This window comes from Moritella sp. 24 (assembly GCF_018219155.1).
Classification (GTDB): domain Bacteria; phylum Pseudomonadota; class Gammaproteobacteria; order Enterobacterales; family Moritellaceae; genus Moritella.
Genome location: NZ_CP056123.1, coordinates 807,401 through 865,071, shown reverse-complemented (window position 1 = coordinate 865,071; position 57,671 = coordinate 807,401). Strand labels below are relative to the sequence as shown.

Here is a 57,671-nt window from a genome sequence, read left to right as displayed (position 1 = left end):
TTCAGTTAACCAATAATGGTTCTAGCAAGCAAGATAAAAATACCCCAACATAAATAAACAAAAGAATATAATACCGGGCTACTAAATATGGATTATTTGCAGTCGTTATCACTACAATTACTTGATGACGCAAGCAATGCTCTACTCTGACCTAACAAGTGAAACCAACCCTTAAATTTATACATTAGGTGGTAAAACATAAGTAATATTATAATGCTATAGTGTTTTATCAGTTTAATAGACTCTATTAATCACGATATATGGACATAACTCACTGGTTTCAACAAGTTAACTGAAGCCATGACGATGATGAAGTTAACAGGAATAAGGATATCCAATTGCTCAGCAAAATACTCGTTGTTGAAGACAGCCGAGCTTTTCGTAAATACCTTAATATCCAGCTTAGCCAAGCTGGCTTTCAAGTAATATTTGCAGAATCAATAACCCAAGCACGCGAGATACTATCAAAGGAAAGCGATTTTCTTTGCTCTGTGCTCGACTACTGCCTGCCTGATGGCCATGACGGTGAGATCATCGAACATGTATTGAGTTATGGTGTGCAAGCTATTATTTTAACCGCTCATTTCAGTGATAATATCCGCGAGAAAGTATTATCAAAAGGTGTCATTGACTATTTGCTAAAAGACAGCGCATCATCAGTCTCCTATCTGATCCCATTATTACAACGCCTGCAAGAAAATAGCCGTCATAAAGCGCTAGTCGTTGAGGACTCTGTAACAGTACGCTCCCATTTAATTCATTTATTAACACGACAAAATCTGCAAGTCATCGCAGCTGAAAATGGTGAGCAAGCAATTCAACTATTGCAGCAGCATCCCGATATCAGCTTGATTATCACAGATCATGATATGCCCAAGAAAGATGGTATTACGATGATCAGAGAGATACGACGAAAGTTCGATCGGAATCAACTGGCTATTCTCGGTCTATCAGGCAGTAGTGACCGCTCAATGACAGCTCGTTTTCTTAAAGCGGGTGCTAATGATTTTCTCTATAAGCCTTTTAATCAAGAAGAACTTTATTGTCGTATCCATCATATTCTCAACATGAAAGATACTTCCGACAAGCTTTACAAAATGGCGAATCAAGATGCGCTAACCGGTTTATGGAACCGACGCTACTTCTTTAGTCAGCAGAGTAACACGCGCAGTGATGAAGATAAGAGTATTGCCATGCTGGACATTGATTTTTTCAAAAAAGTGAATGACAACTATGGCCATGACGGTGGAGATACAGTCTTAGTTGCCATCAGTCAGCAACTACAAGCGCATTTTTCAGATGCTATCGTGGCTCGTTTTGGAGGTGAAGAGTTCTGTATTCAAAGCAATGGCGACCGCGCTATTTTTGTGCCGAAACTGGAATTAATGCGCCATAAGATTGAGCAGTTAACCATGAAGTACAATGACGAGGAAATCAAGATAACGGTCAGCATTGGCATCAGCGTAGGCAATAAACCGATTGATGAAATGCTCTCCGAAGCCGATGCTCACCTATATAAAGCGAAAGCGAATGGCCGTAATCAAGTTATCTACCAATAGCCTGATAAGAAGAATAAAAAAGTCATCCATTCTCAGAGTCATATTAGGCTAACAAGATGAATGTTGTACTTCAGATTACAACATTCATTCGATAATCAAAGATCTACAGTCTATTTACTCATCGGGTAATCTTTCATTTTCCACTCACGGATACCGCCATCCATTGAGATAACATCTGTATAGCCCATACGCTGAATGAACTCAGCCGATAATGCAGAACGATAACCGCCACCACAATACAGTACGATACAAGTATCAAGCGCTGGATATTTTGCTTCAAGATCACGCTCGATAACGCCACGACCCATGTACTCAGCACCGCTAATGCGACTTGCAGCCCATTCGCTTTCTTCACGTACGTCAACAAGCACAAATTGCTTACCTTCGTCTTGCCACTGCTTCACATCATCACAACTGCATTCTTTTACTACTTTACGCGCTTCGTTACATAAATCTAAAAATCGTTGACTGTGAGCCATGCTGTTATCCTTTCCAATTAAATACCAAGGGGTTAGTAAACTACTACTTTATTTCGTATCTACTATTTCATTTTGTATCTGATATTTCAATCATTAAAAATATAAAAAACAAAAACCCGCACGAGGCGGGTTTTATGGCAGTCCGGAGACTAATCTGTTAACAAGGTTTCCCTTATGCTTACATCATAGGATCTTGGTCTGCGCCTTCTTTTTCAACAACTGGTGGTAACATTGTTTCACGCGTTACACCTAGCTTCAGTGCTAATGCACTTGCTACGTAAATCGACGAGTATGTACCAACCACGATACCGATTAGCAAGGCTAATGCGAAACCGTGGATCAGTGCACCACCTTTCAGGAATAATGATATTAATACCATTAATGTTGTACCTGACGTGATTAACGTACGTGATAGCGTCTGCGTTAATGATACATCCATGATTTCCACAGAATCATCAATACGCATGCGACGGAAGTTTTCACGGATACGGTCAAATACCACGATTGTATCATTCAATGAATAACCAATTACGGTCAATAGCGCCGCTAAAATAGTTAAATCGAATTCAACATCAAGCACCGAGAAGATACCTAACGTGATGATAACGTCATGCGCCAGTGCTAATACTGCACCCGATGCTAAACGCCATTCAAAACGAACACCCACATACAATAAAATACAAATCAATGCAGCAAGCAGCGCTAGGCCACCTTGCTCTGTTAATTCATCACCTACGTTTGGACCAACAAACTCGATGCGGCGCATTTCAACGCTTTTATCATAACCTTGTAATACAGAGATTACCTGACTACCAAGATGTTCACTGTCCAAGCCTTCACGTGGTGCGATACGGATCAATACATCACGGCTAGAGCCGAAATGTTGAATAACCGCGTCACTAAACCCTTCGGCTGCTAACAACGGACGAATCACTTCAAGATCCGCTGGTTTGTCATAACCCACTTCGATCACCGTACCACCGGTGAAATCAAGACCCCAATTAATACCTTTAATGGCAATTGAAGATATCGATAAAAGAACTAACAGCGCAGATAAGATAAACGCTGGTTTAGTCATTTTCATAAAGCGGATCGTGCGTTCTGTTTTAATAATTTCAAACATAATTAATCCCCTTAGATTGAAAGTTTATCGATTTTTTTGTTACCCCAAAGGAAGTTCACGATTGCACGTGTACCAATGATTGAAGTAAACATAGAAGCGGCAATACCAATTGCAAGTGTAATGGCGAAACCTTTAATCGCACCAGTACCAATAGCAAACAGGATGATCGCTGTTAATAGCGTAGTAATATTCGCATCAGCAATGGTTGATAATGCATTATCGTAACCACAGTGAATCGCTTGTTGAATGCTACGGCCTTCTTTTAACTCTTCACGAATACGTTCGAATACCAACACGTTCGCATCGACAGCCATACCAATCGTTAATACGATACCTGCAATACCCGGTAGCGTCATTGTCGCGCCAGGAATCATAGACATAATACCAATGATCATGATGATATTTGCAGACAGTGCAATATTGGCAACAAGACCAAACTTACGGTAGTAAATAGCCATAAAGATAACGATAGCAATCATGCCATAAATCATCGCAGATAAGCCGTTTTCAATATTTTGCTTACCTAAACTAGGACCAATTGTACGTTCTTCTACAATTTGAACTGGCGCAACTAACGCACCTGCACGTAATAATAACGCAAGGTTTTTAGCTTCGCTTGGACTGTCTAAACCAGTAATTCGGAAACTACGACCTAACTGAGCTTGAATCGTCGCCACGTTAATGACTTCTTCAATTTTCTTCAGTTTAGATTTACCTTCAGGCGTCTTCTCACCCGTTGGTTTGTATTCAATGAATACAGTTGCCATAGATGTACCGATTGCTTTCTTCGTCGCGCGAGACATTTTACTGCCGCCTTGCGAATCAAGATCGATATTTACTTGTGGACGACTAAATTCATCTGCGCTCGATGTTGCACCTGTAATGTGGTTACCCGTTAAGATAACTTGTTTTTTCAGTACTACAGGACGACCATCACGCGTCGTATACTTCTGACTGCCCGCTGGAACACGGCTGCTATAAGGATCTGCTTTGTTATCCACTAAGCGGAATTCTAGCGTTGCAGTTGCACCTAAAATTTCTTTCGCACCAGCAGTATCCTGAACACCCGGTAATTCAACAACAATGCGGTCTGCACCTTGACGCTGTACTAGCGGCTCAGCAACACCTAATTGGTTTACACGGTTACGGATAATGGTGATATTTTGTTGAAGGGCATATTCTTTGATTTCGGCAAGTTTAGATTCTGACATTTTTGCCGACACGCTAAATTGACCATTATTTTCACTGTCTTTTAGCAGTAGGTCTGGATATTTAGACTTCAGGAATTCTTCAGCTTTATCGCGTGTTTCAACATCACGAAAACGCACTGTTACACCGTTACTGTCTTTACGTACTGCTGTGTAACGCAGTTTTTCTTCACGTAAATCGGTACGGAAATCTTGTAACATCTGGTCTTGTGCTTTTACTAACGCTTCTTGCATATCAACTTCTAGTAAGAAGTGAACACCACCACGTAAATCCAGACCCAGTTTTAATGGTCCAGCACCAACGGCTTGTAACCATTCAGGCGTAGCAGGGGCAAGATTTAAAGCAACAATAAATGTTTGACCAAGTTGTTCTTTTAGGATTTCACTAGCAAGTAATTGTTGTTCGCTATCATTTAAACGAATTAATACTTGGTTCTGTTCTAATGAAACACTCTTATAACTGATTTCTTGTTTATCGAGTTCTGCTTTAACTTTGTCGAGAGTTGACACTTCAATGGCAGCACCACGTGCAGCAGAGACTTGAACAGCGGGGTCTTCCCCGTATAGATTCGGTGTGGCATACAGTAAACAAATGGCGATCGTAGCGATCACCATTAGATACTTCCACAGAGGATATTTGTTTAACACAATATTACCTTACTGGGATACGGGAAAGATTAAAGCGACTGCATAGAGCCTTTTGGTAATACTGCAGCAATGTAATCACGTTTGATTGTGATATTTGTTGCGTCAGCAATAGTGATCACAATGTAATCATTACCTTCAGAAATCTTAGCGATGCGACCAACGATGCCACCAACAGTAAGCACTTCTTCACCTTTTGACAAAGATGACATTAGGTTCTTCTGTTCTTTTTGACGTTTCGCTTGTGGGCGATAAATCATGAAATAGAAGATCACACCGAAAATACCTAACATGATCAACATTTCGTAACCGCCACCAGCTGGAGTTGGTACGCCTTCAGCAGCTACTGCATTTGCAATGAAAAAACTCATTTTTATTTCCCTTTATAAATTTTAATATTGAATATGATAAACCAATCACATTACATTACTACTAATGAGAAAGGTTTACCAAACTTAGATCGACAATCAGGTTAGTGTTTGCTTAATAATTAAGCGTCAGTCTTCGCTAAAGGCGGTACTTCACGGCCTTGTTTAGCATAGAAATCAGTAACAAACTCTTCAAATGTATCAGAATCAATCGCGTCACGGATACCTTGCATTAGGTTTTGGTAGTAACGTAGGTTATGCATTGTGTTTAAACGTGCGCCTAAAATCTCGTTACATTTATCCAAATGGTTCAGGTATGAACGCGTGTAGTTCTTACATGTGTAGCAATCACATTCAGGGTCAAGTGTACCAGTATCTGTTTTATGCTTCGCATTACGGATCTTGATAACACCTTCACTTGTAAATAAGTGACCATTACGTGCATTACGCGTTGGCATTACACAGTCAAACATATCTACACCACGGCGAACACCTTCAACAAGATCTTCAGGTTTACCAACGCCCATTAGGTAACGTGGTTTATCTTCAGGAATTTGTGGGCAAGTGTGCTCAAGAATACGGTGCATGTCTTCTTTTGGTTCACCTACAGCTAGGCCACCAACTGCGTAACCGTCAAAACCGATATCTAATAAGCCTTTTACAGAAATATCACGTAAGTGCTCGTAAACACCACCTTGGATAATACCGAATAGGTTATTTTTGTTATCTAGTTTATCAAAGTGATCACGTGAGCGTTGTGCCCAACGTAATGACATACGCATTGATTTTTCAGCTTCTGATTCAGTCGCTGGGTATGGCGTACATTCATCAAAAATCATCACAACGTCAGAACCTAAATCATCTTGGATTTCCATTGATGTTTCAGGATCTAAGAAGATCTTACTACCGTTTACAGGATGACGGAAATGTACACCTGCTTCAGTAATTTTACGCATTTTACCTAAGCTGAATACTTGGAAACCGCCTGAATCAGTCAGGATTGGACCCTGCCAGTTCATGAAGTTATGTAAACCACCATGTTGCTTCATTACTTCCTGACCAGGACGTAACCACAGGTGGAAAGTATTACCTAAAAGAATATCAGCGCCTGTTGCGTCAACTTCTTCAGGTGTCATACCTTTAACAGTACCGTAAGTACCTACTGGCATAAATGCAGGCGTTTCAACAACACCACGTTCAAAGATCAAACGGCCGCGACGTGCGTTACCAGTCGTTTTATCTAATTCGTATTTTAACTTCATATAAACCTCAAGTCAGAGAAACAGTCTGACATAACTTCTCTCAAAAAATTCAAACAACATACCTTATTGGTCGTTGTTTATCGTTAACAAACTAACCGTAAATAGACAAATATCAACTCACGGTTAATTAAATTTATACAGCGGTCTGCTTCGTTACAAACATCGCATCGCCATAACTGAAGAAACGGTATTTCTCAGTGATCGCATGCTGATAAGCTGGCATGACGTGATCATAGCCTGCAAATGCTGATAACAACATAATCAATGTTGATTCAGGTAAATGAAAGTTCGTTACCATGGCATCTACAAGTTGGAATTCGTAGCCTGGATAAATAAAGATTTCGGTATCTTCAAAGAACGGGGCTAATGGTAAACCCTTCGCCATTGTCGCTTGTGCAGCACTTTCTAAAGAACGTACTGATGTCGTGCCGACTGCAATTACACGGCCGCCATTGGCTTTAGTTTCAGCGATTTTCGCCACAACTTCTTCCGACACTTCTGCATATTCAGAGTGCATGTGGTGATCTAAGATATTATCAACACGTACCGGTTGGAATGTACCAGCACCAACATGCAGCGTCACAAATGCGGTATTAACGCCTTTTTCTGCTAACTGTGCTAACAATGCCTCATCAAAGTGTAAACCTGCTGTTGGCGCAGCAACTGCACCCGGCTTTTCGTTATAAACCGTTTGGTAGCGTTCTTTATCTGAATCTTCATCAGGACGATCAATATAAGGTGGTAATGGCATGTGGCCAATATCTTCTAATACTTCCAGTACATGACGTTCATCTAAAAATTTAAGTTCGAATAATGCATCATGGCGCGCAACCATTTCAGCATTAACAGTACCTTCTAAGATAAGTCGAGCGCCAACTTTCGGCGATTTTGACGAACGTACGTGTGCAAGCACAGAATTTTCGCTGATCACGCGCTCAACAAGCACTTCGATTTTACCGCCAGATGCTTTCTGTCCATACATACGCGCAGGGATAACACGGGTATTGTTAAATACCATCAGATCGCCCGCTTCAACTAAATCGAGGATATCTGCAAACTGTTTATCCGCAAGTTCACCACTGTTACCGTTTAGTTGTAATAAACGGCTTGAACGACGATCTGCTTTCGGATAACGGGCAATTAACTCGTCAGGAAGGGTAAAATTGAAATCTGAAACCTGCATGAAGGTACCTTAGAATCGAACTTAAAATTGAAATAGTCCGCTAGTCTAGTTATCAACAGAGAGAATATCAAGGGAAGAAGAGATTAGTTCCGATTCTGGTTGTTTAAACAAGCTACTTGGCAACATAAAATCGTATAATTTACGGCGTTCAAACAGAAAGTTAAAAGGTTTAACCTTTATTTTGTAATCACTTATTAAGCTTTCACCTTTGCGGGTTTTTAATATCCAGTTCAATCTATACTCAGTCGTGGATAAAGGCATCACTTCGGCGCGATCAATTAATTTAAATAATGCCCAATCACTGCTTATATTGAGCGTCGCTAAATGTCCCGTTTTACTGCTGACAGCGTTAATACTTGCTTGATGCGTATTGAGCCTTGATGGCCACACAAAATTACGCCACTCTTCAGGTTCATTACGATAACGATATTCATAACCATTAATACGCAAATAGCTCTCTATAATGGATTTCTTTGCTGTAGGCATCACTTGATAGTTAACCCGAGGGATCTCACTATCACCATTAAAGAATCCATTGGTGATAATGTCAGCATCACGTAACGCATCAACTAATGCAAAATCAACACCTAAACTGAGTCCAAGCCATGTTCGTTCTTGCTTATGTGTGCTGAAATCATAAATGAAAGGTTCCAGATCTCGCGTTACAAACTGCCATAACTGACCATTTTGGCGATTAAAGAAAGAACTCAATTGTGATAATGAAACATCACTCCCCTGCGCTGAAAATGGATAACGTCCCTTAATTGAACGTCTGAAATGGCGGTAAACCACCTGCTGCCACTTTGATTCAAGCGCTGCGCGAGATTCTGCAAACAAATGGATCCAACTCTGGCGCAAAGGCTCGGTCAATAAATACGTCAACTGTACTGATGATTGCGTACTAAATTTAGCCAGTAAGACTTGGGTATCATTCCATGCTTTATATAAGGCTGGCACGTTCTTATCGACGTCTTTAGGACCTTTACGTTGATGAGCCGCAAGCACATCACCAGTATAAGACAATGCCGCATCTTTAATTGAGTAGCTGCTGATAACCGTAAATAACTCTTTGTTTACGCGTAACATATTACGCTGAAACTGAGTCAGCATTACGTTATTCCGTGACTTATGTTGAAAGTCATGCAGCTGATTTAAAATAGGAAAATGATTCTCTAATGCCGATATGCGCTGAGGTTTATCTTGATGTTCTGTATCAACTGTTTTTTGATTATGAAATATTGTTTTATTATCAAATAAATAAAGATGCTTCGCGATATTACTGATTAATTCAGTAAACAAACCATTCGGTGATGCTAATGCATTTAATGTCGCTTGGGTTTCTTGGATATTACCCAGTCTGCTATAGCGAATACCCTCAACAAACGTAAACCAGTAATTAGCATAATCATCGAAATAACGAGATTTAACAGCCATGATTTTTTCATCGAGTGCTGCCAAGTTTAATTGTAATTGCGGCTCACTGACTTCCCGAGCAATCACCCAATCATTATCACGCTGTAACTGACTCTGCTGTAGTAATACCAATTTACTCTGAACATAATTATCCCACCCCGCTTTGCTATACAACCAAGGCAGTGATGTGCTGCTTTCCACATAAGATTGAAAGCGAGCCGGAACAATAGAGTTAATAGTCAGGGCTGGTTGCAATGGCACGTCATCACGCACAATTTGATATAATTCATCAGCGGTGAGTGGATTAGCCAAATTAATCCTCGCTAATTCGATCGCTGGCTTTAAGCTTTTCCAAGGCTGTAGGCTCACCTTTACTGCGGATGGTGAACTAAATGCGTGGAGATAAGTAGTAACTAATTCAGTAAAGGCGAGACGTTCATTTGACTTAACGACTTGGTCACCATCACGCAACCAAAGCTGGACTAATTGTTGAGTTGCAAAGGGAATATCTAAACGTTCAACCTGGCAACTTAGCATCAGCGCGAGTTTAAGTAGATTATAATATTCGCTACGTAAATGCCCTGTTAATATCCCTTTTTCCCATTGTATTGCGAGTGTCGACATCCGAGATGTTAACAAAGGTTGTAGTTCTTGCTCCACGCGTAAGTTCAAAACATGGAAGTACAAGACCTCCATTTCTTCTTTCATCATTAAGCGTTTTTCATCAAGCGCTAGATAGGGTAGAAGATATTCAAATTCGTTCGCGTCTTTATTTAACGCTACAAAACGTTGACGTAAGAAGGTTAAAGATTGTGTTAATGTCGAATCCTCACCTGCTTCAGTGCTCACCGATTTAACTAAATCGTCGATGACTAATCTATTTTTAGTAAAGTCTGCTTGGAGTGAAAAATACGCACTAAGCATGAAACCAACACCACCAACAATACCGATAATAACACTGGTCGCGAGTGACGCTTTCAAGCTAAAACGAAAACGTATCGCGGATCGATTCGCTTTAACCATGTTCTGTAACGGTAACACTAACTCTTTAAACAAGGATTTAATAAAAATACCACCCAGTGGTTTCGCTAAGTGGTGGTCATTAGACTGTTCGCCTGCAGAAGTAAAATATACACCAGCGAAAAGAGGTTGCTCTTTGTATGCACACGCTTTAACTAAGTCCTCAACAAAGTCAGCCACAACTCCAGAACCATGTTCGAACTGCTGATAAAACGAAATAATGCGGGCTTTATCATCCATTCCCTTACTGACATCTAATTTATCGACTAACTGTTGCTGTAATTGTTTCGTGAGTAATGTTATTCGCTGCCTTAGCATATGCGTCAATGAACGCCAGCCTTTTTCATTTTGAGCGAATAAACCGATACCAAATATTTGATCCTTCTCTGATATAGAAAGTTCGGCAAAATAAGCATTGAATCCACTCACTTTGTTACATTGGCTAAAAACAATATAAACAGGAAAAATGATGCCTAGATAATCGACCATTTCGTTAATACGTTCACGAAATAACATTAACCTAAAATTACGTTGAGGCTCTTCTAGCAATAAAAAATCAGCAATATCTATCGTTAGAATCACACCATTAAGTGGCGCATTGCTACGATGCTGACGCAATAGTTTTAATAAACTCAACCACTCACTACGCGCCCTTCCTTCTGTCACATATTCACCATCAGCTTCGATGAATATAGCGTCTGATGAAAAATGAAATAACGAATTTAAATTATCTAATAAAGTCTCTTCACTGGCATTACTATCGGTATAGATGAGATCTAATCCAGAATTTTTAATAAGCGCTGTTTTACCTGAATTTTTAGCACCAAGCAATAAGAACCAAGGCTTATCGTACAAGGCTTTACTTCCCTTTTTTAACGACAAAACATCACTATGCCGGAGTAAATTAAGCGCATGTTCAAAAGTTTTATTTAACTGTTTTATCGATTGTTTTTGATTATAACTATGAAGTGCGTTGGTATCAGTTTTAGGGAGACTATGTTGGAATGACAATACGTGTCGACTACTGATTATTCGACGATGATTGAAGTGACACAGTAATAATAAAGTACAATTAAACAGAATAAAAACAGGTATGAAACTATCGAAGTAATTAAGTCGACTTGCCATTAACAATAATATATTACCAACGACACTTAATAAGAGTAATAATACCCACATCACTCATCACCTTCTGAAGCAATACTGATCAATAGTTCAGCTTGTTCCCGAATGTAATAATAGTGCGTCTCAATTTCAGACCGTAAAATATATTCAATAGTAAAAATGCCAATAGAAAACAAAAACACTGTAAGTATTAATATGACAGACAGAGGAATAGGCGCTGCTGTTTTAGTCAATACAATATTATCTTGCTTACACCCCAATGATAACGAGCGTGCTGCATGCCCTCTAATCCGAATAATCTCTTGATGTAGTCGAACCTTAAGACGCGATAATTTGATACTACTCAGACATTCCCCTTTAAGCCCCAGTGCTAAGCATACATAATAAAGCTCAATTAAATAGAGGTTTGTTTTCGGGTTCTTTAATAACTTATCCACCCCTTCAAAAAAGACAATATCATCGTTCTTACGCCCTAATAGCGTTGATTGTAAATACGCTTTAGGCCATAACAAAGCAACCGGTATCGATTGTAATACTTGATATTCCTGCATAACATCATCAGTCAGCATAGCAAGACAAGATTTAAGGTGCGCAAGCTCTTCACTCGTTACTGAATGCAATAATGCTAGTTGTTCAAGCGCCTGAAACGCTCGAACAAAATCAGGGTATAATTCAATACTTGCCGATAACTTATCTTGCTGTATTTTAAACAGTAAATTAAATACCGGTCTACACGCTATTAATATTGAATTATTCGGAGCGCTTAACTTAACCATTAATATTCAGCATGATAAATTTTATTATTTATCAATTGAATATCAAATTCAGTATCTAAAGATAAAGCGCCACTATCCAATTTATGCAACCAACGCCAATTATTTTTTTTCACATTTCTAAACATGGCAAACATCGCAATATATTCAGCGCCGTCAGCTTGAATAAACTCATAGTCTAATTTGGCATTGGGTTTTACCGTAAGCTCTTTTTTATTAATCAGAGCAGAGCCGAGAACTAACTCATCCGCTTTCCATAGCTGATCAAAGGTCGCATTACGAAATGTTTTTACATCCGATAGCTGGTATACCCGTACGATAACAGGAAGAGGTTCATTATAACTATTGGTATTAAGATCAGCTGAAGCAGACAGATTCAGCCTAACATCGGTGCTACTACAAGCAGTCAGTAATAGCAGAGTTAACATGCTGGCAAGCAATTTCACATGCTTTATGGCCGCACAAGAAAAAGAGGTAAATAGTATCATACGCTGTAACATCCATTGTTATGAGCTAATAATTTGTAAATTGGTATCCATACCAAACTTAGTTATAACAAAATACTGAGTAATGTAAAACGTCGTAACGAGAAATACACCTCCTACTCGCAAAGGATAATACTAACTGTAATGTAAACCCTAGAGGATTGAGGATAAAAAAAGGCGGTAATTGAATTTATTCTAAGGTAATACCATAAAGTAAAGTGCTTAAGGCTAAACTCAATTTTATAAAAAAGCAGCGCTTAGCGCTGCCCTTGATTATCGAGTGTGAATGATACGTTCAGCCTAATGTATTTTTTCAAATACCGCGACAGACCATGCTGGCGTATTAAGTTTATTATTCGTAATACTCGATACATCAACACCACGTTGGGCAATAGATTGATCGCCTCTCGTTGTTTGAATCGAATGTAAACGATAACCTTCCGCATCAAAATTTTGGAACTCTTCGATTGCTGTTGGCGTAGCGTTAATCACAATAACTAAACCATCACGATCCTTATCTATACTCGCACTGTAGTTAGCACCACTATTATCAATGCTCATGACAATCACACCGACAGTTTGTTCACTACCGGTATTATGGAATTGCACACGCTGATTAATATCAGCTCCAAGTCCAAGTGTTAGTAATCCTGAAGAAGCCCGTAATAAAGAAAACTCTTGATAAAATGACTTCATATCATTGATATTTTCAGCTGTCGGCATTGCATTTTCAGCTGAGTTATCAATAACGTCTTGAATCACTTTCCAGTTGTTACCATCTTTGTCTTCACGTGGTAAACCTATATCCCAGTTATTACCTTGAGCTGTAAAATCAACGCGATTATACACATCTCCTGAATCATACGAATCACGCTGCATCGATTTAGATCTTAATAACTCGCTACCCATATGCGTAAAGGGTACCCCCTGACCTAACATTGCCGTGGCCAGTGATACAGCTTGCATGCGAACACGCGTATCTGCATCTACCTCATAGCCAATCTTGTATTGGTTATTATCCCACAATGTTTGGTTATCATGTTTTGATACGTAGTTTTGTACTTCCCATGCATCTTTCGCATACCCCGCAGGCTGACCATTGTAATCTAATCCAGAGCCTATTATGGTGTTATCTTTACTATCTACGAAAGCGAAATCCGCTAAATTACCCGCCATACCTAAACGCGTTAAATCAGCTAAATGTAGTGCAGTTTCTTTCGTGACTTTATTTTGCTCATTGGCTAATACATACGCGCCGTTACCAAAACCTTGGCTTTCTCGTAGTCCAATTTCAGAATCAAATGGACCACCACCACGGACTGAATCACGTAGGCGATCAGAGAATGTACCTACACCAGTACCATACATATTTGCTTGCGTAGCTTGGGTAAATTGACGGTCATTACCTACTTCACCAAAGTTCCAGCCTTCACCATAAAAGTAGGTATCGGGATCAACGGCTTTAACTGCTGCTAGTGAATCTAAGATCTGCGCTTTAGGATGATGTCCCATTAAATCCCACCGGAATGCATCAACTTTGTAATCTTCAGCCCAAACAACCAACGAATCTGAAATCAACTTGCCCATCATCGCATTCTCAGGGGCTGTATTTGAACAACACGTCGAGTTTTCTACAGCTCCAGATATTTCGTTTAAACGTTGGTAATACCACGGCACAATGCGATCTAAAACAGATTTACTGCTCACTCCGGATTCATTGGTATGGTTATACACTATGTCCATTACGACATTCATACCTATGTCATTTTTAATCGCCATGACCATTTCGCGAAATTCTTTAATCCGCACCATACCATCTGGATTACTTGAATATGAACCTTCAGGCACCGTGTAGTGATATGGGTCATAACCCCAATTGAAACCATCAACATCTCGAACATAACCATTCAAACGCTGCACAATCGCATTACTCGGTGAGTCATCTTCTAATAGCGCATCAAACACCGACGCAATAGTGTCATTACTACTGCAATAACTCGCAAAGTCGGTATCTTCTTTTATTTCTGGTTTTAAGGTGCATAATTTCGAGAACGATTCGTCAATATTAGCCACTTGCGTGATATCTTCATTGATAGTCGCGATGTCAAAAATCGGCAATAAATGCAGATGCGACACTCCCGAATCAGCGAGTGATTTTAGATGCTTAACAGGGGCTGATTCACTCTGGCTAAAAGCTGAGTATTTACCTCGACTGCTCACAGGCGTCGATTGGTCTAATGCAGAAAAGTCACGTACGTGCGCTTCGTACAACACAAATTCAGCAGGGTTATCTTGCGCATGAGGAGCTTTAAGTTCACTCCAACCGGCAGGGGTCACGGCTGCATTGTTTAAATCAATAACTTGGCTTAACTCTGAATTAGTAGAAAGACTTAATGAGTAAGGGTCTGTAACTTGATACGTTTCAATCTTATCCGTCGCAGGGTGATAAACTGTCACTTCATATTTGTAAAAATCACCGTGTTTTAACACCGTGTTTTCAGCAACCCAGCTACCGGTAGTTTGGTCAAAGATCATCGGTATTTTAATACCAGCATCCTTATTGCTATCGTAAGGTATCAAAGCAACTGATTGCGATGTCGGTGCCCATAAACGGAAACTCGTCGTACCATTCGCATTCAGTATCGCCCCAAATTTTTGAGTTGATGCCTTCGTCGCATAAAGTGAATCTAACGCACTTGCGGTTTGTACCTCGGTAACTTTAATCACTCCCGCCGCATCTGACGCAACCAGAATAAGCTGCCCTTTCAGCGCTTCTTTTAAGGTAATAGCCGCCGTTGAGAAATCGAGTTCAAAGGCAATGAAATCCTGCGCGAGATGCGGCTTATTTTCCGAACCTTGCCATTCTTCTGACGCACTTTTAATATCACTGCTGATCACACCATCTGCCGCTATGATTTTTTTCGTCCCGCTATCAAATGTCATCCCCGCTGCATTAGCGTAATACAATTCAACTTTAGTGGCTTCTTTACTGTTAATTAATAACACACTATCGCTAGCAAAAATGGCACTTGCGCCAGTTAGTTCAACCACCTTTTCCGGTTTATTCGCCAGCGCATCATAGTAAACTTTATCAGTGCCTTTAAAAATAAAACCGATATTACCTATTGCAGTTGTGCTATCAAATTCAAACTTTAGATTAGCACTTTGAAAGTAACCATTACTCTTAGTATTTGGAATAATATTAAGACAATTATCTGTGCCGTTAACTGGAATATCCCAATAAACGCCATAAGTATCACTGGCTCCCGTAGCTTCAATACCAGGCCAAGCAGAGTCATTATCGTCTAAGTTACTGCACTCACCTTCATTCCATACATGCAGCCTAAAATCATGACTATCGCCATCAGGTGTGTTCATATATACCCGAGCATGATTTGCAGGAACCTCATCAGTCGAGATCAATTCTGGATAAACGGCACCAATACCCTCTTGAGTAAAGATTTCATTTTTGTTGTTGGTTTGGGTTAACTGTAGCTTGGGATTAAAATCACCTAACGGTTTACTATTATCATCCCCTATCCGAGGAATAAAATTAACACATTGCGACGCTTCTTTTTGATCCGCATCTAATGACCAATAAATACCAAATTCAGCATCTTCACCATCCGGTTTAAGTCCTTTGTTCCAGTCCCCTGCATCAGGATTAGTACCGGTATAAGCACTACAATTTCCATCATTCCATACATACAAACTAGCATTATCATAATTATCTGTATGAGACTTAAAGTACACTTTGTAGTTCGTGTCTTTAACGGGCGAGGTGTCTGTGTCGTCCGAAGATGAATTACAGCCAAATAGCAAAGAAGAAGTCATTATTGCAATGATCGACTTTGTTAAATAAGAACGTTTGAATAGGTTATTAATATTAGTCATTGTTACATCCATTTATTATAAATAATAGCTAATGCAGGGAGGTCATAGACTAAAAAAATATCAATATGGATAACTCATCCTTACCTAAGGAAATGAAGGGCGTAGCTTAATGGATGAGAAAACAGGGGGGAATTATTTTGTTGATAAGAATCACGATTAGTAAGCGTGGATTAACCGTTTTAGATGATAAATATCACACTCAGAGAGATGTTTACATTCAGTTAAAAAATCAATTTGGAAAATCAGGATCACGGTAAATGTTAGATATGTGACCTCACTAGCTTTAACCCTTATTATGCTGAACATTTTTCTACATAGGCAAATAAAAAAGCCGCTCACTTTACGTGAACGGCCTTAACAGCAAGTACTGTTTTCAATATCTGTCTATCACTAACGCGTTAACGAAGAATAGATTATTCCCACTCAATTGTTGCAGGTGGCTTACCAGATACATCGTAAACTACACGAGAAATACCATCAATTTCGTTAATGATACGGTTTGATACATGTCCGATTAAATCATACGGAAGATGTGACCAACGCGCAGTCATAAAGTCGATTGTTTCTACACAACGTAGTGATACAACCCAATCATACTTGCGGCAATCGCCCATTACGCCAACAGAGCGTACAGGTAGGAATACAACAAATGCTTGGCTTACTTTATGGTAAAGTTCAGCTTTGTGTAATTCTTCGATGAAGATAGCGTCAGCACGACGTAATAGGTCGCAATACTCTTTCTTCACTTCGCCAAGTACACGCACACCTAGACCAGGTCCAGGGAATGGGTGACGGTAAAGCATGTCGTATGGAAGACCTAATTCAAGACCAATCTTACGTACTTCATCTTTAAATAATTCACGTAATGGTTCAACTAGACCCATTTCCATATCGTCAGGTAAACCACCTACGTTATGGTGTGATTTAATCACGTGTGCTTTACCATTTTTAGTTGCTGCAGATTCGATAACGTCAGGGTAGATAGTACCTTGCGCTAACCATTTAGCATTTGATAATTTCTTTGATTCTTCATCAAAGATTTCAACAAATACACGACCAATGATTTTACGTTTTGTTTCAGGATCATTTTCGCCAGCCATTTGCTCTAGGAAACGATCTTCAGCGTTAACGTGAACAATGTTTAGACCGAAGCGATCACCAAACATATCCATTACTTGCTGACCTTCGTTTAAACGAAGTAAACCGTTATCAACAAATACACAAGTTAGCTTATCGCCAATTGCGCGTTGTAATAACATAGCAACAACAGATGAATCTACACCACCAGATAAACCTAAGATAACTTCATCATCACCGATTTGCGCTTTCATACGTGCAATTGCATCATCGATAATTGAGCTTGAAGTCCAAAGTCCGTCACAGCCACAGATGTCTTTTGCAAAGTGAGAAAGCATACGCTCACCTTGACGAGTATGTGTTACTTCTGGGTGGAACTGAACACCGTAAAAACGTTTCTCTTCGTTTGCCATCGCAGCAAACTGACAAGTAGCTGTATTAGCAACAGTTACAAAGCCTTCAGGAATAGCAGAAACTTTATCACCGTGGCTCATCCATACGTCTAATAGTGCGTTACCTGATTCAGATACTGCATCTTCGATAGAGTTGAATAGCGCAGAAGGTGCTTGCATTTCGATTTGAGCATAGCCAAATTCGCCTTCGCCAGTACCTTTGATGACTTCGCCACCAAGTTGCTTAGACATTGTTTGCATACCGTAACAGATACCCAATACAGGAACGCCTGCGTTGAATACATATTCTGGTGCACGAGGTGAACCCGCTTCAGTTACGCTTTCTGGGCCACCAGCAAGGATAATACCGTTTGGATTGAATTCACGGATTGCCGCTTCATCTACATCCCATGTCCATAATTCACAGTAAACACCGATTTCACGGATACGACGAGCGATTAACTGCGTATATTGAGAACCAAAGTCCAAGATTAGGATTTTTTGCTCATGAATATTTGTGGTCATTAAAGATATTCCTGTAAATATATTTAGTAGTTACGTTTGTAATAATAGTAAGAGGAGACATTTGCCTCCTCTATATTATCGGTTTCAACTATACGTTCAGCTAAGCTTAGTTTGAACGGTAGTTTGGCGCTTCTTTAGTCATGATTACATCATGAACATGGCTTTCTGTGATACCAGAACCAGTGATACGAACGAATTCAGCTTTCGTGTTCATCTCATGGATAGTTGCACAACCAGTTAGACCCATTGAAGAACGAATACCACCCATTTGCTGATGGATGATTTCTTTCAATTTGCCTTTATAAGGAACACGGCCTTCAATACCTTCTGGTACTAATTTGTCAGCAGCGTTTTCTGATTGGAAATAACGGTCAGATGAACCTTTAGACATAGCGCCTAATGAACCCATACCACGGTATGACTTGTATGCACGACCTTGGTAAAGTTCAACTTCACCTGGTGCTTCTTCAGTACCAGCGAACATAGAACCAACCATTACACATGCTGCACCAGCAACAAGTGCTTTAGCGATATCGCCAGAGAAACGGATACCACCATCAGCGATAACTGGAACACCAGTACCTTCTAATGCAGTTACAGCGTCATTGATTGCTGTAATTTGTGGAACACCAACACCTGTAACGATACGTGTAGTACAGATTGAACCAGGGCCGATACCAACTTTAACACAGCTAACGCCAGCTTCTACTAATGCAAGAGCACCTGCGCCAGTTGCTACGTTACCGCCGATGATTTCTAAATCAGGGTATGCAGCGCGTGTTTCTTTAATACGGTTTAGAACACCTTGAGAATGGCCGTGAGATGAATCAATTAATAGTACATCTACACCCGCTTCTACTAGTGCGTCGATACGTTCAGCAGTAGAACCACCAGCACCAACAGCAGCACCTACACGTAAACGACCTAATTCGTCTTTACATGCATTTGGTTTTTTCTCTGCTTGTTTAAAATCTTTAACCGTGATCATACCCGTTAGTTTAAAGTCTTCGCTTACTGCAAGTACTTTTTCAATACGGTGTTTGTGCATAAGACCAAGTACTTCTTCACGAGAAGATTTTTGACCTACAGTCACTAAACGATCTTTCGGTGTCATCACCGATTCAACTAGGGCAGTTAAATCATCAACAAAACGTACATCACGACCAGTAATGATACCCACTAGGTCATTGGCTTCGGTTACTACAGGAAAGCCAGCAAAACCGTATTGCTTAGCTAGTTCAGCTACATCAGCAATAGTCATATCAGGTTTTACAGTAACGGGCTCAGCAACAATACCACTTACATATTTTTTAACTAAACGTACTTCTGCAGCTTGACGCTCGATTGACATGTTTTTGTGAACAAAACCAATACCACCTTCTTCAGCTAACGCAATAGCTAAACGACCTTCAGTTACTGTGTCCATCGCAGCAGCAAGCATAGGGATGTTTAACGAAATGTTTTTCGTTAGTTGAGTTTTTAGGTTAGCATCGTTCGGTAAAACAGTTGAATGAGCAGGTACAAGTAGTACGTCATCAAAGGTAAGGGCTTCTTTGGCAATTCTTAGCATGGGCAATATCTCACCTTGTAAAAGGTATAAAATGGATGACATAATCGGTATAAATATTGCGGACGAAGTATATTGATGGTTTGCTATAAAAGCAAATTATATTTCAACCTTTTTTAGTTTTTGTTGATCTTAATGCCCATTAAAAACCAAATCTGCTACAATACTCCAACGTAATTTCATCTAATTTAACTGCTTAACGCGAGAGAGCCCGATTTTGAACAATGCAAATATTTATACAGTGACTCACTTAAACGCCAGCGTTAGGCAATTGCTTGAATCTGAAATGGGTACGTTATGGCTAACCGGTGAAATTTCCAACTTCGTGGCTCCCGCATCAGGCCACTGGTACTTATCTCTTAAAGATAGTCGATCGCAAGTACGCTGTGCAATGTTTAAGGGCAATAACCGTCGTGTGACCTTTCGACCAGCCAATGGTCAGCAAGTATTAGCGAAAGTACGTGTCACTATGTATGAACCCCGTGGTGAATATCAATTAGTCATTGAATCATTAAGCCCAGCGGGCGACGGGTTATTACAACAGCAATATGAACAATTAAAAGCATCGTTAGACGCCCAAGGTTATTTTGCCCAAGCACACAAAAAAGCCCTTCCCTTACATGCCAAACGCATTGGTATTGTGACATCGGCAACAGGTGCTGCCGTGCATGATATTTTAACCGTGCTAGAACGTCGTAGCCCTAATTTACCGGTGATTATATACCCGACATTAGTACAAGGTGCACAGGCTGCTTCAGCGATTGTTAACGCTATTAATATGGCTAATCAGCGTAATGAAGTAGATCTATTAATTGTCGGCCGTGGTGGTGGTTCGTTAGAAGATTTGTGGTGCTTTAATGAAGCATCCGTTGCTCATGCTATTTTTAACAGTCAATTACCAATTATCAGTGCTGTTGGACATGAAATAGATGTCACTATTGCTGATTTTGTCGCTGATATGCGAGCACCCACGCCTTCTGCGGCTGCAGAGCTCGTAAGCCAAGATCAAGCACATTTACATCAGCAAGTAACGAATCTAAGTACTCGTTTAACGAAAGCAATACAGACTCAATTATCAAAAAAACAACATCAACAGCGCTACTTACAGCAAGCCTTGATGAGTCAGCATCCACAACATAAATTACAACAACAAAGCCAAAAGTTAGATGAACTAAACTTACGTTTAAACCAAGCCGTAAATCGTCATATAGATCAACAAAAGCTGCATCTAACCCAACTAACGGGTCGTTTACAATCTCGTTCTCCAGAGCATAAATTAACAGCAATGCAGCAGCAACAGCGTAATCTACAAACTCGACTACACAGTGCAATGCAACGCCGTTTACAACAAGAACAAAGTCAGCTGCATAATCTGGTTCAACAACTGCAAACCGTCAGCCCCCTTGCAACCTTAACTCGCGGTTATTCAATTACTCAAAATGACAAACACCAAGTCATCACATCAGTGAGTAAACTGAAACCTGGCGATAAGTTAATTACCCGATTTACTGATGGTGAAATACAGTCAACCATAGACCCCACTTAATTCTCACTTTAAATTAAGTTTCGATATGTGATGGGAATCAAAGATTTAAATTGTAATTAATTAATAATAAGGCCTCGTGATATCGGCTGTATGGTCGATAACCTGATTAGCTTACAATCATGGTAATTACAAGGCAGTCTAAACATGAAATCGATTAAAAATATTTACTCGTCCTACTTTATTGCATTTATGATCGCAATAATGGTGTTAACAACGATTGGAATTAAAACGTTCGTATCACCACAGTTACTCAAGTCTTCAGAAGATATAATCCATAAGTCATTACAAAAAGTATCTGAAAACGTCTTCGCAAAACTCAATAAAGTAGAAGCTCAACAAAAAAATATCACCCAAGTCATTCCTGAATTATCAAGTGAACAAATTGATGCCTTGTTACCAGCGTTGGTCGATCAATATGGCGACAGTAACGTATTTGGTGGTGGTATTTGGCCATTACCAGATCAGCGCCAAGATGGTATGCGTAAATTCAGCTCTTTTGTCCATCGCGATAACAACAACCAATTAGTCAGCAATGATTATTGGAATACCGCAGCTGCACCCAATTATTTCGAACAGTCTTGGCATAGAGCCGGACAGAGTGCACCAAAAGGCACATGTGCTTGGGCTCCTGCATATAAAGACTCAGCCAGCACTGAAGCACGAACCAACTGTAGTATGGGTATTTATAAAGACGGTCGCCTATACGGTGCTGCTACCATTGATGTAACGTTAGGATTCTTTAATCAGCTTGCTCAAGATTTAGAAAAAGAGTTTGGTGGTTACATTCTCGTTGTCGAGCAAGACGGTAAAATCCTGAATAATACAGCTGCAACACCGGGTGAATTATTACTAAAAACGACCGCTTCAATGGCATCACGCTCTGCATTTATTAACGCAGTCAATAGCAATTTAAATAATCAAAACAATAGCCATTATATTAGTTATGATGCCGAAAATGGTGACGCATACGCTCTGTACTTTCAACCATTGACAGGCACGCCATGGTCAATAGCGTTAGCTGTTCCGGTCTCTTCATTACATGAAAACCAGTCCGTTATTCTATCAATTATTGCTGCGATTCAATTACCACTGATGCTGGCTATTATTTGTTTTTGTTACATTACATTTAAGCGTTTATCACAACGCCTTATTATATTGCGTGAAAATATTGACCTACTTTCACAAGGAAATGCGGATTTAACAACTCGCGTTACCATCAAAGAAAATGATGAAGTGGGTGATATTGGTAAATCAGTGAATAATTTTATCAGCTACTTACATACATTAATGCAGTCAGTGAATAATTCATCCGTCAAAATTTCAGACTCATTAATACAAGTTGAAGACCAAACACAGCTCACTCGCTGCATTATTTTAGGGCATGTAAAAGAAACAGAGCAAGCTGTTACCGCGATGGAAGAAATGAGTACGACAGCAACAATTGTTGCAACGAATGCGGCTGAAGCAGCAACAGCAACACAGCAAGTACATGACTCGGTATCACAGTCTAAATCGACTGTGGTTCGTGCGTCGAATAATGTTCAGACATTACTTGATGATGTTGAAGACACCGTTGTTAACATCGAAAGTATGGCGCTACATACTCAGCAAATCAGTACTGTATTAACCGTGATAGGTGAAATTGCTGAACAAACGAATTTACTCGCATTAAATGCGGCAATTGAAGCCGCAAGGGCCGGTGAACAAGGTCGTGGGTTTGCCGTGGTGGCAGATGAAGTGAGAGCGCTGGCAGCACGTACCCAAAATAGTACGTCTGAAATTAATGCCATGCTAGCGAAGCTTAACTCTGGTGTAAATTCGGTAGTCAGTGCAATGGATAAAACCAAAGAACGCTGTATTACCACAGCAACAGATACTCAAGAAGTTAACCAAGACCTTGATAATATGGAAGTGGCGATTTCAACCATTAGTGAACTCACGATTCAAATCGCGTCTGCCGCAGAAGAGCAAAGTACAGTCAGTGCGGAAGTAACGCGAAACATGAGCGAAATACAACTTATCGTGAATGAACTATCTAATAATGCGGAGCATACGACGACGACGACGCACGAGCTCGGTACCATGAATACGGAATTAAAAGACGTGGTTAACAAGTTTAATTTATAACATATTCGTTCATTACAGATAGCTAAGCATAAATAGCTAGGCACAAATAGTTAGGAACAAATAGTTAAACACCAGCCTTGTTTGCTTACCACAGACAAGGCTTTTTTAATCCCACGATAGGACTAATCAAACGTGATGCTCTGGAAATGAGGATTATCATCTATCACCTCTAGCGTCAAAATAGAGTCCAGCACAATTAGCTCGATCGTGCCCTTGATATCCATTTTAATACACTCTTCCCTGCTCTCATTACGTTGTGTATCAACGCCAACCCCAATAATTTCAATACCCGTTCTTAGGATTAATTTAATTGGATAACGATGCATACATACTATTTCGATATAATCATATTGTTCGCATTTCATCATGACTCCTCGTCTTATCGTTAAAGTATTTCGCTGGCGTAGATCCCGTATGCTGACGGAAAAAGCTAATAAAAGCGCTGTCACTCGCAAAGTCTAAATCAAATGCAACCGTCGAAATACGCTGCCCATCAGCTAATCGTTCTATCGCATTTAATAGACGCCATTGTTGCCGCCACGCTTGATAAGGCATCCCTGTTTCACGAGAGAATAGTCGACTAATGGTTTTACCGCTAGCGCCAATTTCAGCTTGTAATAAGTTCAGCTTTTGTGGTGGTAAGTCACCTCTGGTTAATGACTTTAACCATTTTTGTAATCGAGGATCACGCGGCAGTGGTAAGTGTAATTGCTGAAGAGGTGCCAACGCTAATTCTTCACAAAATAACGCCAGCGTATTGGCTTGATCTACTTCGGGTTTATTCCAATCCCAAAATGCCATGCGTTCAATTAATGCTTGCAGCAGTGTATTCACTTCAACAATACACATGCTTATCGGTAATAGCGAAGCAAGATCAGCACTGAAATATAGCGAGCGATACGCCACTACATTACGCATTTGCGCACAATGCATCACCCCAGCGGGGATCCAAGCAGCACGCGTTGGGGGTAATACCGATTGCATACCATCTAACGTAATACTGATACAGCCCATTGGCGCATACAAAAGCTGCCCCTTATTGTGTTGATGCATCCCCGAATCATGCAGGCCTATATCCATTGCTATACCAATAACTTGATTAGATAAAGTATCCGCATTAAATTGCTGACCGTCTGCAATACTCGCCATGCTCTGTCCTACTTTTGATATTTATTGTTCTAATGTTTGTAATACGAAAATATAGCATAACTATAATGGCCGCATATTAATAATCGTTATACCCGTTACATTAAATAATGTGATTGGTATTGGAGTAAAAATATGAACAAAAAACCACATATCGGCTTGATATTAGCATTAATGATGTTTCCACAAATTGTCGAAACCATTTATAGTCCAGTCTTGCCTCACCTTGCTCGTTCATTTGATATTAGCGTCAATACAGCTGCACAAACCTTGTCTATTTATTTTAGCGCATTTGCCGTTGGTGTTATTTTCTGGGGCCGTATTGCTGATCTTATTGGCCGTCGTACAACGATGCTTATTGGTTTATGTACGTATGGACTTGGCTCAATACTGGCGCTGACTGCAACCGATTTCAATATGATAATGGTCGCGCGATTTATGTCTGCGTTCGGTGCTGCTGTAGGCTCTGTTGTCACTCAAACCATGCTCCGTGATAGCTATAAGGGAGATGAACTAGTCAAAGTATTTACTTTAATGGGGATGGGGATTTCGCTTAGTCCTGTGATAGGTCTTATCTCTGGCGGTATTATCGCGGATCTTTCAGGGTACGTCGGTGTGTTTTCAGTGTTACTCATATTAGCCATCATTTTATATTTGGTGGCATTAAACGCATTACCAGAAACTCGCCCAGATAACATTGCAAAAGTAAGTTTACTGACCTTGCTCGTTCGTATGCTCAAAGACAGTCGTATTCGTTACAACGCCATGTTGGTGGCGCTATTTAATCTAGTATTATTTAGCTATTACTCACTCGCACCCTTTATTTTCAGTCACTTCGGATTTAGCTCTATTGAATTTGGCTACACGGGCATTGCATTAGCCTGTGGTAGCTTGCTTGGTAGCTTGCTGAATAAACGTTTATTACAAACTAAATGCACCTCGCAATCATTATTACGCTTGGCATGCGGATTAGTACTGCTGGGTAGTTCTGGCGTTTATATGACTCAAGACAGCGTTTGGTTACTAGTACCCATGCTTATCGTTGTGATGAGCTATGGTATTGCGATCCCCAATATTCTTGCTCACGCATTAACACACTATAAAGATGTGGCAGGTTCTGCAGGCGCTGTATTTGGATTGATGTATTATTTATTATTAGGCGCAGGACTCGCCATCACGGGGTTGTTGAATAATTTGGGTTTGGTACTGATACTTGCGGCAATCATCATTTTCGGCTGTACTTATCAACTGAATACAAGTAAACCCGCTAAACAACATTAAAATACAATAACACTAAGCAGACGTTATTATTTTCTGCTTAGTGTTAGGGATATCAACCTAGGCGCTTTGCCCAATTACCGGCATTATCTCGAGTACAATTTTCTTCACTGTCGAGTTTCACTTGTTTATTGATGTTTTTGAGTTTCACATCTATCGTGATAAGAGCCTGCGTTAATAGTCCATGCAAACGCAATTCTTGCTTCGATGCCGTCAACTGAGCAATATCAGCATTCGTATCGAAAACACAGGTTAACTTTAAAGAAGCAGGAAAATTATTATAATTAACCTGATGTGTTAACCACTGAAACCCTTGGAACTCGTCTTTTGCCGTTTCACAAACATCGGTAAGCACTTTACATAAGTTATTATCGATCTTCTTTTCTGTTTTAGTCATGCTCTGCCAGCTTCATTCCATACATATTTATAACGCTATCTTACCGTAAATAAGACACTATAAACAACAAAGCCAACCCGAAGGTTGGCTATCAATAAAACAAAGTAAAGAGTATTAATTAAACTCCAACTTCCCCACCATCATTCTTACGAATAATAACCGTAGCTGCGCGTGGTCGAACCGTTTTATTACTCGGAGTTTCCATCGAAGCATCGCTGCTATATGGCCAGTTTGCTGGATGTTGCACATTCAAAAACAGATCCGTTTGCGCAGGACTAAAAGCCAAACCAGTTACTTCAGCACCGTTAGGGCCGACGAAGAAACGTTTTAATTCAGCTTGGTTGCCACTGTTAATCGTATCTAACTCTCCACTCTCTGTGGTTAATTGACTTGGTATGACAGCCAGCATCTGATCATTGGTATATGTTTTTAATCCGTCTTTACTATTATCAGTTTGGATCCACATGATCCCACGTGAATCAAATGCGACGCCATCAGGACAAGCGAACTGATTTAACTCCGCCAACCCAGAAATATTCACTTCTGGCGCAGCATCTTCAGCAGCACCAAACACAAAAATATCCCAGCTGAATAGCTCAGGGTTATCACTTTCATGCCAACGAATAATATGACCCGTGCTGTTATTCAATCTTGGATTTGCAGGGTTGGTACTCTCTTTACGTTTAGTATTATTCGTCAAGGTCATGTATACCGCACCATTAACAGGATCTACCGCTGCCCATTCAGGACGATCCATCGGCGTTGCCCCGATTAAATCAGCTGCGCCAGCAGTATTGAGGATGATCCCCGCAAGGTTGGTAAATGTATCAGCTAACGTCCCACCATTAGTCGTCTTACTTGCTAACGTTAAAGGTAACCAATTACCCACACCCTTATCATCAAAACGAGCTACATACAGCGTACCTTGATCCATATATTTCGCACCAACCGCTAAGCGATCATCACGTTCTGCATCCCCTGCATGCCAGTTCGCATCAGATACAAATTTATAGATATATTCAAAGCGAGAATCGTGACCAGAATAAAATACGACAGGTTTACCTTCAACAAGTTGGCCAAATACACAGCCTTCATGACGGAAGCGTCCCAGAGCAGTACGTTTGATCGCGCTAGACTGATTATTATAAGGGTCTATTTCAACGATATAACCATGTCCATTGGCTTCATTACGGTAATCTTCAGTGGCATTTTTTCCCGTTTCAGTAATATCAAAACGAGTGAATTCATCGCCAACCTCACCATGGCTGCCCGCTAAATCATCCCAACCATAACGGGTATCTTTAGCGTCAATGCCGATGCGTTTCTGATCCGCAGTTTGAATGCCAGTATTCACAAAATAACCCGGCCAGTTTTCTTCACACGTTAGATAAGTGCCCCATGGCGTATAACCATTACCACAGTTGTTTAGCGTACCACGGACTTTATCACCATCTAACGCGAAAGGCGTTTCAAGTAGCGCTTTATCAGCAACAGGGCCACTAATATCCATAGTAGTAACACCAGTAAAGCGGCGATTATGACTATCATTCTTAACCACATCCCACATACCATTCGTTTGCTTAATACGTACAACGGTCACACCATGCGCATTAATTTCTTTGCGCACTTCATCCAGAATAGTTCGCAAGCCGTCTGCATCTTTAGTTGGGCCTGTTGGGTGTAATGCTTTTTGATCTATGTATTCGTGATTAATACATAACAAGCCATCGGTAGAACTACCGTTTAGCGGAAAATAATGCATACCGTCATGATGCATACCCAGTGAGTTAGCTTGATCGAGTGCGCTATTAGAACCATCCGCTTTCCATTCTTGAGCAAGATCATTCAGTGGTGTCCCCCAAGGGGCAAGCACTTGTGCACTGTAACCTTTAGGTACAACGACAGCATCTAATTTCGAACCTGCAATAGAATCAAAACCTAACTCAACCTTAGTGCGAGTCGTTACACTTTTCTGATTAGCAGTACTTGAACAGCCAGCTAAACCAACACCACTTAACATACCAACTGCTGCCATCCCCATACCAGCTCTTAATATGCTACGGCGAGATAACTCTCTTTCCATTACCGATGCAAATGGTTCGTTATTACTCTTATTATATTTAGTCGGGTCAAATGTATCTTTGCTCATGCTTTTATCTACTTAGGTTATAATTTAAGACCGATATAAACTAGCAAGTCATTATGTATTTTATATTTCAGAAAGATGACATTTTTTATATCCATTTATTAAATACCGAAAACAATCACCTCAATACCATTTTCAATCGCTCACTCTGGTTAATGTATTGCTATATTATTAAGAACCCGTTATTAATTATGGTGACAAAATGGAGTCACGTACTCTCTTTGCATTAATCTTTGTATTCGTTACCGTCTCCTCAAGCACTGTTGCTTCTGAGCGCTCAACTCTGACATTCGCAGCCGATAATGATGGCATCTTTAGGGTTGACCAAGACTATACCAACGGTATTTTTACTTCTTATACTTCCACTGTCATAAACACGCCCTCGATACTGATGCCTTTAAGTCTATCCACAAAAAGCGCCCTTGCTTTAGATAAGGTCGAGTTCACGATTGGCCATAAAATATGGACACCTTCTGACATCAAATCCACCAAACCTGTCGCCAACGATCGTCCTTATGCGGGTTACTTCTATACTGAGTTCAATTTCATAAGCCTTAATTCACAACAAGCACAGCGCGTTAACCTCACTCTTGGTGTCACTGGTAAGTATTCATTTGCAGATAAAGCACAAACACTGGTTCATAGCATAACGGCTTCTGAAGAGCCTAATGGCTGGGAGTATCAAATAGCCGACGAAGTCGTGGGGGGTATCGGTTATCTCACGCACTTTAACTTAAGCCGTCATGCCGTTGATACGGCCGAATTTGAAATAGCTAATATTACGGAGATCAATATTGGTGGATTTAGAAGTGATGTTTCCACCGGCATAATGTTGCGCTGGGGAATGGACCTGAGCGAGAATATGGGCGCGGCGAATATTGCAACCGAGCACTCGTTTCGCCCGGGTATGATTGGCGCATCAAATAGCGCTTGGTTTATATTTACCGGTATTGAGGGGCGTTACCGATTTAACGACATGACCATTGAAGGAAAAAGGCCCAATATTCCAGAGCCAGAGTATTATCCCTCGACACTGGAAAACTGGCAATCTAGCGCGGTGTTTGGTGCAGCTTGGTATAACAAATATGCAGGCATGAGCATCACATTAGCGGCTAAAACAGCAGACTATAAAGAAGCTAAGACCGCGTTATATGGTAACGCAGGTCTATCACTGTTTGCTTTTTTATAACACTCGCTATAATTAACTAAAACACCTCAACTGGCAGTAATAAGTCATTATGTACCACCGCTTTTTCATGCAAATAAATTGAGAATGTAGACCCAATACCAAGATCAGATTGCACGGTGATCTTGCCCCCCACTTCACTGATAATACTTTGGCTAACAGATAACCCTAATCCTGTACCACTACGACGAGTCGTAAAAAACGGGTCAAAAATACGGGCTAAATTATCTTCGCTGATACCACAACCATGATCGCTAATATGTACCGCAGCACCAATAACATGACCATCGTCATCAAACCAATCTTCGGTTTTAATTTTTAATAAACCTTTGTCATCCATGGCATGCACGCCATTCATTTGCAGATTAACCAGTACTTGTAAAAGTTGATGACGGTTTACTTCAACACAACATTTAGCATCCAGCTGAGATTCAATCTGCACGTGAGCTGACTTTGTGCCAGAACGTACTAACGTCAGACTTTCTTTCACAATCAGGTTTAAATGTTGCCAAGTGACTTCATCTTGCACCCCACCTTGTCGGCTATATTGCAACAAACTACGGGTAATATTACGGATACGATCAATTTGTTCATGTATCGCATCGAGCTCTTCTTCAACTCGCTGGCTATCATCACCCAATTCTAGTTGTAATAGTTCAACGTTACCTAAAATAACCGCGGTAGGGTTATTAATTTCATGGGCAATTCCCGCGGTCAGTTCACCAAGCGCAGCCAGTTTTTCACTAATCACCAGTTTACTTCGCGTCTGATTTAACAGCTTAATGTATTCTTCTAACTCTTGCGTTTTGTCATGCAAACTCTGCGTTCGGGTACGTACTTTATCTTCTAATTCCACAGATGATTGCTGAATCAGATCATTGCGCTGCTCTAACTCATCAAGCATAGAATCAAATTGTTGACCAAAAATAGCTAACTCATGATCTTTACATAATCCCAGATCGCCAATACGACGATTTAAACCCAAGGGTACAATTCTCACTACATTATGAATTTTTTCGATGGGTCTAAATAAGTCCCTCGCCCCCCGATATACCAAGCCACCAGACAGCAGTAGTACGGCAATAATACCGACACTAAACTCAACAATATTTGTTAAGAATGTTTCTAATAACGGCCACTCTAAATAACCGGTATAAAGCATACCAATCACATTACCATCATAATCTTGCAGCGGTTCATAGGCCGAGATATACCAATCATCATAAACAAATGCACGACCGACCCAATCCTGTCCTGCAACGAGAACTTGCTGTTTGACCTCCGCAGACACACGAGTACCGATAGCACGACCATTAAGCTGATCACTATCAAGCGGTACATTGGTACTCACACGAATATCATCCATAAAGAGTGTGACAGTGCCGATACTGTCGATAGGTAATGTGCCATCGGTATAAATAAGGTCACGAATACGATCAACAAGCTGGGTGCTATTATTCAGTAATATTCCACCATCCATGATCCACTCAAGTTGATTATCGCGATTAAAAATAGGGATCAAGTTACGGCTAATTAGCCCACGAGATTCAAATTTATTTTCACGTAATAATGGGATCTGAGCGGCAGCAGGAAGACTCGTATTTAACGCCAGTAATTCATCATTACTCAGTACTTGAAAAAATGTCTGCGGTTTGGCCGTTAATAATAACTGCTGATTAATCAGTGGAAATTCATCTAAATCTGATGCGGGATGTAATACAACAAAATCCAATGCGTAGTTTTCAGCTTGGTCCTTCACCCATTCCTGTAATTTGTCTTCATCGGTACGTAACAAGTGCTGAAAATCATAAGATGATGACAACGATGTCAACTTCATCCGCTGTTCTTTCTGCAATAACTCAATGCTGTTATGTGCAACAGCCAAATCTGCTTTTACGTTCATTAACGCACTTTTCCATGTGTACGTCACCGTCCAGTACATGGTCAGCGCAAACAGTGCGAACAAGGTGATCACAATAGGCACGGAAGTAAGTACTAACAGGCGATAGCGCACCATGGTTCTAAAGCGCTTAATCCATAACAGTATAAATTGTTTCATTTTCATAAGGCCGCTTCATCTACCCATTCTTTATATTTACGCTCTAGCGTTTTACGGGCAACGCCAAGCTTACGTGCAGCAGCAGACTTGTTACCTTCGTGTGAGTCAACTACCTGCATGATATGTGCTTTTTCGACTTCTTTTAATGTCCATGTCGTTGGGTAACAATATTGTTCTTCATCATCAACAACCGACGTACAGCGACAAGGGTTTTGCAAGTTTGCTTCATCAATACGATCTTGATCAAAATGAGCAATTTCGGCTCTTGGTAGCGGTGATATGTCACCTTGCAACTCACGCCAATATTCAGCAGGTGGCTTACCAAGTAAAATACAACGCTCCATCATATTACGAAGTTCTCGAATATTACCTGGCCAGTCATACGCTTGCATCGCTTTAATATCTTCATGTGTCCAGCTAACGCTTTTCATACCTAAGTCTTTGGCTAACTTGAGGGTAAAATGATGGGCTAATGCAGGAATGTCTTCAACGCGATCGCGCAATGGCGGTAAATCGACAGTTAATACATTTAAGCGATAGTACAAGTCTTGACGAAAACGCCCCGCTTCTACTTCTTCTTTTAAATTACGGTTGGTTGCTGCAACAATACGTACATCAACAGGTATTTCACGCTCGCCCCCCACCGGACGGATCGCCTTTTGTTCCAACACGCGTAATAACGACGTTTGCATCGCTAATGGCATTTCACCAATTTCATCGAGGAATAAAGTACCGCCATTGGCAACTCGAAATAGCCCTTCACGGCCTTTTTTAGCCCCTGTAAATGCACCCTGAATATGACCAAACAATTCACTTTCTAATAGGTCTGGCGCGATTGCACCACAGTTTAGCGGGACAAAAGGGCCATTACGTAAGCTCAACTGATGTAATGCGCGAGCCACTAATTCTTTACCTGTCCCCGACTCACCTTCAACCAATACAGCCGCCATCGATGGTGCTATCTGGGTGATCAGCTTTTTCATCGACAAGGTTTTAGCTGCATCACCAATAATATCAATAGGGAATGTGCGCTCAATATCTCGTTGCAATGCAAAGTTTTGGCGTTCTACAAGACGTCGTTCAATGCAGCGGCTTACCGATTGCATCATTTGTTCGAGGTTAAAAGGTTTTAAAATAAAGTCCGATGCACCAGCACGCAACGCTTTAATTGCAGTATCTAAATCCGCATAACCCGTCATGAAAATAACGTCACTGCGACGCGTTTGGGGATCAAAAGCTTCGTGCCATTCAATACCCGAACGACCTGGCAGATTAATATCAACAATTAATAAATCAAAATGGCAGCGTTTACGCAGCTCTTCCGCTTCTTCAATACTGCCTGCTGTATCGACTTGCGCAAATTTTTTACTTAACGCTTTTTTTAAGATCGCGCGCATACCCGGTTCATCATCGACAACAAGTACTGATACTGCGGCCCAAGAAGGAGAAGAAGACGTAAATTCAGACATAAATATAAATAACTACCATAATTTCAAGTTGCGACATTTTGTCCCATCATTACTAGTAAAGTCAAAACAGTTTCATTTATTTTTTTATGATACTTTAGGGGTAAATATCATTTACAATCAAAATCATGCACTTACAAGATTAATCAGCATTTAATATTGTTAAATTTAAATTCTGGCATCTAATTTGCTTTATCAGGGAAAATACCGTTATTTTTCAATCTGAAAAAGACCGTATCACATTAATAATATTCGTTACTAAAATTCGATTCAGTGACGACTATTTAACACCTTAAATAATTTAAACGTCAGGAAGACCTAATGACTGTAAAACCGATGACTGTAAGACCGATGACATGTATCCAAACATTACTTGCGCTATTCGCACTTGTAACAACAGCTGGTGTAAACGCTGCTGATGACATGAAGATCCGTTTAGCGACGACAACCAGTACTTATCACTCAGGGCTTCTTGATTACTTATTACCTGAGTTCCAAAAAGACACTGGTTACAGTGTTGATGTACTTGCAGCTGGTACAGGTAAATCACTGCGTATGGGCCAAAATGGCGATGTAGACTTGGTAATGACACATGCACCAAAATCTGAAGCTAAATTTGTTGATGCTGGTTACGGTGTACTACCTCGCCAACTGATGTATAACGACTTTGTATTAGTGGGTCCAAAAGCCGATCCAGCAAAAGTAGATACCGACAATGTTGTTAAAGCACTGACTAACATCGCATCTTACAACGCAACGTTCATTTCTCGTGGCGATGATTCAGGCACGAATAAAAAAGAATTGGGCCTATGGGCGCAAACAAAAATGGAACCGAACTTTGGTGGCTACAAAGCAGTAGGCCAAGGTATGGGGCCAACATTAAACATGGCATCAGAACTGCAAGCTTATACGTTAACAGATCGTGGCACTTGGTTAGCTTACCAAAGCAAGTTAGACCTTAAAATTGTTGCTCAAGGCGATAAGCGCTTGTTTAACCCATACCAAGTTATCTTAGTTAACCCAAGCCGTTACCCAGATATCAACTACCAAGGCGCTAAAACATTCAGTGACTGGTTAGTTAATCCAAAAGCACAAACCATGATTAACAGCTACAAGCGTGGCGGCGAGCAACTATTTGTTGCAAACGCTAAGTCTTAATTTTAACTGATTAGAAACCTAGATACTTAATGAATATTTGGCAAACGACTCAAGAAGCAGTGCAACTCCTTTTCAGCGGTGATATGGCCCTGTGGGGGATTGTCGGTGTGTCATTTTCAGTATCTTTGCTGGCGATAGCGATTGTATTAATTCCGGCATTAGTTATCGCCTTTGCCCTCGCCTATGGAAAATTTCCAGGGCGTTGGCTATTACTCTCATTATTTAATACCTGCCAATCAATTCCGACAGTGGTGATTGGCTTGTTGCTTTACATGATGTTGTCACGTGCAGGACCACTCGGTAATTGGCATATGCTGTTTACCCAAAAAGCGATGGTTCTCGGGCAAATGATGGTTTGTTTTCCTATTCTAGTATCTATGATGCACGCCGCATTTCAAAACAGTGATCGCCGCGCTTGGGAAACAGCATTAACCTTAGGTGCAAGCCTACCTAGAGCATTACTAAGCTTAATGTGGGAATGTCGATTTCCGCTGCTGGCTGCCATTATCGCTGCATTTAGTCGCATCATTACCGAAGTCGGTTGTTCAATGATGGTTGGCGGTAATATCTTAAATTCAACGCGTAATATACCCACTGCAATTGCCCTCGAAAGTTCGAAAGGCGCGTTTGCACAAGGTGTCGCCCTCGGCATGGTGTTACTTATCCTTGCGCTGGGCCTTAATTTCTTATTATCTATCGCACGTGGTAAAGCCCACTTGCGCACCAATTAGACTGAGGAATAGGTCATGTCACAAATTTCAATTCAAGCAGAAGATATTTCGATTCGTTTTAAGGATCGCCTGCTGTTTCACATTCCTAATCTTAAATTTGGTCCGCAAGAAGCGATTTACCTCACGGGCGGTAACGGTGTAGGTAAAACGACATTATTAAAAATATTATCAGGTTTACAAAGCCCAACAACAGGCACAGTGAATCTGCAATCCAATTCATTGTTTCGCCGCATGTTTAAAAGTAACGCTAAAAATGGTGTTATCTATATGCACCAAACACCTTACATGTTCGATGGCACTGTTCTTGATAATGTTTGTTATGGTTTAAAATTTACCCGAAAAGGCCGCCAAGAACAACGAAGTGAAGCGATAACAGCCCTACGTATGGTAGGGTTAGAAACTCTCGCTAATGAACATATTTCGGTATTATCTGGTGGCGAACGACAACGGGTGGCAATGGCAAGAGCTTGGGTACTTAAACCAAGTGTCCTATTAATGGACGAATCAAGCGCGAGTATGGATGCAGAATCCATTGAACGCCAAGTCGTGTTAGCCAAAGATTTACTCGAACGCGGTTCAACACTCGTGATCACCAGTCACCAACAAAATGCGCTTACCGCACTTTGTCGCCGCCAATGGTGCATTAGCAATAGCAAACTAATCGAACGAGCAGATCTACAGCTCATTAAAAAAGATAAGGATAATTATGCCTTCGGCTAATCAAACAAGCTGGGTAATTTTAGCAGGCGGACAAGCTAGCCGCATGGGTGGCGATGATAAAGGCTTAGTGACATTAGCGGGTAAAGCGATGATTGAGCATGTTATCGATACACTATCATCACAGACAAAAAACATTGCGATTAACGCAAACCGAAATCAAGATCGTTACAGCCAATATGGCGCTGTATTTGGTGATCAACTGCAAGGCTTTCAGGGGCCACTAGGCGGTATGCATGCTGCTATTTTACATTTAGCCGATGCCGAATGGATTGGTTTTGTACCCTGTGACTGCCCACAACTACCGACAGATTTAGTCGCACGTATGGCTGCAGCCTGCAAAGCAGATACTGATATTGTAGTGGCGCACGACGGTGAACATATTCAGCCAGTTGTGACTCTGCTGCATCGCCGTATTTTACCAAAACTAGAAGCATTTTTAGATAATGGCGATCGCAAAATCATTCTATTATATCGCCAATGTAACATGTTAACGGTGGATTTTAGCGACCAACCAAACGCATTTATAAACCTAAATACCCCCGCAGAACTGCAACAATTTGGACAAACAAAATGAGTCAGCAACAATGAAAAAAATACACGCGTCACTCCCTTTACTCGGCTTTGCTGCATTTAGTGGCACAGGTAAAACAACACTGCTTGAAGCAATGTTACCTAAGTTAGTGGCACGTGGTATTCGTGTTGCCGTTATTAAACATGCACATCATGATTTTGATATCGATCAACCGGGCAAGGACAGTCACCGCTTACGTAAAGCAGGGGCGAGCCAAATGCTGATTTCATCTCGTTGCCGCCGTGCACTCGTCACGGAAACACCTGATGAAGAAGCTAACTTACCGCATTTAATTGCGCAGTTAGACCAAACACAAATCGACCTTATTTTGGTTGAAGGCTTTAAAAATCTCAGTTTTCCTAAAATTGAATTACACCGTGCTGAAGTGGGTAAACCTTGGTTACACCCAACAGACAATAACATTATTGCCGTTGCAGCGAATGTACCAGTACCCGCATCAGAATCTGCACCTTTAGCAGAAAAGGCGCCATTACCACTGCTTGATATTAACAACCTTGATCAGATCACTGATTTTGTTGTAAGTTTTATTCAAGGTGAAATAGATACACACTCAGCGTTACAGCCGCAAGGCTTACAATGTGGGGATTTAACACCACAAGGAATGCTGTCTGTCGCAGAAGGTCGTGAGCGTATTCTTGGTCATATTGTACCAATCAAACAAGCGCAGGCTGTTGATTTAAAAGTAGCTTTGGGTCAAATTGTCGCACATGATATTCTTTCTCCAGTAAATGTACCGCAACATACCAATTCAGCAATGGATGGTTATGCCATTCGCGGTGATGATTTAGAGTGTGATAATTATGATGTAGTCGCTCATGTGATGGCTGGACACAGTTATGACCGACCACTTGAAAAAGGCCAAGCAGTCCGCATCATGACAGGTGCCGCGGTACCTGAATGTGCAGATACAGTTGTCATGCGCGAGCAAGCTGAACAAACCGATAATGCTGTAGATAATACTGTAAATAATACTGCAAATAATACAATCAAGAGTAGCGTGCGCTTTAACCTAGCGATGTCTGCCATTCATGCTGGTCAGAATGTACGTCAAGCAGGTGAAGATCTCGCATTAGGACAAACAGCTGTCGCAGCGGGTAGTAAAATCACGGCCCCCGAGTTAGGCATGATTGCCTCACTTGGTATCAATCAAGTCTCAGTACAAAGACCTGTACGTGTCGCTATTTTTTCCACGGGTGATGAAGTTCAACATCCCGGTGAAGAACAAAAGAATAACTGCATTTACGATTCGAACCGTTACACTTTACACGCAATGCTCACGCAAGCAGGGTGTGAAGTGATCGACTTAGGCATTATCGAAGATAGCGAAGCTGCATTAGAAGCAACATTGCAACAAGGCAGCGAACAAGCTGATTTAATCTTGTCATCAGGTGGAGTTTCTGTCGGTGATGCCGATTACATCAAGACCGTGTTAGATAAACTAGGACAAATCAACTTCTGGCGAATCAACATGCGTCCGGGTCGTCCTTTAGCATTTGGTCAAATTAACGAAACACCATTCTTCGGTTTACCGGGCAACCCTGTAGCGGTGATGGTGGTGTTTTTACAATTTGTTGAACCAGCGATCCGTAAATTACAAGGGATGACAAATTGGCAGCCACAAGTATTCAATGCAATAGCAAGGGAACGCTTCCGTTCTCGCCCTGCCCGCACTGAGTATACACGTGGTATTTTTAGTTTTGATGCCAATGGTCGTTTAACAGTAAAAAGCACCGGACAGCAAGGCTCTGGTATCTTACGTTCGATGAGTGAAGCTAATTGTTTAGTTGAAGTATTACCTGAACAGGCAAATGCAGAAGTTGGGGATTCGGTGCGCGTTATTCCACTACAAGGGCGTATTTAATCATTCAATAATCTGTCTTAGCAAAGATCTTCAAATTTAGCGCTGCGTTAGCAACAACGTCGCGTTAAAACAATAGTGGCGTGCTCACATCACGCCACTATTACCTCACTTCCTAATTACGCCTTCGCTATTACGTATTAGTTTTACTATTTCTCATCTGATTTAGATGTTGATACTTTACTCGGTTGATTCTCAGGTAAGTCTTTTACTTTTTCATACCAAATATCATGGTGCTCTTTCGCCCACGTTTCATCAACTTCACCAGTCACCATACCTTCTAGTGATGCTTCAATACCCACTAAGCCAACATAGATATGGAATACAAAACCACAGATCAATACTAACGATGCCAGCATATGCACTAAGTTAGATAGTTCCATGTCGCGGCGAGTTTGATCAAAGATTGGGAAATCAAGAATAAAACCACTAAAGATAATGAACACACCACAAAAGATCAGTAACCAGAACAGGGCTTTTTCACCACCGTTAGAGAAATCAGCAGATGGATGCGTGCCTTTATGTTTACCGACCATACCGCCCATTTTCTTGAACCAATTAATATCAACTTTAGTGAACAGGCTCTTACGCCACCACTTAACCATCACTGTAAACAGTAAAATGGCAAACAAGGGACCAACATAGTTGTGGTACTGCTTTGCGCCATAGATGAACATAGCCCAAATATCACGAGAAATAATAGGCTTAATAAAGTGTTTGCCGTATACCAGTGCCAGTCCTGTCGCAGCAAGACTTAAAAAGGTAAATGCCATGCTCCAATGTAACGTACGATCGACCAAACTCCAGCGTTGGATCTTACGCCCCGTTCTTGCTTTACTCAGTCTTAATGGACCGATTGTAAAGTAAGCCAGCACCACTAAGCCAATGCTGCCAAAGATAGCCAACGCACCTAATGGTGACATCCATTTTTCTTTAAGAATAAACCAAGCTTGTCCCGGTACACTGATCAACACACCGTGTTCAGCTGATTTAGATGTCGTATAACCCTCTTGACCATCTCGTACTGCACGCCAATAGTCAGCTCCCGCAAAGCCTGCAAGCTCGCCTTGTACTGCTGATTCACCTAAACGTTCACTACGAGTCTCGTTATCTGCTGTTTCATTAGCAAATGCTGACAAGGTAAAGCTCAGCATTAATACACTCACTAACAGAGTGAACCAATGTTGAATTCGCTTAGTCATTAAATCTCCTCACTGTAGCTAGACTACAGCGCTAAATAGGGCCTGATTATCACGAATAAACAGGCTACCTATGTTTATATTACAGCTAATCTATTCTGACGAACAAATTAACTTTCTTGCGGTTTACTCGCGTCATAAGCAAGGTCTACAGTGCCAGCCCAACCCGCATTTTTTGCACCACGTGCAACAACACGTTCAGCATAAACATCTGATATTTTTGCAGCATCACCAGCAAGCAAAGCTTTCGTTGAACAAAGCGACGCACACATAGGTAATTTACCTTCAGCAATACGGTTTGCACCGTATTTTTGCTTCTCTTCTTCAGAGCCCGGTTCAACACCTGGTCCACCAGCACAGAAGGTACATTTGTCCATTTTACCGCGTTCAGCAAAGGCATCTTGCTTCGGAAATTGCGGTGCACCAAACGGGCAAGCAAATAAGCAATAGCCACAACCAATACACAGGTCTTTATCATGTCGCACAATACCGTCTTCAGTACGTTCGAAACAATCGGCAGGACAAACTGCCATGCACGGGGCATCAGTACAATGCATACAAGCAACAGAGATTGAGTTTTCACCCGGTTCACCGTCGTTTAAGGTAACTACGCGGCGGCGTTGAATACCCCATTGTAGTGCATCATCATTTTCATTCTTACATGCGGTAACACAACCATTGCATTCAATACAACGTTTCGAGTCACACAGAAATTTCATACTCGCCATCGGAATGACTCCTTACGCTTTAGATATTTTACAGAGGGTTACTTTCGTTTCCTGCATTTGTGTCACAGGGTCATAACCATAGGTTGTCGCAATGTTTGCTGATTCACCCGATACATACGGGGTTGAACCTTCAGGGTAGTTGCCACGTAAATCTTCACCTTGGAAATAACCACCAAAGTGGAACGGAATAAAGGCAAGACCCGGTTTAACACGGCGTGTAACCATTGCTTTAACGTGAATACGGCCTTTTTCTGCACCTTCTACCCACACCATTTCACCATCTCTGAACCCTAAATCGTTGGCATCTTTCGGGTTAACTTCAACAAACATTTCTTGTTGTAGCTCTGCTAACCATGGGTTTGAACGGGTTTCATCACCACCACCTTCATACTCAACCAAACGCCCAGAAGTCAGTACGATCGGGTATTCACCTGATACGTCTTTATCTTGGATTGATTTATATAATGTTGGCAGACGGAACATCGCCTCACTATCATTCCACGTTGGGTAATCAGTCACTAGATCACGACGCGGCGTATAGAGTGGTTCACGATGAAGTGGTACTGCATCTGGGAAAGTCCATACAACAGCACGCGCTTTTGCATTACCGTAAGGAATACAACCGTGCTTGATAGCCACACGTTGAATACCGCCAGATACGTCAGTTTTCCAGTTTTTACCTTCTGCTTTTACTTTCTCGTCAGCTGTCAGTTCATCCCACCAGCCAAGTTGTTTAAGCAGTTTGTCACTGAACTCTGGGAAACCACCTTCTAACTCACAGTCTTTTGAATAACTATCAACAGCCAGTAAGCTTTCGCCATTACGTTCAACACCAAAACGTGCACGGAAGTTACCACCACCAAGCGCAACAGGCTTAGATGTATCATAAAGGATATGGGTCCCTGGGTGATTCATCTCTGGCGTACCCCAACATGGCCAAGGTAAACCGTAAGTTTCACCGTTCGCAACACCGCCCTCGCCTTCAAGCGTCGTTTTATGGAACGTATGCCAATTTTTCTGATGGGCTTTTAGACGTTCAGGACTTTGACCTGTATAACCAATTGTCCACATACCTTTATTGAATTCACGAGTAATGTCTTCAATCACAGGTTGGTTGTTCTTCACTGCAATATTTTTGAATAACTGATCTGCTAGACCAAGCTTCTTCGTCAACAAATACATGATTTCATGATCAGGTTTTGATTCGAATAGCGGCTCAATTACCTGATCGCGCCATTGGATTGAACGGTTTGTTGCGGTAACAGAACCTGTTGTTTCAAACTGCGTTGTCGCTGGTAGCAAGTAAACATTGTCAGTACGACCATTCATTACTGCTGCAACACCTGGGTACGGGTCAACAATCACCATCATGTCCAGTTTGCCCATCGCAGTGCGCATTTCTGGCCCACGTGTTTGTGAGTTAACTGCGTGACCCCAATAGAACATGGCACGAATGTTATCGTTCTGCTCAATGTTGTCTTTATTTTCTAATACACCATCAATCCAACGTGATACCGGAATACCCGCGTGGTTCATTGGTTTTTTGCCACGGTAAGCATTTTGATCAAAACGGCCTTTTAGCCAATTGTAATCAACATCCCACACGCCAGCCCAATGCTTCCAAGCACCTTCAGAAAGGCCGTAGTAACCCGGTAAGTTATCTGCTAATACACCAAAGTCAGTCGCACCCTGTACGTTATCGTGACCACGGAAAATATTTGCACCACCACCTGGTTTACCCATGTTGCCAAGCGCAAGTTCTAGAATGCAATATGCACGCGTATTATTGTTACCCGTGGTATGTTGCGTACCACCCATACACCAAACAACACAACCTGGACGGTGTTCAGAAAGCAGTTTCGCCGTTTCATAAACATCAGCTTCAGCAACACCAGAAACACGCTCTACTTCAGCAGGAGTCCATTTTGCAACTTCAGCACGCACCTCTTCCATGCCATAAACACGTTGGTGAATGAATTCTTTATCTTCCCAACCGTTTTTGAACACGTGATATAACACGCCCCAAACGAAAGCAACGTCAGAACCCGGGCGTAAAGACACATAGTGATCTGCTTTTGCAGCAGTACGTGTACGGCGTGGATCGGCTACAACAATTTTACAGTTGTTCTTTTCTTTCGCGAGCAAGATATGCTGCATCGCAACTGGATGTGCTTCAGCAGGGTTTGAGCCGATAAACAAAATTGATTTACAATTATGCATATCATTTAGCGAGTTAGTCATCGCACCATAACCCCACGTATTTGCTACACCAGCTACAGTTGTAGAGTGACAAATACGGGCTTGGTGATCGACATTATTCGTGCCCCACATCGATACCATTTTACGGAATAAATATGCTTGCTCGTTGTTATGCTTTGCAGAGCCTAACCAATAAACCGAGTCTGGACCTGATTCTTCACGGATCTTAAGTACTTGCTGGCTGACTTCTTCAAGCGCGGTTTCCCAGCTCATTTTTATCCATTTACCGTTAACCAGTTTCATTGGATATTTAAGACGTTTCGCACCATGACCATGTTCACGAAGTGCTGCACCTTTAGCGCAATGTCCACCCGCATTAAACGGGTGATCAAATGCAGGTTCTTGACCTGTCCATACACCCTCTTGCACTTCAGCATAAATACCGCAGCCTACTGAACAGTGAGAACAAATCGTACGTTTGATTTCAACTGGCGATTCAGGATCAACAGATTTCGCTTCGGCTTTTTTCATCATGCCGGGTGCGAACATACCAACGCCAACAGCACCACCAGCGGCAGCAATTGAAGAGTTACGCATAAACGAACGGCGCGAAATACCCAGTTGTTTTTCGTCCTTGTTGACCGTATCGGAACGTTTAGTTAATTTCATTTAGAGCTCCGCTTATAGAGAATCGTAGTAATCACGAATGTGTTGAGTTTCATGGTAACCTGTTGTCTTTTCCTGTTTATCTTGCTGACTTTGCGTATCGATAGACGCATTTGCTGAGGTTGATACACCTGTCGCAATTGCACCTGCCGCAACACCTAAACCAATATTTTTTAATAATTGGCGGCGGTTTTCATCCGGCTTATTTTGTTTACTCATCCAGTTTGATCCTCTATCGTTATTATTTTTTTACGTCGATAAAACGTATTTTTTCAATGCTTAAAAATTGCAAGGCGAGCTCTGCAACAGCGCTATAAAACACGGCGTTTTTAGCTACCTTTAAATCCTGACAAAAGCGTTCAAACCAAGTATCGATATGACGATTGAAAAACTCGGCTTGTACCTTGTGATTATTTTCTGCGACAAGCATCGTCATGACTTCGAGCAATGCCGCAATATGGTCTTCTGGTTCTTTCACCGATTCGTCACGTTGAAATCCCAGTTTTTTCAAATCATGGCGTAAATGCGCTAATGGCATTTCCATTAGTGAACCAGTCAGGAACCAAGAGCCAAACGGCACGATCTCACCGTGGCCAATACCAATAAACAGATCTTGATATTCATCTTCCACTGCGGTTAATAACGTCTTTTGTGACGCGAGTTTTAATAACGGCCAAGCCGCTGACATACCCGTGGTTTGAATCAACTCATTCGGTGCATCTACATCTAAATTCGCTAACCAATCAATCACGTCAGCGTCGGGAGCCTTACGTAATAAGTGAGCAAGCAAGCTATAGATATCGATACGTAATGTAGTTTCTTCAGCAATTGGCTGTGACATGTTTTGTGTTTCCATCATTTCGTTTTACACTCGCAACTGACTTGTTGGATCATCAGCCATGTCAGAAAAAATATCGCGTACACGACAGTCTTCACACATAGATAAACGGCGAATAGCATCACCCTGAAATTGTGAATGACCTTGTAATTTCTCGGTCAGCATTTTAATCATTGAGGCTGGCGCAAATGCTTTACCGCAACTTAAACAACAAGCCGCTTCTTCTTCGTGGATCATCACTGCACTTTGGCGATTTTCAGCATCCCAATTAAGTCCAGGTTTTAAGCTGATGACTTGCTCTGGGCAGGCTTTTTCACATAAGCCACACTGCACACAATCTTGCTCTTTAAACTGTAAACCGGGACGACCACCCACTGCGTGTAATGCGCGTGTTGGACATACTGCTACACAGCCCATGCATAAGGTGCAATCATCAGTTTTACATTCAACGCTACCGTAAGGTGCATTTTCTGGTACGTCAGACTGTGTCGGCTTAACCGTGCTTTGTACGTGTAATCGATCTAATGCACTAAATAGTTTTTCACGCTTAGTCCCTGATAATTGTTCGGCTAATACACCGCTATCCATCACTGCGATCTTATTATCAGCAACAGGTAATAAAGAGGCTGGGAACACGACAAAGTCAGCTGCTTTATTAAGATCGAATAAGCAAATACGGTCAGCTTCAAAACCAAGTTCCGTTAAGAAGTTATTGGCGATACCTAATTCATCTTTTAATACACGATCAATCGTTGCAGGGAGGTAAGCGATATTCGTTGCAAGCAGTACTTGGTGCGCACCGTAAACCAACGCGCTAAACCAAGTATCGACCCCCACAGTCGCTAACTCTTCCAATGCTATCGGGATCACATTCGACGGTAATGAAGGCAATTGCGCTGCGAGCGCCTCTTCATCTCGATGACCAAAGAATAAAATCGTCGGCTTCTCACCACCCGCCATTTGATAGCTGTTTAATAAACGGTAGATAAAGTTCTGCGTCTTTTCAGCCTCAGGTAATGCGTAAGTAATAGCTTCTGTCGGACACGCGGTTGCGCATGTACCTACGCCCTGACATAAGAACGGGTTTATTTCGATAGCATGACCATTACTTGATAATGCACCCGCCGGACAAGCATCAACACAACGTGTACAACCACTCACACCACGTGATGAATGGGCACAAATGTCATTGTCTAAACGGAAGTATTTTGGTTTATCAAACGTACCTAACATGTCAGGTAAAGTTTCAATCACATCTGCAATCGCTGCTTTACCACTGCCAACGGGGTAATAACCGGGTGCAGGTATCTCGGTGTTGATAATGCTATCAGCGCTCATATCAACCACTAAATCAAAGCTATCACCACCGATCGTGACTTCTGCTAGGTTGGTATAGGTATTCAGTAAGCTACCCGCTACACGGCAGTTCACTTCGAACGCGCCAAGGTAGCCTTTAATCATAACGTCATCACTGAAAAATACGTTTGTGTCCTTGCTCGCTTTCACCGCTTCTGTCGCAGAGGTCGCAAGTAGTGTCACAGAGTTAAGCGTGGCAAATTGCGGCGCTAACGCAGTGATCGTATCGTATGCACCAATGATCAATAAATTCCCGCGGCTCTCGTAAGAAACCGTTGGTGGGATCAAGTTAGATAATTCAACCGTGCCCGCAATCGCCGTTAAGCGTGCTTGACCATTGTTATCAGTAAATGTTTCTAGAATACTTCTTAACATTGTTATTCCTGTATACTCGTCACCGCTATTCAGTGTCGATTAAACTGCGAGTTTATTCTCGCTGCTCTTAAGGCTGCACTACCGTACAATTCGCACCGTATTTTTCTGTAGCTAATAGAGCAATAACCGAACCAACTTTTAACGGAATAAAATGACTTATAAAGAGCTAAAGTCAGATAAGGATAGTTGGGGTATTTCTAATTGAGACATTTTGTCGCTACAAATAATCACACCTGCATCAAATTGTCCCGATTAAAAATAAGGTTTTTAGTCCCTTTATGTCTCATCTTGCTGATAAGTTTTGTGATGAACCTCATCAGCGCTAGGTGAATGTTCGAAATCTTCCGTGACGGGTTCAGTAATCTCATCTTCCACTACTGACGTTTCTGCTGTTTGTATTTCAGGGTCTTCTGTTAGCTCTGTATTTAACTCTCGATCTATTTCCTGGTCTAGCGCGACGTCTTGCTCTGGTTCATCTAATACCTTGTTAACCCAACCACGTAGCTGCTTCGCGACACTGTCATCAAGTTTGGGGATATTAGAAAAGTCTTCAGTATGATCATCCATATCACTGATATAATTGAACTCGTCAGAGTGAAACAGTTTGGCTAACGCTGCCTTTTTAACTGATTTATCAACACCCTGCTGCAAGAATGAAGCAACACCACTATCAAAAGTGACGCTATCTGCATCGGCAATCGTGAGTGTTTCATCGCTACTTTTATCTGCAAGACCATTCTGCTTATCTTTATCACTCGCTACCGCATCATCGGTAACATCATTACTGAGCCCATCCACTTGATTTGATTCTGAATTAGATTCATGAACCTGTTCAATTATGAGCTCAGGCTCTAGCGACTCGACTGCGGCTTCATTTGTATCAAGTAATTCTTTTGAAGCCTTGTCTTTAGCTGTTAGAGAACGACTTGACCAACGTTGAAAAAAGTTAGTTGCCACTTGAACGTCCCTTCTTATCTTTATAACGTTTCTTTTTAAATTCAATTAGTTCGCCGTGACGCCCAATAAAAGCTTCCATCCAAGCCTGTACCGGTAATGGCATTTGAATATGTAACACTTGATAGTCACCATCCATATAACTGCTCGCGACACTTTGCGCGACAGTAATAAGTAACGGTGATAGCTGCTCATTATTTTCTTCACAAACAATAAATAGATGCGGGTCTTGTGAGCTGAGGTTAAAACGGTAATCGGTCCGTTCATCGCGGTATAAGGTTAATACACGCTCATAGCTAATGCCGATGCTGGCATCATCTTGTGTGTGGTTGTGATCATACAATTCAACATTATCAATAGACCAAGACAAGGTCGTCCAGCGTCCAATTTGTTTCTCTTCAGAACAAAGACGAAACTTGATTGGCCAACTTGATTCGTCTTTTTCTAAGCGCTTATGTTCATCAGCTTGTTGCACACATGCTCCTTTGTTCTATTTTTATAATTATTTAGAATTTGTTATCTAACTTTCCCTACTCAGCAAAATTTAGACCAAGTTATAAAATAATGGCAAATAAAATAGTTAAGTTGGAATGAACCTTGCTTTACCTCTTCATAGATATATAAACAAGTAGGACTTTCGGATGCCGCAATTACCAAAAATAATTAGAACCAACTCTTCAGTTGAACACACTATGACTGTTGACATCATGGATGAGTATGGCGATACCATGACCAAAGAGATCGCGTGCGAACATCCTTTAACGATTTACTTAAACTGGGTTGAAGTAGTGACAGTGATGACACTTGGTGCTCGCCCAGCCGACCTCGTATTAGGGTATTTAAAAAACCAAGGCTTCATTGAAGACATCAGTGCGATTGAGTCATTGATCATTGATTGGGATTCTAACTCTGCCGCCGTGATAACCCATGAAAGCACCGATGGCTTAGAAGAGAAGCTAACCAAAAAAACGGTTACCTCTGGCTGTGGCCAAGGCACGATGTTTGGTAACGTGATGAAAAAACTAGAAGATGTCACACTACCACAACCCACATTACGCCAATCAAGACTGTATGGTTTGTTAGAGGCACTAACCCACCACAACGCAACCTATAAAGCAGCTGGTGCAGTACACGGTTGCGCCGTTTGTAGAGACACTGAGATCTTATCCTTTGTTGAAGATGTTGGTCGTCACAACGCTGTTGATACCTTGGCTGGTGAGATGTGGTTAAAAGGCCAAACAGGTGAAGATAAAATTTTCTATACAACGGGCCGTTTAACGTCTGAAATGGTCATTAAAGTTGCGCAGATGGGTATTCCTGTATTGCTATCTCGTTCTGGTGCGACTCAAATGGGTTACGACTTAGCGAAAAAACTGGGTATTACCATGGTTGCGCGCGCGAAAGGAAATCGCTTCCAAGTGTATAACGGTATGGCTAATTTAGTGTTAGATGTGAAAGGCCCTGAAGCAGACGCTCTTTCTCAATCACAACCTAAAACACAGTCACAAGATCCAATTGGTAAAAGTGCATGAGTGAACACTTTCCCGCGTTTATGAACGTGAAACAAGTGGCAGAGTATTTAGACCTGAATGAAAAAAAGGTCTACACACTGGCCAATGACGGGCATTTACCTGCAACCAAAGTAACGGGGAAATGGTTATTTCCAAAATCGATGTTGGATAAATGGCTACTCGAATCTTGCCATAATGGCGCGCTGAATGATCGCCTCTTAATTGCAGGCTCAGATGATCCACTCTTGCAATTGGTTGTGGGTAAAATGGCGCAAAAACTTGGTAGTACTGCATTGGTGGGTTATACCTCAACTGGCACACGACAAGGTCTGGCAATGCTGAGTAAAGGCCATGTTGATATGTGTGCGATTCACTGGGGTCATGCCGAAGAAGCGAGCTTACGCCACCCTGCATTATTGCAACAGTATCCAGGTCATAAAAACTGGGTGTTGATCCATGCGTTTGAACGTCAGCAAGGCTTAGTGGTAAGTAAAGAATTGGCTGATTTAGTCAACTCACGTTCGTTAAATTTACAAGAGTTATTAACATCACGCTGGCGTTGGGCCTTACGTCAAGAAGGGGCTGGTAGTATGCGTGCGTTAGCAGAGTGGTTACACAACCATGCGACAACGGTTGAGATGCTCACAGCAGCTGAAACCTGTCACAGTGAACGAGAATTAGCATCTTGTATTGCCCGTGGTGAAGCAGATGTAGGTTGTGCGAGTCAAAGTACCGCTGGTGAGTTTGGGTTAGGCTTCATTCCACTGAGTACCGAAGCATTTGAATTAGTGATCCCAAAAAATATCTATTTCCGCACCTTACAACAACAATTGCTACAGTCATTATCTGATATGAAGATCCAAGCCAAAGGTGATCAATTAGGTGGCTATAACTTTAGCCGGACAGGTCAGCAAGTTTGGAGTGCGAATTAGTCTCCTGCGCATCAAAATAGAGGTGTAAAAAAGCCCAGATATCGAAACGCGTACTGGGCTTAATTACATTACCTTACTGGAGTTCAGCTTTATTGCGAGGCATGATGAAACAATACTCGCAATAAATTAATTACATTGCTGCGTTAAAGATCGCGCAAATTTCTTCGTGAGTAGCTTGTTTTGGATTTGTAAATCCGCACGCGTCATTTAAAGCATTTTTAGCCAATTCAGGGATATCTTCAACTTTTACGTTTAAACTTGTTAAACCTGTTGGGATACCGACTGCTAATGCTAATTCTTTAATTGCAGCAATCGCCGCTTCAGCCCCCTGCTCTGCAGTCATGTCTGCAACATCAACGCCCATTGCTTTTGCAACATCACGTAAGCGGTCAGTACAAACTTGAGCGTTATACGCCTGTACATGTGGCAGTAACACTGCATTACATACACCGTGTGGTAAATCATAGAAACCACCTAGCTGATGCGCCATCGCATGTACATAACCTAACGATGCATTGTTAAATGCCATACCCGCCATGAACTGTGCATATGCCATTTGTTCACGTGCTTCGATGTTTTCGCCATGTGTTACGGCTGTACGTAAATTCGCTTGGATCAATTCCATCGCTTTAATTGCAACAGCATCCGTAATTGGCGTCGCAGCAATTGATACATATGCTTCTACCGCATGGGTTAATGCATCCATGCCCGTTGCCGCAGTTAATGACGCAGGTTTTGCTAGCATCAACTCAGGATCATTAACAGACATAAGTGGTGTCGTATTTTTATCTACGATCGCCATTTTAATATGCGTTGTTTCATTAGTGATGATACAGAAACGTGTCATCTCTGATGCTGTACCCGCAGTCGTATTTATCGCAACAAGTGGAAGCTGTGCTTTTTCTGATTGATCAACACCTTCATAATCAGCAATATTACCGCCATTAGCAGCCACTAATGCAATGCCTTTAGCGCAATCATGCGGTGAACCACCACCTAATGAAATAACGAAGTCACAACCCTGAGAATTTAATAATTCCAGACCGGCCGCAACATTTGCCGTTGTTGGATTTGGCTGTGTACCATCAAATACAGCAGATTCAACATCGCGTGCAGCTAACAAGTCTTGAACTTGTTTAACCATGCCGATGCTATTAATCACTTTATCTGTCACGATTAATGCTTTTTTGAAACCATGAGATTTGATCGCGTCGGCAGCTTGAATTAAGCAACCAGCGCCCATTAGATTGTAAGCAGGAATGAAAAATGCAGTGCTCATAATATATCTCCAAAATAAATAATTGTTGCGGCAATACACTTTGCAAATGCATTGTAAGCAATAATCATCTCAGCATAGCCAATTGATAGCGCAACCTGCCACCAGGTAACCACTTTGAGGTGATTATAACTTTTATCCTTATAAAATAAAGGGCTTTATAAAACAAGCTAAACACAACTACCTAGTTTGGTATATACGTCACACATTTAAGTAATTAAGATGCAAATTTAAGCATATCTAAGGGATGAGCAGAGCCTCGCCAAGGTGACAACAATAAACTATCCACAAAACTCATAGGCACATGATCTATTTTTTTATATAACCAATCTGGTTGATTATCTTTATCCACTAATAACGCACGCACACCTTCAACTAAGTCGCCATGCAAACAAACGTTAACAGCGATATCCAATTCTAAACGGAAACAATCAGCAAGCGACAAATCTGTATATTGGGTTATTTGTTGATATAAGATATGCGCCGATATCGGGCTGCCAAGCAGTAATTTGTTAATGCCTTTTTGCAACCAGTCACTGTGATGCTGATGCCCTTCAATCTCGTTAATCACAGCCGTTAAATTCAATTTTTGGCTCAGTCCAGTGAAGAATTCTTGATGGATAGATAAGTTATCAGCAGCGAACAAACTGTCATCATAGAGCGTGTTAAGAAGAGTATCGACTTGAGTAGGATGCTCAACCATATCGGCGTGCCAATCTAGCGCTCGTAATTCTGTCAGTAATTTTGCTTGCAGAGCTGACGGGATTAGATACTCGCTTAGACCAAGGTATTTCGCATCTCGGGCATTAATACTCGCACCAGTGAGGCCGAGAAACAGTCCGACACCAGGCTGAGGTAAACGATTTAAAAACCAAGTTGCACCCACATCAGGAAATAAGCCGATAGTAATTTCAGGCATCGCAATACGTGCTGTTTCAGTTACCACACGATGACTCGCGCCCATAAACAGACCAAGCCCGCCGCCCATAATAATGCCGTCGCCCCATACGATAAGTGGCTTACCAAAATTATGTAATAGGTAATCGACTTGATACTCTGCTGTAAAATACTCACTCACAGCTTGCTGTTTTGCAGTATTGCCTACTGTATTCACTAAAGCTTGCTGGAGTGATTTCACATCACCACCCGCACAGAATGCTTTTTCACCCGTGCTGGTCAGTAATACACTCACCACACGCTTATCAGTTTGCCATGCAAGAAGTTGCTGCCGTAACAATGGAAACATATCCGCGCTTAAGGCATGTAACTGACGCGCCTTATTAAGGGTAATAAGACCAATAACATGACCGTCATTTGTCGTTAACTCATCAAATAGTACGCTTGCTTCCATGTGAACTCCAACTTGATAAAAAACCAGTGTAGCGAGCTTGAGAATTGAAATCTATTGTGAGATACCCAAAATACTCACGTTGTGGCATAATAGCCCCACAAAATCTAGAGGATTAATTCAATGACTATCGAAACAACGCTATTACAACGCAGTGATTCTAAATGTGAAATGTGCACATCAGAATCTAACCTATCAGCTTATGAGCTACCTGAATCGCCAGAAAAAAGCTCTGACTGTGCAGTAATGCTTTGTGATACTTGCCTTGATCAAATCAACACTTCTGATGCACTTGATGCAAATCATTGGCGTTGCCTAAACGACAGTATGTGGAGCCAAGTACCAGCAGTACAAGTACTTGCATACCGTATGCTTCATCGTCTAGATGCAGATTGGTCACGTGATCTACTTGATATGATGTATATGGAAGAAGACGTAAAAGCATGGGCTGAAAAAGGCGTGTTAATTGCGGCAATGACTGATTCTCCAGCGCGTGACGTTAACGGCACAATTCTACAAGCTGGCGACAACGTAAACATCATTAAAGATTTACCTGTTAAAGGTTCAAGCTTAGTGATTAAACGCGGTACAGCGGTACGTAATATCGGTTTAACAGATAACCCATTACACATCCAAGGTCGTGCGAACGGTACTGCGATGGTAATCATTTCTGCATACTGCAAAAAAATGTAATTTGCTTAATTTGTCTCGTTCTGAATACGTAGGCAGCTATTTTTAAGTTCGTGACAACTAAGTAGATCAAAAAAGGCCGATTACCCATTCTGATAAAGAAGTGGTAATCGGCCTTTTTATATGCGGTATTTATATGTGTATAAAAACCGCATTTCATTAACTGTATTAATAATTAGTCAATGATCGCATTGTGATATACATCTTGTACATCATCACTGTCGTTTAACGCAGCAAGGAAACGTTCGAACATTTCAACGTCATCACCCGTCACTTCAGTTTCTACTTGTGGCAAGAACGTGATGTCTTCTGCATCAAATTCAATATCAGCAAACGCTTCTGATAATGCTACTTTCGTTTTGTAGAATTCAGTATGTGGAACATAAACAGTGATTGTACCGTCTTCATTCTCAACATCAGCTACATCTACTTCCGCTTCCATCAATGTTTCTAATACTGCATCTTCGTCATCAAATTTGAATTCAAATACAGCTTGATGATCAAACATGTGTGATACAGAACCTTGAGCACCCAATTTCGCGCCATTCTTAACGAATGCTTGACGAACTTCAGTGAAAGTACGCTTACCGTTGTCGGTTAGACATTCAACGATAACCATGCAGTTACCTGGGCCAAAGCCTTCATAACTTGCACGTTCATAATCTTCACCGCCAGCGCCCGATGCTTTTTCAATAGCACGTTCGATTACGTGAGTTGGAACTTGATCTTTTTTCGCTTTTTCAATGATGCGGCGAAGACTTAAGTTGCTATCAGGGTCGCCACCACCACTTTTTGCAGATACATAGATCTCTTTACCATATTTAGAGTAGATCTTAGTTTTCATGCCAGCTGTTTTAGCCATCGATAATTTACGGTTTTGGAACGCTCTGCCCATCTTAATTCACTCTCATTTTAAATTTGAAATAAATACTTACCGATTTTAGCAGGATTAGTACCAAATTTTCCACAAAAGCGTAAATATCTTATCTTTCATCAATAAAAATTAACCAAACAGACCTAGGAACTTTACGTATTATCAGTCGTCTTATAAATTGTCATTGTTATCAGTTAATAATATGTTCTACTATGTTAACTAGTTTGCTTAGCTTTATTACATAGGTCGCCAATTTGCTTCTCAAGAAAATATTTCGTTTAACCAGTACCGCATTATTTGTCGGCACTTTAGGTCTGGTTAGCTCAGTGCAGGCCACCAACAAGCTTCCCGAGATCGGCACTGCAGGTGTGACAGCCTTATCTATTGACCAAGAACGCCAATATGGCGACGCTTTTATTAAAGTCGCACGCGGCTCTTTTCCGATGGTCAGTGATCCAGTTTTACAAGAATACATTGCTGAGTTAGGGGCTAAATTAATTAGCAAAACGGACTCCGTTCGCTTCCCATTTAACTTTTTTCTCATCAAAGATGATGAAATTAATGCCGCGGCATTTCTTGGTGGTTATGTCAAAGTACACACTGGGTTATTTTTATATGCCGAAAATGAGTCTGAATTTGCATCCGTTATCGCCCATGAAATCTCACATATTACTCAGCGCCATCTTGCGCGTAGTTTAGAAGCACAAGCAGGCAATAGCCAATTGACCGTTGCTGGTTTAGTCGGTGCAGTATTATTAGGCATTGCTAACCCCGTTGCTGGTATTGCGATGCTGCAAACGACTGTCGCAATTAATGCCCAGTCTGCGATTAACTACACCCGTGCAAATGAATTTGAAGCAGATCGTATTGGTATTCAAGTAATGGCGAACGCGGGTTATGATCCGGCTGCAATGTCGACCTTCTTTGGTAAGTTATCAGCACAATATCGTTTTAGCTCAACACCGCCACAAATGTTAATCACTCACCCATTACCAACGACTCGTATTACCGAAGCGCGTGACAGAGCAGCCTTATACCCAAGCCGCTATTATCAGCCTAGCCTCGACTATCAACTAGCCAAAGCGCGTATTCAAGTTCGCTATGGCACATTAAAGCCAAAAGAAGCACTCCAATTTTTTCAACATCAACTTAAAACGGGTTCATTTATATTAAAAGATGCAGCGCTATACGGCCAAGCCCTGGCTTTATTACAATTAAAGAAAAATGAAGAAGCGAAAAAAATTGTCGTCGGATTAGCTGCATCACAGCCAAACAACCTTTTTTATCTTGATACGCTGACCGATATAGATTTAGCGTTAAAGCATAATGACGAGGCTATCAAACGATTACAAAAAGCCAATGACAGATATACGAATAACCCTGTCACCACAATCAACTTAGCTGTAGCGCTGCAGCAAGATAAAAGGTATGACGAAGCGGAAAAACTAATCCGTCATTACTTACGTGATAATGAAACCGATATGATTGCTTTAAGTATTTATATTGATTTGCTGAGACAAACCGATGACAAAGTTAGAATGTATGTACAGCGAGCAAAAGTAGCACAACTTAAAGCGAACTATCCAAAAGCACTCAACGAACTGCAATCAGCACGCACGCTAGCAACAAGTTCAGCGGATATCGCACGAATTGATGCACATATGGAACAAGTTGAGTTAGAAAAGCAACAAATGCAAGCGCTTCAAAACTAGCCAAGGGACAGGAAAAAAGGCAAAATGGGGCTTAAAGGACCCCATTTTGTTTTAAGATTTATTTAAGACTTGTTTTAAGGAATAGGCCAAGCCATGACTACTGTTACTATTTATCACAACCCTCGCTGCTCTAAAAGTCGTCAAACTCTTGCATTACTTGAAGAGCAAGGTGTTACACCCAGCATCATTAAATACCTAGACACACCACCGTCAGCAGCGCAACTACAAGAAATCCTGACTTTGTTAGCATTAGCACCACGTCAATTAATGCGTATCAAAGAAGCGGAATATAAAGCATTAGGATTAGATGATACCAACTTATCCAATGATGAACTTATCGCAGCGATGATCGCAACACCTAAGCTAATTGAACGTCCTATCGTATTAGCAAATGGTAAAGCTGCCATTGGTCGTCCTCCTGAAAATGTTTTAGCAATACTCTAACAACGAGCAAATAATGCAAACAACACAAGAAATGCAAGCAACACAAAAGCGTATTACTCAGTACCGTTTTCTGGGACTATTTGGCTACTTTGGCCTGATCATACTCATGTTCGTATGGCAGCTATGGCTAACACCAGAAAAAAGTCAAGATCATACGCAATCGCAAGCATTAGCAGAACTCACTGCAATGGCAGACGTAAACCCTGAGTTACTACCGCAAGTTGAAGCCGAAAAACAAAAATGGCTGGAGCGCCAAGCATCACACGAATCAAACCCGCTCGCAAAAGCATTAATTTGGATATTTCCATTATTACTGCCTTTGTACGGACTCGTTAAAGGTAAGCCATACACGGCAGCATGGAGTAATTTTGTTGTCATGATCTATTACATGCATTCATTAACGCTCATGTATACCGACCCTGATGAACGCTATCTCGCTATACTCGAGTTTGCTTTAGCTAACTGTATGCTGTTTGGTAATGGCATTTATGCGCGTATGCAGGGCAAACAACTAGGCTTAGGTCTTGATAAACTGAAAGTTGTGATGGCAGAAGAAAAAGAACGAGAAGAAGCATACAAAACACAAAAGAAAGATTAAGACTGTCTAAACAGAGTTCATCGATTGAGTTTATTTAACAGGCTCGCGTTGAAGTCACACTGAAATAAAAAAGGAAATAGGTCATCGGCCCTATTTCCTTTTTTTATGTGCGATTAAAAAATCTTACTTTCGTTTATGGAAGGGCTGGCTTACAGAGAAAGTGTTTCTTTAACGAATGGGATAGTTAATCGGCGTTGCGCACTAATTGACGCTTGATCTAATCGATCTAATGTTGCAATCAGAGTTTTCATATCACGCGATGAACGGTTTAACAGAAAGCGACCCACATCAACGGGTAATTTCAATCCTCTAAACTCTGCACGTAGCTGTAATGCAGCAAGCTTACCGTCATCATCTAATAACTGTAATTGATAGCTCACGCCCCAATCGAGTCGAGACAACAAATCGGGTAATTGAATACCTAAGTGCCTTGCTGCGCTATTCCCCGTTACAATTAATGATCCTGGATTATCTTGATCATGACTATCGAGCCAACGATTGTAAAAATTAAATAAGGCGACTTCCCACTCTCGAACACCGGCAATCATTTCAATATTATCAATACAAACAATATCAAGATGTTCCATACCATCTAATACAGATGGGGACATCATGGCTGACATTTCCATCGGTAAATAAGCGGCTGAACGATCAGCGTCCGTACACTCGGTACAGGTTGCGTGGAGTAAATGAGAGGTGCCCGAACTTCGGCTACCAAATAAGTAAATAAATGGATCACCGTCGCCGACAGCAGCATTTTTTAATGCTGTGAGTAGCTGGACATTAGCACCGGGGTAAAAACTCGCGAAAGTTTCACCATCGGGTAATTGTACTGGTAAAGAAAGTTGTGCTGGAGTGTTCAATATCACCCTTTCATACAATCATAAGATTAGTGTGGCCATTGTAGCACCTCAATGGCCGATAGAGAACGGCTAGCAAAAAAACACAATGCAAAATTGCTTAATTTGTCGCGTTCCATTGAAAATTCATGTCACCAAGGGCATTTTCACTACTTTGGATCCGTTGATCTAGTGATAATTCAGTCAATAGATCGTCTTGCGTACCGAGTAATACCAACTTTAACTGAATACTTGATCCACTCACGATCTCAAGATCAACTTGTGCAACCGCAGATAACTCAGAAAACATCTCAATCAATTTTGCATAATCAGTAATACCAGTAACCGCATCTACATTTAAAAACACCACTTCATTATTGCCTGATGCTTTTACGCTATAACGCTCACCTAAATGATTCGCAAGGTTATTTGTTAGCGCGATACCAATACTTTCAAGTTCACCTTGGCCTTGGCCGTTTAACCAAATTTCATAAGGTTGATTTGTATTACTACGACCGTACATACTCCAATTTAGTTGGTAATCGTCATTCTGCTTAATGATCTTAGCAATAATATAATTATCTGCAGCATAACGTGTTGAAGCGAGCTCAACAGGATCGGTGA

General features: G+C 41.2%; 47 protein-coding genes (1 of these 47 cut by a window edge). 16 read left to right on the top strand and 31 right to left on the bottom strand.

The genetic code is table 11. The features are described from left to right. Window positions 1-338: 338 nt before the first annotated feature. The gene (locus HWV00_RS04025; protein ID WP_211684854.1) at window positions 339-1,559 is read left to right on the top strand and encodes a response regulator; all 1,221 of its coding nucleotides are present in this window, start codon (window positions 339-341) and stop codon (window positions 1,557-1,559) included. A gap of 110 nt (window positions 1,560-1,669) precedes the next feature. Here the strand turns inward: HWV00_RS04025 and HWV00_RS04020 are convergent, their stop codons facing one another. The 12 genes from HWV00_RS04020 to guaB all read right to left on the bottom strand — a co-directional run bounded on the left by HWV00_RS04020 (window position 1,670) and on the right by guaB (window position 20,101). Next, window positions 1,670-2,038: a rhodanese-like domain-containing protein gene (locus tag HWV00_RS04020; protein WP_211684852.1), complete on the bottom strand. Its 369-nt coding sequence runs from the start codon at window positions 2,036-2,038 to the stop codon at window positions 1,670-1,672. A 178-nt stretch (window positions 2,039-2,216) separates the two neighbouring features. Continuing rightward, a complete protein-coding gene (gene secF, locus HWV00_RS04015; protein ID WP_211684850.1) occupies window positions 2,217-3,161 on the bottom strand; it encodes a protein translocase subunit SecF in 945 nt (314 codons plus the stop codon). Between the two features lie 11 nt (window positions 3,162-3,172). Next, window positions 3,173-5,017, bottom strand: coding sequence for a protein translocase subunit SecD (secD, locus tag HWV00_RS04010; protein WP_211684848.1), 1,845 nt, complete (start codon window positions 5,015-5,017; stop codon window positions 3,173-3,175). Window positions 5,018-5,046: 29 nt separating this feature from the next. Beyond that, complete coding sequence (gene yajC / locus HWV00_RS04005; protein WP_211684846.1) at window positions 5,047-5,385, bottom strand: preprotein translocase subunit YajC; 339 nt, start codon at window positions 5,383-5,385, stop codon at window positions 5,047-5,049. Window positions 5,386-5,504: 119 nt separating this feature from the next. Next, entirely contained in the window at window positions 5,505-6,644 is a 1,140-nt protein-coding gene (gene tgt / locus HWV00_RS04000) for a tRNA guanosine(34) transglycosylase Tgt (RefSeq protein WP_211684844.1), read from the bottom strand. Window positions 6,645-6,777: 133 nt separating this feature from the next. Then, window positions 6,778-7,827 carry a tRNA preQ1(34) S-adenosylmethionine ribosyltransferase-isomerase QueA gene (gene queA / locus HWV00_RS03995; RefSeq protein WP_211684843.1) on the bottom strand — a complete coding sequence of 350 codons (1,050 nt, stop codon included), beginning with the start codon at window positions 7,825-7,827 and terminating at the stop codon, window positions 6,778-6,780. 45 nt (window positions 7,828-7,872) lie between these two features. Further along, window positions 7,873-11,439, bottom strand: a complete 3,567-nt coding sequence (tssM, locus tag HWV00_RS03990) for a type VI secretion system membrane subunit TssM (protein WP_211684841.1) — start codon at window positions 11,437-11,439, stop codon at window positions 7,873-7,875. Further along, the gene (locus tag HWV00_RS03985) at window positions 11,439-12,161 is read right to left on the bottom strand and encodes a DotU family type IV/VI secretion system protein (protein WP_211684839.1); all 723 of its coding nucleotides are present in this window, start codon (window positions 12,159-12,161) and stop codon (window positions 11,439-11,441) included. The genes tssM and HWV00_RS03985 overlap by 1 nt, the downstream gene beginning before the upstream one ends. Beyond that, complete coding sequence (tssJ, locus tag HWV00_RS03980; protein WP_255554904.1) at window positions 12,161-12,646, bottom strand: type VI secretion system lipoprotein TssJ; 486 nt, start codon at window positions 12,644-12,646, stop codon at window positions 12,161-12,163. The genes HWV00_RS03985 and tssJ overlap by 1 nt, the downstream gene beginning before the upstream one ends. A gap of 297 nt (window positions 12,647-12,943) precedes the next feature. After that, window positions 12,944-16,537: a pullulanase-type alpha-1,6-glucosidase gene (pulA, locus tag HWV00_RS03975; protein WP_255554903.1), complete on the bottom strand. Its 3,594-nt coding sequence runs from the start codon at window positions 16,535-16,537 to the stop codon at window positions 12,944-12,946. 413 nt (window positions 16,538-16,950) lie between these two features. Further along, window positions 16,951-18,531, bottom strand: a complete 1,581-nt coding sequence (gene guaA / locus HWV00_RS03970; protein WP_211684836.1) for a glutamine-hydrolyzing GMP synthase — start codon at window positions 18,529-18,531, stop codon at window positions 16,951-16,953. A gap of 106 nt (window positions 18,532-18,637) precedes the next feature. Next, window positions 18,638-20,101 (bottom strand): IMP dehydrogenase, encoded by a 1,464-nt coding sequence (gene guaB / locus HWV00_RS03965; RefSeq protein ID WP_304610850.1) that lies wholly within the window; start codon window positions 20,099-20,101, stop codon window positions 18,638-18,640. Between the two features lie 283 nt (window positions 20,102-20,384). Between guaB and xseA the strand changes: the two genes are divergently transcribed. Both xseA and HWV00_RS03955 read left to right on the top strand, forming a co-directional pair. Continuing rightward, window positions 20,385-21,644, top strand: coding sequence for an exodeoxyribonuclease VII large subunit (gene xseA / locus HWV00_RS03960; RefSeq protein ID WP_255555019.1), 1,260 nt, complete (start codon window positions 20,385-20,387; stop codon window positions 21,642-21,644). A 144-nt stretch (window positions 21,645-21,788) separates the two neighbouring features. After that, window positions 21,789-23,771 carry a methyl-accepting chemotaxis protein gene (locus HWV00_RS03955; RefSeq protein ID WP_211684834.1) on the top strand — a complete coding sequence of 661 codons (1,983 nt, stop codon included), beginning with the start codon at window positions 21,789-21,791 and terminating at the stop codon, window positions 23,769-23,771. A 122-nt stretch (window positions 23,772-23,893) separates the two neighbouring features. Here the strand turns inward: HWV00_RS03955 and HWV00_RS03950 are convergent, their stop codons facing one another. Together HWV00_RS03950 and HWV00_RS03945 are read right to left on the bottom strand one after the other, a co-directional pair. Next, window positions 23,894-24,139, bottom strand: a complete 246-nt coding sequence (locus HWV00_RS03950; RefSeq protein ID WP_211684833.1) for a Rho-binding antiterminator — start codon at window positions 24,137-24,139, stop codon at window positions 23,894-23,896. Further along, window positions 24,117-24,920, bottom strand: a complete 804-nt coding sequence (locus HWV00_RS03945; RefSeq protein WP_211684832.1) for a helix-turn-helix domain-containing protein — start codon at window positions 24,918-24,920, stop codon at window positions 24,117-24,119. The genes HWV00_RS03950 and HWV00_RS03945 overlap by 23 nt, the downstream gene beginning before the upstream one ends. A gap of 132 nt (window positions 24,921-25,052) precedes the next feature. Here HWV00_RS03945 and HWV00_RS03940 point away from each other — a divergent pair, with 132 nt between their 5' ends. Then, a complete protein-coding gene (locus tag HWV00_RS03940; protein ID WP_211684830.1) occupies window positions 25,053-26,198 on the top strand; it encodes a multidrug effflux MFS transporter in 1,146 nt (381 codons plus the stop codon). Between the two features lie 52 nt (window positions 26,199-26,250). On the opposite strand, the gene HWV00_RS03935 is transcribed toward HWV00_RS03940, so the two are convergent. Together HWV00_RS03935 and HWV00_RS03930 are read right to left on the bottom strand one after the other, a co-directional pair. Continuing rightward, the gene (locus HWV00_RS03935) at window positions 26,251-26,592 is read right to left on the bottom strand and encodes a Fis family transcriptional regulator (protein WP_211684828.1); all 342 of its coding nucleotides are present in this window, start codon (window positions 26,590-26,592) and stop codon (window positions 26,251-26,253) included. A gap of 118 nt (window positions 26,593-26,710) precedes the next feature. Beyond that, window positions 26,711-28,741, bottom strand: a complete 2,031-nt coding sequence (locus HWV00_RS03930; RefSeq protein WP_211684826.1) for a PhoX family phosphatase — start codon at window positions 28,739-28,741, stop codon at window positions 26,711-26,713. Window positions 28,742-28,940: 199 nt separating this feature from the next. On the opposite strand from HWV00_RS03930, the gene HWV00_RS03925 reads away from it, so the two are divergent. After that, complete coding sequence (locus HWV00_RS03925; protein ID WP_211684824.1) at window positions 28,941-29,927, top strand: lipid A deacylase LpxR family protein; 987 nt, start codon at window positions 28,941-28,943, stop codon at window positions 29,925-29,927. Between the two features lie 16 nt (window positions 29,928-29,943). Here HWV00_RS03925 and HWV00_RS03920 read toward each other — a convergent pair whose 3' ends face one another. Further along, complete coding sequence (locus HWV00_RS03920) at window positions 29,944-31,983, bottom strand: HAMP domain-containing sensor histidine kinase (protein ID WP_255554902.1); 2,040 nt, start codon at window positions 31,981-31,983, stop codon at window positions 29,944-29,946. A gap of 2 nt (window positions 31,984-31,985) precedes the next feature. Continuing rightward, window positions 31,986-33,452, bottom strand: coding sequence for a sigma-54 dependent transcriptional regulator (locus HWV00_RS03915; protein ID WP_211684821.1), 1,467 nt, complete (start codon window positions 33,450-33,452; stop codon window positions 31,986-31,988). A gap of 333 nt (window positions 33,453-33,785) precedes the next feature. Between HWV00_RS03915 and HWV00_RS03910 the strand changes: the two genes are divergently transcribed. Genes HWV00_RS03910 through HWV00_RS03890 form a run of 5 tightly spaced genes read left to right on the top strand, consistent with a single transcriptional unit; the run spans window position 33,786 to window position 38,511 of the window. Further along, window positions 33,786-34,607 carry a substrate-binding domain-containing protein gene (locus HWV00_RS03910; protein WP_211686321.1) on the top strand — a complete coding sequence of 274 codons (822 nt, stop codon included), beginning with the start codon at window positions 33,786-33,788 and terminating at the stop codon, window positions 34,605-34,607. Between the two features lie 29 nt (window positions 34,608-34,636). Further along, window positions 34,637-35,338 (top strand): ABC transporter permease, encoded by a 702-nt coding sequence (locus HWV00_RS03905; protein ID WP_211684819.1) that lies wholly within the window; start codon window positions 34,637-34,639, stop codon window positions 35,336-35,338. A 15-nt stretch (window positions 35,339-35,353) separates the two neighbouring features. Beyond that, window positions 35,354-36,058, top strand: coding sequence for an energy-coupling factor ABC transporter ATP-binding protein (locus tag HWV00_RS03900; RefSeq protein ID WP_211684817.1), 705 nt, complete (start codon window positions 35,354-35,356; stop codon window positions 36,056-36,058). Beyond that, complete coding sequence (mobA, locus tag HWV00_RS03895) at window positions 36,045-36,632, top strand: molybdenum cofactor guanylyltransferase MobA (protein WP_211684816.1); 588 nt, start codon at window positions 36,045-36,047, stop codon at window positions 36,630-36,632. Before HWV00_RS03900 ends, mobA begins: the two co-directional genes overlap by 14 nt. A gap of 10 nt (window positions 36,633-36,642) precedes the next feature. Continuing rightward, on the top strand, window positions 36,643-38,511 hold the full coding sequence (locus HWV00_RS03890) for a bifunctional molybdopterin-guanine dinucleotide biosynthesis adaptor protein MobB/molybdopterin molybdotransferase MoeA (protein ID WP_211684814.1): 1,869 nt from the start codon (window positions 36,643-36,645) through the stop codon (window positions 38,509-38,511). Window positions 38,512-38,657: 146 nt separating this feature from the next. Here HWV00_RS03890 and HWV00_RS03885 read toward each other — a convergent pair whose 3' ends face one another. The 8 genes from HWV00_RS03885 to HWV00_RS03850 form a co-directional block, all read right to left on the bottom strand. Next, window positions 38,658-39,710 (bottom strand): formate dehydrogenase subunit gamma, encoded by a 1,053-nt coding sequence (locus HWV00_RS03885; RefSeq protein WP_211684812.1) that lies wholly within the window; start codon window positions 39,708-39,710, stop codon window positions 38,658-38,660. A gap of 107 nt (window positions 39,711-39,817) precedes the next feature. Continuing rightward, a complete protein-coding gene (fdh3B, locus tag HWV00_RS03880) occupies window positions 39,818-40,435 on the bottom strand; it encodes a formate dehydrogenase FDH3 subunit beta (protein ID WP_211684810.1) in 618 nt (205 codons plus the stop codon). Window positions 40,436-40,447: 12 nt separating this feature from the next. Then, the gene (locus HWV00_RS03875; protein ID WP_211684808.1) at window positions 40,448-43,303 is read right to left on the bottom strand and encodes a formate dehydrogenase subunit alpha; all 2,856 of its coding nucleotides are present in this window, start codon (window positions 43,301-43,303) and stop codon (window positions 40,448-40,450) included. Window positions 43,304-43,315: 12 nt separating this feature from the next. Then, on the bottom strand, window positions 43,316-43,519 hold the full coding sequence (locus HWV00_RS03870) for a twin-arginine translocation signal domain-containing protein (RefSeq protein ID WP_211684807.1): 204 nt from the start codon (window positions 43,517-43,519) through the stop codon (window positions 43,316-43,318). A 22-nt stretch (window positions 43,520-43,541) separates the two neighbouring features. Continuing rightward, on the bottom strand, window positions 43,542-44,141 hold the full coding sequence (locus HWV00_RS03865) for a molecular chaperone (protein WP_255554900.1): 600 nt from the start codon (window positions 44,139-44,141) through the stop codon (window positions 43,542-43,544). Window positions 44,142-44,165: 24 nt separating this feature from the next. Then, entirely contained in the window at window positions 44,166-45,869 is a 1,704-nt protein-coding gene (locus HWV00_RS03860; RefSeq protein ID WP_211684805.1) for a 4Fe-4S dicluster domain-containing protein, read from the bottom strand. Between the two features lie 276 nt (window positions 45,870-46,145). Continuing rightward, window positions 46,146-46,826: a DUF3306 domain-containing protein gene (locus HWV00_RS03855; RefSeq protein WP_211684804.1), complete on the bottom strand. Its 681-nt coding sequence runs from the start codon at window positions 46,824-46,826 to the stop codon at window positions 46,146-46,148. Next, on the bottom strand, window positions 46,816-47,298 hold the full coding sequence (locus HWV00_RS03850) for a DUF3305 domain-containing protein (RefSeq protein ID WP_211684802.1): 483 nt from the start codon (window positions 47,296-47,298) through the stop codon (window positions 46,816-46,818). The genes HWV00_RS03855 and HWV00_RS03850 overlap by 11 nt, the downstream gene beginning before the upstream one ends. 166 nt (window positions 47,299-47,464) lie before the next feature. Here HWV00_RS03850 and HWV00_RS03845 point away from each other — a divergent pair, with 166 nt between their 5' ends. Both HWV00_RS03845 and HWV00_RS03840 read left to right on the top strand, forming a co-directional pair. Then, window positions 47,465-48,355 (top strand): formate dehydrogenase accessory sulfurtransferase FdhD, encoded by an 891-nt coding sequence (locus HWV00_RS03845; RefSeq protein ID WP_211684800.1) that lies wholly within the window; start codon window positions 47,465-47,467, stop codon window positions 48,353-48,355. Beyond that, window positions 48,352-49,266, top strand: a complete 915-nt coding sequence (locus tag HWV00_RS03840) for a helix-turn-helix transcriptional regulator (RefSeq protein ID WP_211684798.1) — start codon at window positions 48,352-48,354, stop codon at window positions 49,264-49,266. Before HWV00_RS03845 ends, HWV00_RS03840 begins: the two co-directional genes overlap by 4 nt. A 130-nt stretch (window positions 49,267-49,396) precedes the next feature. Here HWV00_RS03840 and yiaY read toward each other — a convergent pair whose 3' ends face one another. Together yiaY and HWV00_RS03830 are read right to left on the bottom strand one after the other, a co-directional pair. After that, a complete protein-coding gene (gene yiaY, locus HWV00_RS03835; protein WP_211684796.1) occupies window positions 49,397-50,545 on the bottom strand; it encodes an L-threonine dehydrogenase in 1,149 nt (382 codons plus the stop codon). Between the two features lie 214 nt (window positions 50,546-50,759). Continuing rightward, the gene (locus HWV00_RS03830; protein ID WP_211684794.1) at window positions 50,760-51,893 is read right to left on the bottom strand and encodes an enoyl-CoA hydratase/isomerase family protein; all 1,134 of its coding nucleotides are present in this window, start codon (window positions 51,891-51,893) and stop codon (window positions 50,760-50,762) included. Window positions 51,894-52,013: 120 nt separating this feature from the next. On the opposite strand from HWV00_RS03830, the gene HWV00_RS03825 reads away from it, so the two are divergent. Beyond that, complete coding sequence (locus HWV00_RS03825; RefSeq protein WP_211684792.1) at window positions 52,014-52,583, top strand: alkylphosphonate utilization protein; 570 nt, start codon at window positions 52,014-52,016, stop codon at window positions 52,581-52,583. Window positions 52,584-52,755: 172 nt separating this feature from the next. Here HWV00_RS03825 and HWV00_RS03820 read toward each other — a convergent pair whose 3' ends face one another. Further along, the gene (locus tag HWV00_RS03820) at window positions 52,756-53,475 is read right to left on the bottom strand and encodes a YebC/PmpR family DNA-binding transcriptional regulator (protein WP_211684791.1); all 720 of its coding nucleotides are present in this window, start codon (window positions 53,473-53,475) and stop codon (window positions 52,756-52,758) included. A 233-nt stretch (window positions 53,476-53,708) separates the two neighbouring features. Here HWV00_RS03820 and HWV00_RS03815 point away from each other — a divergent pair, with 233 nt between their 5' ends. The 3 genes from HWV00_RS03815 (at window position 53,709) to HWV00_RS03805 (ending at window position 56,208) form a co-directional block, all read left to right on the top strand. Then, on the top strand, window positions 53,709-55,166 hold the full coding sequence (locus tag HWV00_RS03815) for a M48 family metalloprotease (RefSeq protein ID WP_211684789.1): 1,458 nt from the start codon (window positions 53,709-53,711) through the stop codon (window positions 55,164-55,166). 93 nt (window positions 55,167-55,259) lie between these two features. Then, the gene (gene arsC / locus HWV00_RS03810; protein WP_211684787.1) at window positions 55,260-55,610 is read left to right on the top strand and encodes an arsenate reductase (glutaredoxin); all 351 of its coding nucleotides are present in this window, start codon (window positions 55,260-55,262) and stop codon (window positions 55,608-55,610) included. Between the two features lie 13 nt (window positions 55,611-55,623). Next, on the top strand, window positions 55,624-56,208 hold the full coding sequence (locus HWV00_RS03805; RefSeq protein WP_211684785.1) for a DUF2069 domain-containing protein: 585 nt from the start codon (window positions 55,624-55,626) through the stop codon (window positions 56,206-56,208). A gap of 149 nt (window positions 56,209-56,357) precedes the next feature. On the opposite strand, the gene hda is transcribed toward HWV00_RS03805, so the two are convergent. Further along, entirely contained in the window at window positions 56,358-57,071 is a 714-nt protein-coding gene (gene hda / locus HWV00_RS03800) for a DnaA inactivator Hda (RefSeq protein WP_211684783.1), read from the bottom strand. A gap of 97 nt (window positions 57,072-57,168) precedes the next feature. Then, on the bottom strand, window positions 57,169-57,671 hold the 3' portion of the coding sequence (locus tag HWV00_RS03795; RefSeq protein ID WP_211684781.1) for a DUF2066 domain-containing protein. 544 nt of this gene lie beyond the right edge of the window; only the last 503 of its 1,047 coding nucleotides appear in the window; its start codon lies beyond the right edge, outside the window; it ends in the stop codon at window positions 57,169-57,171.

Coding starts and splice junctions, on each gene's coding strand:
- HWV00_RS04020 (WP_211684852.1), bottom strand. CDS start 2,038: ATGGCTCACAGTCAACGATTTTTAGATTTATGTAACGAAGCGCGTAAA.
- secF (WP_211684850.1), bottom strand. CDS start 3,161: ATGTTTGAAATTATTAAAACAGAACGCACGATCCGCTTTATGAAAATG.
- yajC (WP_211684846.1), bottom strand. CDS start 5,385: ATGAGTTTTTTCATTGCAAATGCAGTAGCTGCTGAAGGCGTACCAACT.
- tgt (WP_211684844.1), bottom strand. CDS start 6,644: ATGAAGTTAAAATACGAATTAGATAAAACGACTGGTAACGCACGTCGC.
- queA (WP_211684843.1), bottom strand. CDS start 7,827: ATGCAGGTTTCAGATTTCAATTTTACCCTTCCTGACGAGTTAATTGCC.
- tssM (WP_211684841.1), bottom strand. CDS start 11,439: ATGTGGGTATTATTACTCTTATTAAGTGTCGTTGGTAATATATTATTG.
- HWV00_RS03985 (WP_211684839.1), bottom strand. CDS start 12,161: ATGGTTAAGTTAAGCGCTCCGAATAATTCAATATTAATAGCGTGTAGA.
- tssJ (WP_255554904.1), bottom strand. CDS start 12,646: ATGATACTATTTACCTCTTTTTCTTGTGCGGCCATAAAGCATGTGAAA.
- pulA (WP_255554903.1), bottom strand. CDS start 16,537: ATGACTAATATTAATAACCTATTCAAACGTTCTTATTTAACAAAGTCG.
- guaA (WP_211684836.1), bottom strand. CDS start 18,531: ATGACCACAAATATTCATGAGCAAAAAATCCTAATCTTGGACTTTGGT.
- guaB (WP_304610850.1), bottom strand. CDS start 20,101: ATGCTAAGAATTGCCAAAGAAGCCCTTACCTTTGATGACGTACTACTT.
- xseA (WP_255555019.1), top strand. CDS start 20,385: ATGGGTACGTTATGGCTAACCGGTGAAATTTCCAACTTCGTGGCTCCC.
- HWV00_RS03955 (WP_211684834.1), top strand. CDS start 21,789: ATGAAATCGATTAAAAATATTTACTCGTCCTACTTTATTGCATTTATG.
- HWV00_RS03950 (WP_211684833.1), bottom strand. CDS start 24,139: ATGATGAAATGCGAACAATATGATTATATCGAAATAGTATGTATGCAT.
- HWV00_RS03945 (WP_211684832.1), bottom strand. CDS start 24,920: ATGGCGAGTATTGCAGACGGTCAGCAATTTAATGCGGATACTTTATCT.
- HWV00_RS03940 (WP_211684830.1), top strand. CDS start 25,053: ATGAACAAAAAACCACATATCGGCTTGATATTAGCATTAATGATGTTT.
- HWV00_RS03935 (WP_211684828.1), bottom strand. CDS start 26,592: ATGACTAAAACAGAAAAGAAGATCGATAATAACTTATGTAAAGTGCTT.
- HWV00_RS03930 (WP_211684826.1), bottom strand. CDS start 28,741: ATGAGCAAAGATACATTTGACCCGACTAAATATAATAAGAGTAATAAC.
- HWV00_RS03925 (WP_211684824.1), top strand. CDS start 28,941: ATGGAGTCACGTACTCTCTTTGCATTAATCTTTGTATTCGTTACCGTC.
- HWV00_RS03920 (WP_255554902.1), bottom strand. CDS start 31,983: ATGAAACAATTTATACTGTTATGGATTAAGCGCTTTAGAACCATGGTG.
- HWV00_RS03915 (WP_211684821.1), bottom strand. CDS start 33,452: ATGTCTGAATTTACGTCTTCTTCTCCTTCTTGGGCCGCAGTATCAGTA.
- HWV00_RS03910 (WP_211686321.1), top strand. CDS start 33,786: ATGACTGTAAGACCGATGACATGTATCCAAACATTACTTGCGCTATTC.
- HWV00_RS03905 (WP_211684819.1), top strand. CDS start 34,637: ATGAATATTTGGCAAACGACTCAAGAAGCAGTGCAACTCCTTTTCAGC.
- HWV00_RS03900 (WP_211684817.1), top strand. CDS start 35,354: ATGTCACAAATTTCAATTCAAGCAGAAGATATTTCGATTCGTTTTAAG.
- mobA (WP_211684816.1), top strand. CDS start 36,045: ATGCCTTCGGCTAATCAAACAAGCTGGGTAATTTTAGCAGGCGGACAA.
- HWV00_RS03890 (WP_211684814.1), top strand. CDS start 36,643: ATGAAAAAAATACACGCGTCACTCCCTTTACTCGGCTTTGCTGCATTT.
- HWV00_RS03885 (WP_211684812.1), bottom strand. CDS start 39,710: ATGACTAAGCGAATTCAACATTGGTTCACTCTGTTAGTGAGTGTATTA.
- fdh3B (WP_211684810.1), bottom strand. CDS start 40,435: ATGGCGAGTATGAAATTTCTGTGTGACTCGAAACGTTGTATTGAATGC.
- HWV00_RS03875 (WP_211684808.1), bottom strand. CDS start 43,303: ATGAAATTAACTAAACGTTCCGATACGGTCAACAAGGACGAAAAACAA.
- HWV00_RS03870 (WP_211684807.1), bottom strand. CDS start 43,519: ATGAGTAAACAAAATAAGCCGGATGAAAACCGCCGCCAATTATTAAAA.
- HWV00_RS03865 (WP_255554900.1), bottom strand. CDS start 44,141: ATGTCACAGCCAATTGCTGAAGAAACTACATTACGTATCGATATCTAT.
- HWV00_RS03860 (WP_211684805.1), bottom strand. CDS start 45,869: ATGTTAAGAAGTATTCTAGAAACATTTACTGATAACAATGGTCAAGCA.
- HWV00_RS03845 (WP_211684800.1), top strand. CDS start 47,465: ATGCCGCAATTACCAAAAATAATTAGAACCAACTCTTCAGTTGAACAC.
- HWV00_RS03840 (WP_211684798.1), top strand. CDS start 48,352: ATGAGTGAACACTTTCCCGCGTTTATGAACGTGAAACAAGTGGCAGAG.
- yiaY (WP_211684796.1), bottom strand. CDS start 50,545: ATGAGCACTGCATTTTTCATTCCTGCTTACAATCTAATGGGCGCTGGT.
- HWV00_RS03830 (WP_211684794.1), bottom strand. CDS start 51,893: ATGGAAGCAAGCGTACTATTTGATGAGTTAACGACAAATGACGGTCAT.
- HWV00_RS03825 (WP_211684792.1), top strand. CDS start 52,014: ATGACTATCGAAACAACGCTATTACAACGCAGTGATTCTAAATGTGAA.
- HWV00_RS03820 (WP_211684791.1), bottom strand. CDS start 53,475: ATGGGCAGAGCGTTCCAAAACCGTAAATTATCGATGGCTAAAACAGCT.
- arsC (WP_211684787.1), top strand. CDS start 55,260: ATGACTACTGTTACTATTTATCACAACCCTCGCTGCTCTAAAAGTCGT.
- HWV00_RS03805 (WP_211684785.1), top strand. CDS start 55,624: ATGCAAACAACACAAGAAATGCAAGCAACACAAAAGCGTATTACTCAG.